58 protein-coding genes (1 of these 58 cut by a window edge) are annotated in these 54,715 nt (G+C 70.6%); 37 read left to right on the top strand and 21 right to left on the bottom strand.

The window, feature by feature from the left end; all coding sequences use genetic code 11:
- Both GWK16_RS10275 and trxC read right to left on the bottom strand, forming a co-directional pair.
- A protein-coding gene (locus tag GWK16_RS10275) for a xanthine dehydrogenase family protein molybdopterin-binding subunit (protein WP_170053886.1) crosses the window boundary here: on the bottom strand, positions 1-892 show its 5' end (the start). The gene continues 1,445 nt to the left of window position 1, outside the view; the window shows 892 of its 2,337 coding nt (coding positions 1-892); the start codon lies at positions 890-892; its stop codon lies off the left edge, out of view.
- Positions 893-966: 74 nt separating this feature from the next.
- The gene (trxC, locus tag GWK16_RS10270; RefSeq protein ID WP_170053885.1) at positions 967-1,404 is read right to left on the bottom strand and encodes a thioredoxin TrxC; all 438 of its coding nucleotides are present in this window, start codon (positions 1,402-1,404) and stop codon (positions 967-969) included.
- Positions 1,405-1,529: 125 nt separating this feature from the next.
- On the opposite strand from trxC, the gene GWK16_RS10265 reads away from it, so the two are divergent.
- Positions 1,530-2,420 carry a ribokinase gene (locus tag GWK16_RS10265; RefSeq protein WP_170053884.1) on the top strand — a complete coding sequence of 297 codons (891 nt, stop codon included), beginning with the start codon at positions 1,530-1,532 and terminating at the stop codon, positions 2,418-2,420.
- On the opposite strand, the gene GWK16_RS25000 is transcribed toward GWK16_RS10265, so the two are convergent.
- The 4 genes from GWK16_RS25000 to GWK16_RS10245 form a co-directional block, all read right to left on the bottom strand.
- A complete protein-coding gene (locus GWK16_RS25000) occupies positions 2,414-2,917 on the bottom strand; it encodes a YMGG-like glycine zipper-containing protein (RefSeq protein WP_211187313.1) in 504 nt (167 codons plus the stop codon). The genes GWK16_RS10265 and GWK16_RS25000 overlap by 7 nt on opposite strands.
- 72 nt (positions 2,918-2,989) lie before the next feature.
- Complete coding sequence (locus GWK16_RS10255) at positions 2,990-3,439, bottom strand: hypothetical protein (protein WP_170053883.1); 450 nt, start codon at positions 3,437-3,439, stop codon at positions 2,990-2,992.
- Between the two features lie 54 nt (positions 3,440-3,493).
- Positions 3,494-5,233 (bottom strand): thiamine pyrophosphate-binding protein, encoded by a 1,740-nt coding sequence (locus GWK16_RS10250; protein ID WP_338144455.1) that lies wholly within the window; start codon positions 5,231-5,233, stop codon positions 3,494-3,496.
- Complete coding sequence (locus tag GWK16_RS10245; RefSeq protein ID WP_170053882.1) at positions 5,230-6,051, bottom strand: hypothetical protein; 822 nt, start codon at positions 6,049-6,051, stop codon at positions 5,230-5,232. The genes GWK16_RS10250 and GWK16_RS10245 overlap by 4 nt, the downstream gene beginning before the upstream one ends.
- Positions 6,052-6,121: 70 nt before the next feature.
- Here GWK16_RS10245 and GWK16_RS10240 point away from each other — a divergent pair, with 70 nt between their 5' ends.
- The 4 genes from GWK16_RS10240 to GWK16_RS10225 all read left to right on the top strand — a co-directional run bounded on the left by GWK16_RS10240 (position 6,122) and on the right by GWK16_RS10225 (position 9,916).
- Positions 6,122-7,087 (top strand): thiamine pyrophosphate-dependent dehydrogenase E1 component subunit alpha, encoded by a 966-nt coding sequence (locus tag GWK16_RS10240; protein WP_170053881.1) that lies wholly within the window; start codon positions 6,122-6,124, stop codon positions 7,085-7,087.
- Positions 7,084-8,046: an alpha-ketoacid dehydrogenase subunit beta gene (locus GWK16_RS10235; protein WP_170053880.1), complete on the top strand. Its 963-nt coding sequence runs from the start codon at positions 7,084-7,086 to the stop codon at positions 8,044-8,046. The genes GWK16_RS10240 and GWK16_RS10235 overlap by 4 nt, the downstream gene beginning before the upstream one ends.
- A gap of 140 nt (positions 8,047-8,186) precedes the next feature.
- The gene (locus tag GWK16_RS10230) at positions 8,187-8,849 is read left to right on the top strand and encodes a peroxiredoxin (RefSeq protein WP_170053879.1); all 663 of its coding nucleotides are present in this window, start codon (positions 8,187-8,189) and stop codon (positions 8,847-8,849) included.
- Between the two features lie 86 nt (positions 8,850-8,935).
- A complete protein-coding gene (locus GWK16_RS10225; RefSeq protein ID WP_170053878.1) occupies positions 8,936-9,916 on the top strand; it encodes a tripartite tricarboxylate transporter substrate binding protein in 981 nt (326 codons plus the stop codon).
- On the opposite strand, the gene GWK16_RS10220 is transcribed toward GWK16_RS10225, so the two are convergent.
- Genes GWK16_RS10220 through GWK16_RS10210 form a run of 3 tightly spaced genes read right to left on the bottom strand, consistent with a single transcriptional unit; the run spans position 9,909 to position 12,763 of the window.
- Entirely contained in the window at positions 9,909-11,195 is a 1,287-nt protein-coding gene (locus GWK16_RS10220) for a TRAP transporter large permease subunit (protein WP_168038727.1), read from the bottom strand. The genes GWK16_RS10225 and GWK16_RS10220 overlap by 8 nt on opposite strands.
- Positions 11,196-11,199: 4 nt before the next feature.
- Entirely contained in the window at positions 11,200-11,709 is a 510-nt protein-coding gene (locus GWK16_RS10215; protein ID WP_338144454.1) for a TRAP transporter small permease, read from the bottom strand.
- 1 nt (position 11,710) lies between these two features.
- A complete protein-coding gene (locus GWK16_RS10210; RefSeq protein WP_248291306.1) occupies positions 11,711-12,763 on the bottom strand; it encodes a DctP family TRAP transporter solute-binding subunit in 1,053 nt (350 codons plus the stop codon).
- Positions 12,764-12,918: 155 nt separating this feature from the next.
- Between GWK16_RS10210 and GWK16_RS10205 the strand changes: the two genes are divergently transcribed.
- The gene (locus GWK16_RS10205) at positions 12,919-14,481 is read left to right on the top strand and encodes an acyl-CoA synthetase (RefSeq protein ID WP_170053877.1); all 1,563 of its coding nucleotides are present in this window, start codon (positions 12,919-12,921) and stop codon (positions 14,479-14,481) included.
- A 69-nt stretch (positions 14,482-14,550) separates the two neighbouring features.
- On the opposite strand, the gene GWK16_RS10200 is transcribed toward GWK16_RS10205, so the two are convergent.
- Positions 14,551-15,309, bottom strand: a complete 759-nt coding sequence (locus GWK16_RS10200) for an SDR family oxidoreductase (protein ID WP_170053876.1) — start codon at positions 15,307-15,309, stop codon at positions 14,551-14,553.
- Between the two features lie 125 nt (positions 15,310-15,434).
- Between GWK16_RS10200 and GWK16_RS10195 the strand changes: the two genes are divergently transcribed.
- Entirely contained in the window at positions 15,435-16,679 is a 1,245-nt protein-coding gene (locus tag GWK16_RS10195; RefSeq protein ID WP_170053875.1) for an alpha/beta fold hydrolase, read from the top strand.
- Here GWK16_RS10195 and GWK16_RS10190 read toward each other — a convergent pair.
- Positions 16,673-17,416 (bottom strand): SDR family NAD(P)-dependent oxidoreductase, encoded by a 744-nt coding sequence (locus GWK16_RS10190; protein WP_170053874.1) that lies wholly within the window; start codon positions 17,414-17,416, stop codon positions 16,673-16,675. The two genes, GWK16_RS10195 and GWK16_RS10190, sit on opposite strands and share 7 nt — an antisense overlap.
- 149 nt (positions 17,417-17,565) lie before the next feature.
- On the opposite strand from GWK16_RS10190, the gene GWK16_RS10185 reads away from it, so the two are divergent.
- The 15 genes from GWK16_RS10185 (at position 17,566) to GWK16_RS10115 (ending at position 35,279) form a co-directional block, all read left to right on the top strand.
- Positions 17,566-18,570 carry a TRAP transporter substrate-binding protein gene (locus tag GWK16_RS10185; RefSeq protein WP_170053873.1) on the top strand — a complete coding sequence of 335 codons (1,005 nt, stop codon included), beginning with the start codon at positions 17,566-17,568 and terminating at the stop codon, positions 18,568-18,570.
- A gap of 60 nt (positions 18,571-18,630) precedes the next feature.
- A complete protein-coding gene (locus GWK16_RS10180) occupies positions 18,631-19,140 on the top strand; it encodes a TRAP transporter small permease (RefSeq protein WP_170053872.1) in 510 nt (169 codons plus the stop codon).
- Positions 19,140-20,459, top strand: a complete 1,320-nt coding sequence (locus GWK16_RS10175; RefSeq protein ID WP_170053871.1) for a TRAP transporter large permease — start codon at positions 19,140-19,142, stop codon at positions 20,457-20,459. The genes GWK16_RS10180 and GWK16_RS10175 overlap by 1 nt, the downstream gene beginning before the upstream one ends.
- Before the next feature lie 159 nt (positions 20,460-20,618).
- Complete coding sequence (locus tag GWK16_RS10170; protein WP_170053870.1) at positions 20,619-21,965, top strand: glycosyltransferase family 4 protein; 1,347 nt, start codon at positions 20,619-20,621, stop codon at positions 21,963-21,965.
- 43 nt (positions 21,966-22,008) lie between these two features.
- Entirely contained in the window at positions 22,009-24,198 is a 2,190-nt protein-coding gene (locus tag GWK16_RS10165) for a glycosyltransferase family 4 protein (protein ID WP_170053869.1), read from the top strand.
- An 85-nt stretch (positions 24,199-24,283) separates the two neighbouring features.
- Positions 24,284-25,495, top strand: coding sequence for an ABC transporter substrate-binding protein (locus GWK16_RS10160; protein ID WP_170053868.1), 1,212 nt, complete (start codon positions 24,284-24,286; stop codon positions 25,493-25,495).
- A 3-nt stretch (positions 25,496-25,498) separates the two neighbouring features.
- Entirely contained in the window at positions 25,499-26,374 is an 876-nt protein-coding gene (locus GWK16_RS10155; protein WP_338144453.1) for a branched-chain amino acid ABC transporter permease, read from the top strand.
- Complete coding sequence (locus GWK16_RS10150; protein ID WP_170053867.1) at positions 26,371-27,312, top strand: branched-chain amino acid ABC transporter permease; 942 nt, start codon at positions 26,371-26,373, stop codon at positions 27,310-27,312. The genes GWK16_RS10155 and GWK16_RS10150 overlap by 4 nt, the downstream gene beginning before the upstream one ends.
- Entirely contained in the window at positions 27,309-28,076 is a 768-nt protein-coding gene (locus tag GWK16_RS10145) for an ABC transporter ATP-binding protein (RefSeq protein WP_170053866.1), read from the top strand. The genes GWK16_RS10150 and GWK16_RS10145 overlap by 4 nt, the downstream gene beginning before the upstream one ends.
- Positions 28,069-28,770 (top strand): ABC transporter ATP-binding protein, encoded by a 702-nt coding sequence (locus tag GWK16_RS10140; RefSeq protein ID WP_170053865.1) that lies wholly within the window; start codon positions 28,069-28,071, stop codon positions 28,768-28,770. The genes GWK16_RS10145 and GWK16_RS10140 overlap by 8 nt, the downstream gene beginning before the upstream one ends.
- Positions 28,771-28,772: 2 nt before the next feature.
- Positions 28,773-30,473, top strand: a complete 1,701-nt coding sequence (locus tag GWK16_RS10135; RefSeq protein ID WP_170053864.1) for a hydantoinase B/oxoprolinase family protein — start codon at positions 28,773-28,775, stop codon at positions 30,471-30,473.
- Positions 30,470-32,512, top strand: coding sequence for a hydantoinase/oxoprolinase family protein (locus GWK16_RS10130; protein ID WP_170053863.1), 2,043 nt, complete (start codon positions 30,470-30,472; stop codon positions 32,510-32,512). Before GWK16_RS10135 ends, GWK16_RS10130 begins: the two co-directional genes overlap by 4 nt.
- A gap of 2 nt (positions 32,513-32,514) precedes the next feature.
- A complete protein-coding gene (locus GWK16_RS10125; RefSeq protein WP_170053862.1) occupies positions 32,515-33,126 on the top strand; it encodes a cysteine hydrolase in 612 nt (203 codons plus the stop codon).
- Positions 33,127-33,186: 60 nt separating this feature from the next.
- Positions 33,187-33,894, top strand: a complete 708-nt coding sequence (locus GWK16_RS10120; protein WP_170053861.1) for an RraA family protein — start codon at positions 33,187-33,189, stop codon at positions 33,892-33,894.
- 77 nt (positions 33,895-33,971) lie between these two features.
- Complete coding sequence (locus GWK16_RS10115; protein ID WP_170053860.1) at positions 33,972-35,279, top strand: NtaA/DmoA family FMN-dependent monooxygenase; 1,308 nt, start codon at positions 33,972-33,974, stop codon at positions 35,277-35,279.
- Positions 35,280-35,383: 104 nt separating this feature from the next.
- On the opposite strand, the gene GWK16_RS10110 is transcribed toward GWK16_RS10115, so the two are convergent.
- Together GWK16_RS10110 and GWK16_RS10105 are read right to left on the bottom strand one after the other, a co-directional pair.
- A complete protein-coding gene (locus tag GWK16_RS10110) occupies positions 35,384-36,352 on the bottom strand; it encodes a tripartite tricarboxylate transporter substrate-binding protein (RefSeq protein WP_338144452.1) in 969 nt (322 codons plus the stop codon).
- A 93-nt stretch (positions 36,353-36,445) separates the two neighbouring features.
- On the bottom strand, positions 36,446-36,919 hold the full coding sequence (locus GWK16_RS10105) for an Lrp/AsnC family transcriptional regulator (protein ID WP_170053858.1): 474 nt from the start codon (positions 36,917-36,919) through the stop codon (positions 36,446-36,448).
- Between the two features lie 113 nt (positions 36,920-37,032).
- On the opposite strand from GWK16_RS10105, the gene hppD reads away from it, so the two are divergent.
- Positions 37,033-38,133, top strand: coding sequence for a 4-hydroxyphenylpyruvate dioxygenase (hppD, locus tag GWK16_RS10100; protein WP_211187312.1), 1,101 nt, complete (start codon positions 37,033-37,035; stop codon positions 38,131-38,133).
- Positions 38,134-38,139: 6 nt separating this feature from the next.
- Here hppD and GWK16_RS10095 read toward each other — a convergent pair whose 3' ends face one another.
- Positions 38,140-38,475, bottom strand: coding sequence for a hypothetical protein (locus tag GWK16_RS10095; protein WP_170053857.1), 336 nt, complete (start codon positions 38,473-38,475; stop codon positions 38,140-38,142).
- Between the two features lie 215 nt (positions 38,476-38,690).
- On the opposite strand from GWK16_RS10095, the gene GWK16_RS10090 reads away from it, so the two are divergent.
- The 6 genes from GWK16_RS10090 (at position 38,691) to GWK16_RS10065 (ending at position 44,954) form a co-directional block, all read left to right on the top strand.
- On the top strand, positions 38,691-39,674 hold the full coding sequence (locus tag GWK16_RS10090) for an oligopeptide/dipeptide ABC transporter ATP-binding protein (protein WP_170053856.1): 984 nt from the start codon (positions 38,691-38,693) through the stop codon (positions 39,672-39,674).
- Entirely contained in the window at positions 39,671-40,723 is a 1,053-nt protein-coding gene (locus tag GWK16_RS10085) for an ABC transporter ATP-binding protein (protein WP_170053855.1), read from the top strand. The genes GWK16_RS10090 and GWK16_RS10085 overlap by 4 nt, the downstream gene beginning before the upstream one ends.
- A complete protein-coding gene (locus GWK16_RS10080) occupies positions 40,720-42,243 on the top strand; it encodes an ABC transporter substrate-binding protein (protein ID WP_170053854.1) in 1,524 nt (507 codons plus the stop codon). The genes GWK16_RS10085 and GWK16_RS10080 overlap by 4 nt, the downstream gene beginning before the upstream one ends.
- Before the next feature lies 1 nt (position 42,244).
- Positions 42,245-43,192 carry an ABC transporter permease gene (locus GWK16_RS10075; protein WP_170053853.1) on the top strand — a complete coding sequence of 316 codons (948 nt, stop codon included), beginning with the start codon at positions 42,245-42,247 and terminating at the stop codon, positions 43,190-43,192.
- Between the two features lie 170 nt (positions 43,193-43,362).
- Entirely contained in the window at positions 43,363-44,244 is an 882-nt protein-coding gene (locus GWK16_RS10070; protein WP_168038349.1) for an ABC transporter permease, read from the top strand.
- Positions 44,241-44,954: a metallophosphoesterase gene (locus tag GWK16_RS10065; RefSeq protein WP_168038351.1), complete on the top strand. Its 714-nt coding sequence runs from the start codon at positions 44,241-44,243 to the stop codon at positions 44,952-44,954. Before GWK16_RS10070 ends, GWK16_RS10065 begins: the two co-directional genes overlap by 4 nt.
- On the opposite strand, the gene GWK16_RS10060 is transcribed toward GWK16_RS10065, so the two are convergent.
- Together GWK16_RS10060 and GWK16_RS10055 are read right to left on the bottom strand one after the other, a co-directional pair.
- Positions 44,955-45,767 (bottom strand): DUF3592 domain-containing protein, encoded by an 813-nt coding sequence (locus GWK16_RS10060; RefSeq protein WP_170053852.1) that lies wholly within the window; start codon positions 45,765-45,767, stop codon positions 44,955-44,957.
- Between the two features lie 64 nt (positions 45,768-45,831).
- Positions 45,832-46,761, bottom strand: a complete 930-nt coding sequence (locus tag GWK16_RS10055; RefSeq protein WP_170053851.1) for a 3-hydroxyacyl-CoA dehydrogenase — start codon at positions 46,759-46,761, stop codon at positions 45,832-45,834.
- A 64-nt stretch (positions 46,762-46,825) separates the two neighbouring features.
- On the opposite strand from GWK16_RS10055, the gene GWK16_RS10050 reads away from it, so the two are divergent.
- The 7 genes from GWK16_RS10050 (at position 46,826) to GWK16_RS10020 (ending at position 51,181) form a co-directional block, all read left to right on the top strand.
- A complete protein-coding gene (locus GWK16_RS10050; RefSeq protein WP_170053850.1) occupies positions 46,826-46,984 on the top strand; it encodes a hypothetical protein in 159 nt (52 codons plus the stop codon).
- The gene (locus GWK16_RS10045) at positions 46,981-47,697 is read left to right on the top strand and encodes a hypothetical protein (protein WP_170053849.1); all 717 of its coding nucleotides are present in this window, start codon (positions 46,981-46,983) and stop codon (positions 47,695-47,697) included. The genes GWK16_RS10050 and GWK16_RS10045 overlap by 4 nt, the downstream gene beginning before the upstream one ends.
- Before the next feature lie 92 nt (positions 47,698-47,789).
- Positions 47,790-48,320: a hypothetical protein gene (locus GWK16_RS10040; RefSeq protein WP_170053848.1), complete on the top strand. Its 531-nt coding sequence runs from the start codon at positions 47,790-47,792 to the stop codon at positions 48,318-48,320.
- Positions 48,321-48,354: 34 nt separating this feature from the next.
- Complete coding sequence (locus tag GWK16_RS10035; protein WP_170053847.1) at positions 48,355-48,912, top strand: hypothetical protein; 558 nt, start codon at positions 48,355-48,357, stop codon at positions 48,910-48,912.
- Between the two features lie 44 nt (positions 48,913-48,956).
- Positions 48,957-49,211, top strand: a complete 255-nt coding sequence (locus tag GWK16_RS10030) for a YMGG-like glycine zipper-containing protein (RefSeq protein WP_170053846.1) — start codon at positions 48,957-48,959, stop codon at positions 49,209-49,211.
- A gap of 25 nt (positions 49,212-49,236) precedes the next feature.
- Entirely contained in the window at positions 49,237-50,028 is a 792-nt protein-coding gene (locus tag GWK16_RS10025) for an alpha/beta fold hydrolase (protein ID WP_170053845.1), read from the top strand.
- An 82-nt stretch (positions 50,029-50,110) separates the two neighbouring features.
- The gene (locus GWK16_RS10020) at positions 50,111-51,181 is read left to right on the top strand and encodes an alcohol dehydrogenase (RefSeq protein WP_170053844.1); all 1,071 of its coding nucleotides are present in this window, start codon (positions 50,111-50,113) and stop codon (positions 51,179-51,181) included.
- 57 nt (positions 51,182-51,238) lie between these two features.
- Here the strand turns inward: GWK16_RS10020 and GWK16_RS10015 are convergent, their stop codons facing one another.
- Complete coding sequence (locus tag GWK16_RS10015; RefSeq protein ID WP_170053843.1) at positions 51,239-51,742, bottom strand: cupin domain-containing protein; 504 nt, start codon at positions 51,740-51,742, stop codon at positions 51,239-51,241.
- A 68-nt stretch (positions 51,743-51,810) separates the two neighbouring features.
- Between GWK16_RS10015 and GWK16_RS10010 the strand changes: the two genes are divergently transcribed.
- Entirely contained in the window at positions 51,811-52,401 is a 591-nt protein-coding gene (locus GWK16_RS10010; RefSeq protein ID WP_170053842.1) for a cysteine dioxygenase family protein, read from the top strand.
- 57 nt (positions 52,402-52,458) lie between these two features.
- Here the strand turns inward: GWK16_RS10010 and GWK16_RS25535 are convergent, their stop codons facing one another.
- The 4 genes from GWK16_RS25535 to GWK16_RS09990 form a co-directional block, all read right to left on the bottom strand.
- The gene (locus GWK16_RS25535; protein ID WP_338144451.1) at positions 52,459-53,028 is read right to left on the bottom strand and encodes a CHAP domain-containing protein; all 570 of its coding nucleotides are present in this window, start codon (positions 53,026-53,028) and stop codon (positions 52,459-52,461) included.
- 498 nt (positions 53,029-53,526) lie between these two features.
- The gene (locus GWK16_RS10000) at positions 53,527-53,877 is read right to left on the bottom strand and encodes a RidA family protein (RefSeq protein ID WP_170053840.1); all 351 of its coding nucleotides are present in this window, start codon (positions 53,875-53,877) and stop codon (positions 53,527-53,529) included.
- Positions 53,878-53,964: 87 nt separating this feature from the next.
- A complete protein-coding gene (locus GWK16_RS09995) occupies positions 53,965-54,180 on the bottom strand; it encodes a hypothetical protein (protein WP_170053839.1) in 216 nt (71 codons plus the stop codon).
- A gap of 44 nt (positions 54,181-54,224) precedes the next feature.
- The gene (locus tag GWK16_RS09990) at positions 54,225-54,446 is read right to left on the bottom strand and encodes a hypothetical protein (protein ID WP_170053838.1); all 222 of its coding nucleotides are present in this window, start codon (positions 54,444-54,446) and stop codon (positions 54,225-54,227) included.
- Between the last annotated feature and the right edge of the window lie 269 nt (positions 54,447-54,715).

Genomic DNA, 54,715 nt, shown 5'->3' with positions numbered 1-54,715 from the left:
AGGAGCCCGTGCGCTCATCCGTCCATTTCACCGGCCGGCCCAGCACCTTCGCCGCGTGCAGCACGCAGGTGTATTCGGGGTAGGCGCTGGCCTTCATGCCGAAGGACCCGCCGACATTGCCGGTGAGGATGCGGACCTTCTCGACCGGCACCTTCAGGATGTCGTTGGCCATCTGGTTGCGCAGGCCGAAGACGCCCTGGCTGCCGACGCGCAGGATGTAGCGGCCCTCGGCGGCATCCCATTCGCCGATCGCGCTGCGCGGTTCCATGGCGCAGACCACGATGCGGTTGTTGCGGATGTTCAGCGTCGTGACATGCGCGGCCTTGGCGAAGGCCTCGGCGACCTTGTCGGCATCGCCGTAGCGGAAGTCGAGCACGACGTTGCCGGGGATGTGGTCATACAGCTGCGGCGCGCCGGGCGCGGCGGCGGCCGCGGCATCGGTCACGGCCTCGACCGGATCGATGTCCATCTCGACCATCTCGGCCGCGTCCTTGGCCTGGGCCTTGGTCTCGGCGACGACGAAGGCGACGGGATCGCCGACCCAGCGCACCTTGTCGGCGGCGAGCGGCCCGCGGTCGATGTTGATGAGCGGGCTGCCATCCTTGTTCTTGAGCGGCAGGACGGAGCGCATCGGGCCGTACGCGGCCAGGTCGGCGGCGGTGAAGACGCCGAGCACACCGGGCATCGCCTTCGCCGCCTCGGTGCCGATGCGGTTGATGACGCCATGCGCATAGGGGCTGCGCACCATGACGCACCAAGCCTGGCCCTCGACCGAGATGTCGTCGGTGTAGCGGCCGCGGCCCTGCAGCAGGGTCGGGTCCTCCTGGCGCGGCACGGGCTGGCCGATCCCGAACTTCATCATGGTGGGATCAGCCAGGTTCGTATCGGGCATGGGGGCCTCAGGGCGACGTGTCAGGGATGCCCTAGAGGTTAGGCGCTGTTTGCTGCGGTGCAACCCACGCCCGGTCAGCCGGCGTGCTGGCGTGCCCAGGCGACGATCTGGCGCGCGGGTATCGCGCCGGCCTGGCGCGCGATCTCGCGCCCGTCACGGAAGAGGACGATCAGCGGAATGCCACGGATCTGCAGTTCCTGCGCAAGGGCAGGCGCGTCCTCGGTCGACACCTTGGCGAGGCGCATGGTCGGTTCCAGCATACCGGCCGCGGCTTCGAATTCCGGGGCCATGGTCCGGCACGGACCGCACCACGACGCCCAGAAATCAACGAGGATCGGCAGGGAGTCCGCACGCAGGTGCCGGCGGAAGCCAGCTTCGTCGAGGGTGATCGGCCGGCCCTCGAACAGCGGCTTCCGGCAGGCGCCGCAGACGGGGCGGTCGGTCAGCCGTGCCGCCGGCACGCGGTTCACGGCGCCACAATGGGAGCAGACGACTTGCAGGGGGTCGGCCAAGGTGAGTCCTTTCGTGATGCGTCGAATGCTCTCGCGGCGCCGCGCCCGGCGCCTTGCGCGGCCGCAAGGCTTGACCCTGCCGGCAGCCTCGCCGCAGCGTCGCGCAGCCTTGGGAAGGGGGAAGCATGGGCCGGGTCCTCGTCGTCGGATCCTACAACCAGGACACGGTGTTGCGGGTGCCGCGCTTCCCGAAGCCGGGCGAGACGCTGGCCGCGACGGCGCTCGAACATTTCCACGGCGGCAAGGGCAGCAACCAGGCGGTCGCGGCGGCGCGGTCCGGCGCGCAGGTCCGCATGGCCGCCTGCGTGGGCCGCGACGCCGCGGGCGAGGCGGCAATGGCGCTCTGGGCCGCGGAGCGCATCGACGCGACGGCCGTGCGGCGCGATGCCGAGGTGCCGACAGGGACCGCCGTGATCCTGCTCGACGTGGCGGGGGAGAACGAGATCGTGATCCTGGCCGGAGCCAACGCGCGCCTGGCCCCCGAGGATGCGCGCGCGGCGGCGACGGACGCCGCGCTCGTGGTGGCGCAGCTGGAAACACCGGTCGAGGCGACGATCGCGGCCTTCCTCGCGGCGCGCGAGGCCGGCGGGCGCACCCTGCTGAACGCGGCGCCGGCGGCCGATCTCCCCACGGCGTTGCTCGCGGCGACCGACATCCTCGTCGTCAACGAAACGGAGGCCGAGCGGTTGGTCGGCCGGGGCGGCACGCCGCCTGAACTGGCGGCCGCGCTGGCGCCGCGCTTCGCTTCTGGCGTCGTGCTGACCGCCGGGGCCGTGGGCGCCTTCTGGGGCGGGCGCGACGGCGCCGCCCTGCATCTGGCGGCCCCGCCAACCGAGGTGCTGGACAGCACCGGCGCCGGCGATGCCTTCGTCGGTGCCATGGCCGCAGCCCTGGCAGAGGGCTTGTCCATGCCGGGCGCGCTGCGCCGTGGCGTCGTTGCCGGGTCGTTGGCCTGCCGCAGGCTCGGCGCCGTGCCGTCCCTGCCGGGACGCGCCGAGATCCTGGCGGCTCAGTAGCGGTAGTAGGTCGGTTCCGGCGGCGCGTAATAGGCGCCGGCATAGGGCTGCGGCTGCCAATAGGACCCCGGCGGGGGCTGCCAGCCTGGCGGCGGCGGGGGCGGCTGCTGCTGGTAGCCGCCGCCATAGGGCGCCGAGACATACCCCCCGCCTGAGGGGGGCGGGTAATAGGGCTGACCGCCCCCCTGTGGCGGGTAATAGGTCGAAGCGCCTGGCTGCGGCGGCGGCGCGTAGGACGGTGCGCTGCCCCAGCCGCCCTGCTGCACCGGCGGCTGTGGGGTCGTCACCGCGCCGATGGCCGCACCGCCCAGGCCGCCGGCCAGGGCGCCAACCGCTGCGCCGCGCGGCCCGCTGGCCAGGCCGCCGATCGCCGCGCCGGTGCCGGCGCCGAGCAGGGCGCCGCCAGCGGCTCGCTGGGTCGGGTCATAGGGGTTGGTGCAGCCGGCAGCGAGCAGCACCGCCATGCCGGCCAATGCGAACCTGGTCCTGCGCGACATGCGTCGTTCCTTTGGGTCTCGAGTCGATGTCACAACCATCGCGTGCAAGCATGGCGAGGCTGTGGCGGCGGTCTAGTAACCCGGTGGCCGTCCGTAACGGAGGGTTTCCGGAGGCGCGCTGGGCGGCCGGCCGACGTAACGGCCCTGCGGCAGGGGGCGCTCGAAGCGGCTCGTATCCGGTGGCAGGTAGCGCGGCGGGTTCTCGATAGGCGGTCCGACGCGCCGTGGGGGCGGCCGCCAATGTCCCGGCGGGCCCGCCCAATAGGCCGGTGGCGGGAGGTAGGCCGGGCCGGATTCGTAGGTCACGCTGCCCTGCGGCGCCTGTTGCGGCATCGGTGGGGCGATGCGGGGTTCCTCGGGTGCTGCCGGGGGCGCCGAGGACGGGCCATAGAGCACCTGCGGCGGCGTTGCCCCGTAGATGACGCGCGGCAGAGCCGGTTCCGGCTCCGTCGTCTGCGCCCCTAACGGGCCGGCGGCGAGCAGCAGGGCCATGGCGGCCAGGATGGCGCGGCGTTGCCTCATCGCCCGGCATTCTAGCGCCGATCGCGGCGGCGATGTGGTCTTTCCGCGGCGGGTTCAGACCGGCCGGTCGCCCTTCTCGACCTTCAGCGTCCGGTTGTCGACGCCCGGCAGCATCCGGGCCGGATCGCGCGTGACGATGACGTCGAGGACGGTCGGGCTGTCGGTGTTGGCAAGGCCCTCCCGGATCGCCCCGGCGAGCGCATCGGGGCTTTCCACGCGGATGCCGTGGCAGCCGAAGGCGCGGGCGGCGGCGGCATAGTCGGTCTCGGCCAGTTCCGAGGACTGGTACTTGCCCGGCCCGTAGACCGCGTGCTGCAGCGCCTTCACATAGCCCGAGGCGCCGTTGTTGAAGACGCAGAGAACGTAGTTGGCGCCGGTGCGCCGCGCCGTCTCGATCTCGCCGATCGTCATGTTGAAGCCGCCATCGCCGGTCAGGCCGACGACGCGTCGCTTCTGGCCGGCGGCCATCTGCGCGCCCATCGCGCCCGGCGCGCCGTAGCCGATGGAGGCGAAGCCGCGGTCGGCGATGAAGTGGCGCCCGGCCTTCTTGGTGTCGAACAGCAGCCCGCCCCAATGGCCGGCGAAGCCGCCATCGGCGACGAGAATGTCGTCCTCGCCCATGGCGATGTTCAGCTCGTTGATGAGGCGGCCGACATTGATCGGCGTCTCGTTGGATTCCAGCCGGTCGGCGGCGCCGACCCGCCAAACGGCCATGCGCGGGGCGACGGCGGTGGCGAATTCCGCGCGGCCATCCGGCAGCGGGCCGGGGGGCAGGGCGGCGAGCAGGTCCTCGAGCGCCAGGCGTGCATCCGCGGCGAGCGCGACATCGGCGCGGGTCGTGCGGCCGATCTCCTCCGGCACGATCTCGATGTGCACCACCGGCACGCCGGCGGGCATGAGGGAGAAACGCTTCGTCGCGATCTCGCCGAGCTTGCAGCCGACCACGATCAGCAGGTCGGCCTCGGCGACGAAGTCGTTGGCGATGCGGGAATAGCGCCCGAAGACGCCGGCCGAGAGCGGATGCGTGCAGGCGATCGCGCCCTTGCCCGACATGGTGTGGGCGACAGGGATCTTCTGCGCTTCCGCGAGCGCGAGCAGCGCGTCATGTGCGCCGCTGACATGGATGCCGCCGCCGACCAGCAGCAGCGGGCGCTTCGCCTTGGCGAGAAGGGCCGCGGCGCGTTCCAGCTCGCGCCCGTCGGGACGCGTGCGCCGTGCCTGGGCCTGGAGCGTGCCGGGATCGGCCCAGATCTCGTCGGCGCCGAAGGTGTGTTCGCCGTGGCAGACATCCTCGGGCACGTCGAGTACCACCGGGCCGGGCCGGCCCGAAGTGGCGACGGCGAAGGCGCGGCGGACGAATTCGGGGATGCGCTTCGTGCTCTCGACGCGGATCAGTTCCTTGGCCGCGGGGCGGAGGATCTCCACCTGCCGCGCCTCCTGCGTCATGTTTTTCCAGGCGTGGTCGCGGTTGGCGTCGCCGACGATGGCGACCAGCGGGATTCCCGCGTTCAACGATTCCACGAGACCGGTGACGAGGTTCGTCGCCCCCGGCCCGAGCGTCGCATCCACCACGCCCGGGCGGTTGGTCACCCGCGCCCAGGCATCGGCGGCGAAGGTGCCGCAGCGCTCGTCGTTGATCAGGTAGTGCTTGAGGCTCAGCGCGCGGACCGCCTCGTAGAAGGGCAGCAGCTGGAAGCCGCCCATGCCGAACATCGGGCCCACCTTGTGGGCCTCGAGCATACGCGCGAGCGCTTCGCCGCCGGTGATGGTCAGGGTGGTGTTGGAAGCGGTCACGCGCGGTGGTCCTTCTCGATCGCTTCGGCCAGCAGGGTGATGGCGTCGCGCACCGTGCCGCCGGGCCTCAGGCCCAGCGCGGCGGCGCGGCGGTTCACGCAGGAGACGACGCCGGTCTCGACGGCGGAGCGCCCATCGCCGATCCGCGCCGTCCAGGCGGAATAGGTGGCGGCCGCGATGCCGCGCGCATCGAGCGCCGGCAGCCGCGTGAAGCCCGCGCCGTCGATGCCGCCATCGGCGTCGTTGTAGAGCGCGGCGAAGACGGCAGCGCGCGCGGCCGTCTCGGGCCTTCCACCGAGCAGACCGCCATGGCTGCCGGTGACGACGACCGTGCCGTCGTCGTCGGGCATCATCAGCGAGTTGGAGTCCATGGCCGAGGCCCGGGCGCGGCCCGGCACGGCGACCGGGAAGCGCGATTCCACGCTGTCGGGCGCGTCCACTGCCGGCACCGGCGCGGCGGCCAGGCGGCGCGCGGCCTCGCGGCACCACATGCCGGATTCCACGCCCAGCGCCGCTGCCGCGGCGTTCACATGGCTGACGATGCCGCGGCCGAGCAGGTCGAAGCCATCCCCGATGCGCGCGCTGCGGTGCGAGCAGCAGGCGGCCGGAATGCCGAGCGGCTGCAGGTAGTCGAGGCCCGCGATGCCAGCCCGATCGAGCCCGAGCCCGGCGTCGTTCAGCAGCACGCCGGCGACGCGGGCCTTGGCCGCCAGGTAGGCCGCATAGACCCCGCCATGGGAGCCGCCGACGATGACCCGCCCTTGCGCCTCCGGCCCCAGCCGGGTGACGCTGTCGACGACGATGAGCCGGTCCAGCATGGCCGCGTTTCCTCTCCCTGCTTCGGGAGTAGAGCGCGCCGGAAGGGCTGGCAACAGGGGAGGGGACGGGATGTCCAGCGCGTCCAACGAGACGGCGCGGCGGGTCGCGATGCTGCGCGACATGGCGCGCATCCGCGCCTTCGAGCGCGAGGCCGTTGCCGCCATGCGATCGGGGGAAGCGCCGGGCGTGGTGCATCCCTCGATCGGGCAGGAAGGTGTCGCGGTCGGCGTCTGCGCGAACCTGCGGCGCGCGGATCGCATCACCTCCACGCATCGCGGGCATGGGCACGCCATCGCCAAGGGCGCGGATGCGCGGGCGATGATGCTGGAACTGCACGGCCGCGCGGGCGGGTCCTGCGGCGGGAAGGGCGGGTCGATGCACATCGCGGATTTCGCGGTGGGGATGCTCGGCGCGAACGGCGTGGTGGGTGCGGGCATCCCGATCGCCTGCGGCGCGGCCCAGGCGATCCGGCTGACGAAGGAGGACGCGATCGTCGCCTGCTTCTTCGGGGACGGGGCGGTCAATCGCGGACCGTTCCTCGAGGGGATGAACTGGGCCGCGCTGTATCGCCTGCCGGTGCTGTTCGTCTGCGAGGACAACGGTTTCGCGGCCTTCACGCGCAACAGCGCGGTGACGGCGGGCGGTGGGCCGGCGGTGCGCGCCGAGGCCTGCGGCGTGCCGGCCGCGGCCGTGGACGGAGAGGACGTGCTGGCGGTCGACGCGGTGGCGGCGGAACTCGTCGCGCGCATCCGCGGCGGTGGTGGCCCGCAATTCCTGCACGCGAAATGCTATCGCTGGGAGGGCCACACGGGCACGGATGCGGCGGCGTACCGCCCGGCTGAGGAAGCGGCTGCGGCACGTGACCGCGACTGCATCCGCCGGCTGGCAGCGCTGCTCGATCCGGATGAAGTCGCCGCCATCGAGGCCGAGGCGGCCGCCGAGATGGCCGGGCACCGCGCCGCCGCCATGGCCGCGCCCTGGCCCGACGCCGGCGCCGCCTTCACCGATGTCCAGGATGCGGGGGCACCGGCATGACGCGCATGACCTTCGCCGAGGCGGCGCGCCGCGCGCTCGCCGAGGAGATGCGCCGCGACCCGCTGGTCTGGGCGCTGGGCGAGGACCTCGTCCAGGGCGGCATCTTCGGCCAGTACAAGGGCCTGTCCGAGGAGTTCGGCACCGACCGCATCGTCTCCACCCCGATCAGCGAGAGCACCATCATGGGTGCGGGGCTTGGCGCCGCGCTGTGCGGCACGCGACCGGTGGTCGAGATGCGCATCGCGGACTTCACGCTCTGCGCGATGGATGAGCTCGTCAGCCAGATCGCCAAGGTCCGCTACATGTTCGGCGGGCAGGGGCGTGCCGCGTTGGTGGTGCGGATGCCGCAGGGGATGTGGCGGAACTCGGCCGCGCAGCACAGCCAGTGCCTGGAAGCCTGGCTGACGCATATCCCGGGCCTGGTCGTCGCGGCACCCGGCACGCCGGCGGATGCGGCCGGGCTGCTGAAGGCGGCCGTGCGGTCGGACGATCCCGTCGTGCTGATGGAACCGAAGAACCTCTGGACCGCGGAGGGCGAGGTGCCGGCGGAGATCGCGCCGATCCCCTTCGGCGTCGCCCGCCAGGCCGCGCAGGGAGATGCGCTCACGGTGGTGACCTGGTCCGCCATGGTGCCGGTCGTCGAGCAGGCCGCGCGCGAAAGCGGCGTCGCCTGCGACGTCTTCGACCTGCGCAGCCTTTGGCCGTGGGACGAGGCCGCCGTGATCGCCTCCGCCCAGCGTACCGCGCGCCTGCTGGTGGTGCACGAGGCCGTGACCGTCTCCGGCTTCGGGGCCGAGGTGGTGGCCCGTGTCGTCGAAGCCTTGGGACCGGGTGGCCTGAAGGCGGTCGAGCGCCTGGGCGCGCCGCGCGCCCCGATCCCCTTCAGCCCGCCGCTGGAGGACTCCATCCGCCTGTCGCCCACCCGCGTCGCCGCGGCCATCCGACGCGTCGCCGGGTGAACCGACGCGATGTGTTGCGGCGGAATGGGAGAATGGCATGCTCCTCCGTGCCGGGCCGCTGAAAGGGGAACATTTCTCTTGAGCGATTTGCCGTTGCATGGTGCGGTCCGCCGCCGCACGCGACACAAAGGGAGTGCGCCATGACCATCGCCATCGGCCAGACGGCCCCGGATTTCGAAGCCGACACCACGCAGGGACGCATCCGCTTCCATGAGTGGATCGGCAACGGCTGGGCGATCCTGTTCAGCCATCCGAAGGACTTCACCCCGGTCTGCACGACCGAGCTCGGCACCATGGCCGGGCTGAAGCCGGAATTCGACAAGCGCAACTGCAAGATCATCGGCCTCAGCGTCGATCCCGTCGAAAGCCATCTCAAGTGGGAAGGGGACATCGCGGAGGTGACCGGCCATGCCGTGACCTATCCGATGATCGGCGATCCCTCGCTCGAGGTGTCGAAGCTCTACGGCATGCTGCCGGCGGATGCGGGCACGACCTCGGAGGGCCGCACGGCAGCGACCAACCAGACCGTGCGCGTCGTCGTCTTCATCGGGCCGGACAAGCAGGTGAAGGCCTACCTCGCCTATCCGATGACGGCCGGCCGCAACTTCGACGAGGTGCTGCGCCTGCTCGACAGCCTCCAGCTCACGGCGAAGCACAAGGTCGCGACGCCGGCGAACTGGAAGCATGGGCAGGACGTGATCATCGCGGGCTCGGTCAACAACGAGGATGCGAAGAAACTCTTCCCGGCCGGCTGGAAGGAGCCCAAGCCCTACCTTCGCATCGTGCCGCAGCCGCAGGGCTGACCCACCGAGGGCCGGGGATTTCCTTCCCCGGTCCGCACAGGGCGCGTGCTAGCGTTTCCGGACAAGAAGAGTTCCGGAGGAAGCGCATGCCCCAGGCGTCGATATCGCGCCGCCGTGCCATCCTGCTGGCCGGCGGCGCGTCGCTTTTGGCCCGCCCGTCCCTTGCGCAGCAGGGACGCTATCCCGACCGCCCCATCCGCATGCTGGTGCCCTGGACGCCCGGCGGTGCGACGGACATCCAGATGCGATCCGTCTGCGACCAGGCGTCCCGCCGGCTGGGGCAGACCGTGGTGGTCGAGAACCGGCCGGGGGCTTCCGGGACGCTCGGCGCCCTGTACATGGCGAAGGAGGCGCGGCCCGACGGCTACACGCTCGGCCAGATGCCGAACGGCGTCTTCCGCATGCCGGCAATGGTGGACCGGCCGCAGTGGGATCCGACGCGGGACTTTTCCTGGATCATCCGGCTGGTGGGGTACATGGGGGGCGTCGTGGTGCGGCCGGATGCGCCGTGGCACTCGATGCAGGACCTGGTGGCCTATGCGCGGGCCAATCCCGGCAAGCTGAGCTACGGCACGCCGGGCGCCAATACGACCGATGTCCAGATGACGCGCTTCGCGCGGCTGGCCGGGATCGAGTGGGTGGCGGTGCCCTTCCGTGGCGCCGCGCCGAACCTGCAGGCGCTGCTGTCGGGGGACATCCATTTCTCGGCCGAGACCAGCGCCTGGGCGGACATGGCCCTGGAAGGCCGCGTGCGGCCGCTCGGCGTGTGGATGAGCGAGCGCGCCGCGCGCTTCCCCAATGTCCCGACCTTTCGCGAGGCCGGCTTCGACGTGCTGGGGGAGAGCACCTACGGCATCGCTGGGCCGCGCAGCATGGATCCTGCCGTGGTGCGCGTGCTGCACGACGCGTTCAGGGAGGCGCTCTATGACCCCGCGCACCTCGCGACCATCGCGCGCTTCGACATGCCGGTGCGCTACCTCAACACCGAGGACTACGCGACCGCGGCGATGATGCAGAACGAGGAGGAGAAGCGGACCGTGCGCGAACTGGGGCTCCGCGCTAGCTGAGCCCCATCGCATGCGGCAGCCATAGTGCGATGCCGGGGAAGCCCACGACGAGGGCGAGGGCGACGAACATCGCGAGGATCATCCACACCACCCAGGGGATGGTGCTTTCCATCCCCACTCCAGCGATGCGGCAGGACACCATCAGGTTCACCGCCATGGGCGGGGTGAACTGCCCGATCGCGATCTTCATGGTGAGGATGACGCCGAACCAGGTCAGGTCCCAGTGGAAGCTGTTGGCGATCGGGATCAGCACCGGCAGCAGGATCAGGAAGGTCGAGACGCCGTCGAGGAACATCCCGATGACGATCAGCACCAGCATCAGCAGCGCGATGGTGCCGTACTCGCCCAGTCCGAGCCCGACGATCCAGGCAGCGATCGGCTGAACGATGCCGAGCGTGGCCGTCGACCAGGCGAAGACGCTCGCCAGCGAGACCACGATCAGGATGACGGCCGAGAGCTCCCCGGCCTCGACCAGCATCTCGTAGCAGTCGCGCAGCGTGAGGCTGCGGTAGATGACGAAGCCGACGAACAAGCCATAGGCCACGGCGAGGACGGCTGCCTCGGTCGGCGTCACGAAACCCGAGCGCATGGCGCCCAGGATCACGACCGGGGCCATCAGGCCCCAGATCGCCTCCTTGAAGGTCTGCCAGACGCGCAGACGTTCGTCGCTCCGCGCCTTGCCGCCGAAATCCTTCAGCATGGAGATGATGACGATCGGCACGATGATGGCGAAGCCGGCGAGGATGCCGGGGAACATGCCCGCCATGAAGATCGCCGGCACCGAGACGCCCGGCACCAGCACGGCATAGATGATGAAGGCGATGGAGGGCGGGATCAGGATGTCCGTCGCCGCCGCCGCGCCGACCGTCGCGGCGATGAAGGGGCGGGGATAGCCGTCCTTCACCATGGAGCGCGTCACCACCTGGCCGACCGCGGCCGAGGTGGCCGGCCCCGAGCCCGAGATGCCGCCGATCACCATCGCCACCAGCACGGCGACCGAGGCCAGCGCGCCGCGCCCGGCACCGACCAAGGCGGTCGCGAAGCGGACAAGTCGCAGCGCCACGCCGGTCCGGTCGAAGACGCTGCCGACGAGCACGAACATCGGGATCGCCATCAGCGGATACTTCGCGATGCCGGCGTAGACGTTGGTCGGCATGGCGAACATGGACTGGTCCGCCAGCGCGATCGCCGTCGCGCCGGCAAGTCCGAGGGCGACCGCGATCGGTACCCCGCCGAGGAGGAGGATGGTGAAGATCGCGAAGAGGACGACGCCGATCACGGTCTCAGCCCTCCTCGCCCTGCAGCAGGCGCATCAGCCGCCCCGCCGCACGGGCCATGACCACGACCGACAGCAGCGGCAGCCAGCCGGTGTAGAGCCAGTTCGGATGCCCGAGCCCGTTGGACAGCACCTCGAAGCGATACTCGTCGTAGGCGAGCAGCGTGCCGTACCAGGCCAGCAGCGCGAAGCAGATGATGGTGAGCACCATCGCGATCCCTTCCGCCACGCGGCGGACGCGCGGCGAGCGGCCGTCGACAAGGACCCCGATCCGGATGTGCCGCCCCGTCGCCGTGGCGATGGCGGTGCCGAGCAGCGCCACGACCACCATCAGCGCCACCGAATACTCCTCGGTGAAGGCGAGCGAGACGTTCGTCAGGTAGCGCGTCACCACATTGGCGGAGGTGATCAGCACCATCGCCCCCATCGCGGCGGCGACCAGCACTTCCTCGATGCGGAGCGGCACCCGCGTGCGCGGGTTGATCCGCTCCGCGGTCGGATCGGGCTCGGCGCTCACCTCAGGCCGACGCGGCGCGGATGGCGGCCTCGGCCTTGCGGACGAGGTCGGCGCCCACGGTCTGGGCCCACTTGTCGTAGACCGGACGCGTCGCCTGCGCGAAGGCGGCCTTCTCCTGGGCCGTCAGGGCCGTGACCTCGACGCCGCGGGTGCGGAGTTCGCGGATGGAGGCGTCATCCCCGCCATCGAGCCCGAGGCCACGGCGCGTCAGCGCGATCTGGTTGCGCCCGGCTTCCTCGGCGCATTCGCGGACCAGCTGCTTGTCGGCGTCGTTGAAGGAGTTCCAGACGGTGCGCGATAGGCAGAAGATCAGCGGGTCGTTGACGTAGTTCCACACCGTCAGGTGCTTCTGCGCCAGCGTGTCCATGCGGAAGGCGAGGAAGAGGTTGATCGGGTTCTCCTGCCCGTCGACCGCGCCGGTGGAAAGGGCCGGCTGCAGGTCGGCGAAGGACATCTGCACCGGGTTGGCGCCCAGCGCCTGGTAGATGTCGGTGAAGATGGCGCCGGCGGCGAAGCGGATCTTGAGGCCGCGCATGTCGGCCGGCGTGCGGATCGCGTGCTTGGAGTTGGAGATCTCGCGGAAGCCGTTCTCGCCCCAGGCGAGGGGGACGACCTCGCGCCGTTCCATCACGCCGAAGATGTCGCGGCCGACCTCGCCGCGGATCAGCGCGTCGAAGGCCTTGTGGTCGGGCATCAGGAAGGGGAGCTGGAACAGCCCGACCTCGCGCACCTGCGGAGCGATGTTGATGGTGCTGAAGACCGAGAAGTCGATCACGCCCTGGCGCATCGCGACGAGTTCGCGCGTCTGGTCGCCGCCGACCAGCTGGCTGCCCGGATAGACCTTCACGTTGATCCGGCCACCCGAACGCTGGGTCACGAGTTCCGCCCACTGGAAGGCGCCCTCGGCGAAGGGGATCGGGCGGTTGCCGACGACCGACAGCTTGTACTCGGGCCGGTACTGCTGCGCCCGTGCGGCGTAGGGCAGCGCCAGGCCCGCCCCGGCGGCGCCCAGCAGCAGCGAACGGCGCGAGGCGCCCATGCGTGACTCGGTCATCTGGCGTTATCTCCCTGACGGCCATGGCGTCGGCGCGCCGTTCCGGCGCTTCCGGTCAAGACTGGCCCGGCTCAGGGCTTGCGGGCAAGCCGTCTCCCGCGCTTGCCGGCCTGGGCGGGCCGGTGCAGATCGGGGGGATCAGGAAGGAACGCCGCATGATCCCGACCTCGAACCTGGCGAGCCTGCTGCTGCAGACGGCGCGGCGGCTGCCCGACCGACCGGGGCTGGTGTGGCGGGATGCCAGCTGGTCCTGGGCGCGGATCGCCGAGCGCGTGCAGGCCGCGGCCGGCGCGTTGCGGGCGCGCGGCATCGGCCAGGGCGATCGGGTCATGGTCCATGCCCGCAATGGCAACGCCATCTTCGAATCCTGCTGGGCCTGCTGGCTGATCGGCGCGGTCTGGGTGCCGACCAATTTCCGCCTGAGCCCGCCGGAGGCCGCCTTCCTCGCCGCCAATGCCGCCTGCCGGGCGCATATCGTCGACACCGGCTTTCCGGAGCACCGCTCCGCCGCGAAGGCTGAGAATGCGGCCTGCATCCTGGAGGTCGCCATCGGGGAGGGTGCCGGTCTGTCCTGGGACGACCTGGTCGAGGAAGGCCGCGCCGCACCCGTCACCGAGACCGCCAATGTCGACCGCGACCATCCGGCCTGGCTGTTCTACACCTCCGGCACGACCGGGCGGCCGAAGGGCGGGACGCTGACGCACGGGCAGCTCGCCTTCGTGGTGGTGAACCACATCGCGGACCTGATGCCGGGGCTGAGCCACCACGATGCCTCGCTGGTCGTGGCGCCGCTGTCGCACGGGGCGGGGATCCACGCGATGGCGCAGGTTGCGCGCGGGGCTGTGTCGGTGCTGATGCCGGGGGAGCGGCTGGACGTGCCCGAGGCCTGGCGGCTGGTGGAGAAGCACCGCGTCAGCAACATGTTCACGGTGCCGACGATCCTGAACGCGCTCTGCCGCGATGCGAGCGTGGATGCGCACGACCATTCCTCGCTGCGGCATGTCATCTATGCAGGCGCGCCGATGTACCGCGAGGACCAGAAGCACGCGCTGCGCAAGCTCGGGCCGTGCCTGGTGCAGTATTTCGGCCTCGGCGAGGTGACGGGGAACATCACCGTGCTGCCGCCGGAGTGGCACAGCATCGAGGATGATCCCGCCTTCCCGATCGGGTCCTGCGGGTATCCGCGCACGGGGATCGAGATCGCGATCCTCGATGGCGAGAACCGTCGCCTGCCGGCGAACGAGACCGGGGAGATCTGCATCCGCGGCCCCGCCGTCATGGCCGGCTACTTCCAGAACCCGGCGGCCAATGAGAAAGCCTTCGCCGGCGGATGGTTCCATACCGGCGACCTCGGGCATCTCGACGCGCGGGGCTTCCTGACGATCACCGGGCGGCAGTCGGACATGTACATTTCGGGCGGGTCGAACGTGTATCCGCGCGAGGTGGAGGAGGTGCTGCTGACCTTCCCCGGCGTCGCCGAGGCCTGCGTCGTCGGCGTGCCGCACGAAAAATGGGGCGAGACGGGCGTGGCGGTGCTGGTGCCCGCGGAAGGTGCCGCGATCGATCCCGCTGCCGTGATGGCGCATCTCGACGGGCGGCTGGGCCGCTACAAGTGGCCGTCGAAGGTAGTGCTGTGGGATGCCTTGCCGCGGTCGGGCTACGGCAAGGTGCCGAAGAACGAGGTGAAGCGCCTGCTGGCGGAGCGCGGAGAGGCCTAGCGACGCGCCCAGTATCCAAGGAAGGGAGGGGGATCGGGGGAGGTTCTCCTCCCCCGACCTTCTTCCGTGTCAGCCGCGCCCTTCGAACGGCATCTTCGTCGCCTTGATCGTCAGCGTGAAGATGTTCGATTCCAACGGCAGGTTCGCCATGTGCAGGATCGCCTGGCCGACATGGTTCACGTCCATGGTCGGTTCGACGGCGACGCTGCCGTCCGCCTGCTTCACGCCCTGCGACATGCGGCGCGTCATCGGCGTCGCGGCGTTGCCGATGTCGATCTGGCCCGCGCAGATGTCGTACTTGCGGCCGTCGAGCATCACCGATTTGGTCAGCCCCGTGATGGCGTGCTTCGTCGCGGTGTAGGGGGCGCTGTCGGGACGCGGCGTATGGGCGCTGATCGAGCCGTTGTTGATGATGCGCCCGCCCTGCGGCGTCTGGTCCTTCATGATGCGGAAGGCGGCCTGGGCGCAGAGGAAGGAGCCCGTCAGGTTCACCGCGACCACGCGGGACCAGTCGGCGTAGCTCAGGTCCTCGAAGGCCGTGCCGGGCACGTTCTGGCCGGCATTGTTGAACAGCAGGTCGAGCCGGCCGAACTTCTGCTTCACCGCGCCGAACAGCGCGTCGACGGCAGCCGGGTCGGCGACGTCCGCGGGGATCGCGACGGCGCGCGGGGCGGCGTCGCCGGCCATGGCGATGGTTTCCTCCAGCGCGTCCTTCCGGCGGCCAGTCAGCACCACGGTCCATCCGCCGCCGAGCAGGGCGAGGGCAGCCGCGCGGCCGACGCCGGTGCCAGCGCCGGTGACGACGGCGATCTTGGTGGGGGAACTCATCGGCGCTTCCTCATGCCTGTCGATGTCGCGCGCACTCTGCGCAAGGAGGGCGGGGCTGGCAACGCCGGTTGCCGGGCTTGGACCGCGCTGACATCCTCGGCCGAGGGAAACGCCAGGAGGATCGGATGGCAGGCTGGCCGCAGGGCAATGCGTGGGACGGCTTCCTGGCCCGCTGGCAGGCGGCCTGCGCGGATGACGCGGTCCTCGGCGAATGGCGCCAGGGGGCGGTGACGCGGTTCGCGATCGTCAGCGGCGACCAGCGCGCGGAATTCGGCTTCGGCGGCGCGGCAGGCCCCGCGACCTTCGCGCTCGAGGCGTCACCCGCGATCTGGGCGAAGCACCTCGAGCCCATCCCGCCGCGGCACCACCACGCGATCTTCGCGATGCGCCACCGCGTCCCCGGCTTCGCCATCACCGGGGAGGAGATGGACTTCCTGCGCCATTGCCACCTGGCGCGCCGGGTGCTCGAGATCGGGCGATGGCTGGTCCTCGGCGGCAACGGGCCGGTGCCGGCCTTCCCTCGGCCGGCCCTGCCGGCGCAGCCGGATCCTGACGTGACGGGGCGCTACCTGAACGTCGCTGCCGATGGTCGGACCTGGCGCATCTATGCCGAGCAGGCCGGGCAGGGCAGGGACCTGCTGGTGCTGCACACCGCCGGCGCCGACGGCCGGCAGGCGCACGGGCTGATGGCCGACGAGCGCATCGTGAAGGACTGGCGCATCACCTCCTTCGACATGCCCTGGCACGGCAAGAGCCCGCCGCCGGCCGAGGTGCCCGGCGCCTGGCGCCTGACGACCGACCGCTATGTCGAGATCATCATGGGCGTGGTGCAGGCGGCGGGGCTGAACAAGCCGGTGCTGCTCGGCGCATCGATGTCCGGCGAGATCTGCCTCGAGGTCGCGCTGCGCCATCCGGAGGCCTTCTCGGCCATCATCGCCTGCGAGGCCTGCGACCACGTCGCCGGCCGCCGCAGCCCCTGGGCGGACGACCCACGCATCAACCAGGCGATCTTCGTCCCCGAATGGATCCATGGGCTGATGGCGCCGCAGAGCCCGGCCGAGCCCGCCGCCGCAATCTGGTGGCACTATTCCCAAGGTGGCTACGCCACCTTCGACCGCGACATCGGCTTCTATTCGGGCGAATGGGATGCGCGCGACCGGGTGCACCGCATCGACACCACGCGCTGCCCGCTCTTCATGCTGACCGGTGAGTACGACTATTCCTGCTCGGCCGAGATGTCCGAGGCGACGGCGGCGAAGATCAAGGGCGCGCGCTTCACCCGGATGAACGGGATCGGCCACTTCCCCTTCACCGAGAACCCGCCGCTGTTCGCCGAATACCTCCTGCCGATCCTGCGGGAGGTTCAGTAGACCGCGCGACCGCCCGAGATGTCGAACACCGCGCCGGTCGAGAAGGAGCAATCCTCCGAGGCGAGCCAGCAGGCCAGCGCGGCGATCTCCTCGACCTTCACGAAGCGATCCATCGGGATCTTGGACCGCATCCAGGCGATCTGCTCTGGCGTCATCTGGTGGAAGATGTCGGTCTCGGCGGCGGCCGGCGTGATACAGTTGGCGAGCACGCCGGTCCTGGCGAGTTCCTTGCCGAGCGACTTGGTGAAGCCGATCAGCCCCGCCTTCGACGCGCTGTAGTGGGAGGCGTTCGGATTGCCCTCCTTGCCGGCGATCGAGGCGATGTTCACCACGCGCCCGTAGCCTGCATCGATCATCCGCGGCACGACGGCGCGGGTGACCATGAAGGGCGCGATGAGGTTCACCTCGACCACGCGCTTCCACTCCGCGGTCGGCAATTCCCAGGACGGCGCATTGCCGCCGGTGATGCCCGCGTTGTTCACCAGGATGTCGACGCGGCCATGGGCGGCGCAGGTGGCGGCAAGGGCGGCGCCGATCGCGGCCTCGTCCGTCAGGTCCAGCACATGGGCGGAGGCGCGTTCGAGTGTTGCCGCGGCGGCTTCCGCTGCCGTGCGGTCGATGTCCCAGATCGCCACGGCCGCCCCGGATCCCGCCGCGCGCCGCGCGATGGCGAGGCCGATGCCGCGGGCGCCGCCCGTCACGATGGCCACGCGGCCGGCCAGGTTCAATTGGTTCATGCCGAATCCTCCGACGAGGGCCGCAGTCTCCGCCAAGCCTGCTGCCTGGGAAAGAGGCGGTAACCGGGCAGTTCCCACCGCGATGTTTCCGCCCCTATAGTCATCGCAGAGCCGTCGCGAAGCCGGCCGCAAAAAGGGAGAGACTGTCCATGAATCGCAGGGCACTGCTTGGTGGCCTCGCCGCCGGGGCATCGCTGCTGTCGGGACCGCATGTCGCGCGGGCACAGCAGGCCATTACCTTGAATGGCGCATCCCAGTTCAACGACGACCACGTCTTCAACCGGACCATGACGCGGTTCGAGGAACTGGTGAAGCAGTACTACACCGCCCAGCCGGTGAACTTCATCATGCACAAGAACTCGAGCCTCGGACTCGAGAAGCAGTATTTCGAGTACATGTCGGCCGGCCGCGGCGCGGTGGACTACGCGATCGTCTCGCCCGCCCACATGTCGACCTTCAGCCGCGCGGCGCCGTTCGTCGACGCGCCGTTCCTGTTCCGCGACCTCGCGCACTGGAACCAGGTTCTGGACCAGGACCTGTTCGCGCCGGTGGCGCAGGAGATCGAACGCCGGGCCCGCGTCATCCTCGTCGGCTATGCCGGCGGCGGCGTGCGCAACATCTTCGCCAACAAGCGCGCGTCGAACATGGCCGAGATCCGCGGCCTCAAGATCCGCGTGCAGGGTGCGCCGATCTGGTCGCGCAGCTTCCAGGCGGCCGGCATGTCGCCCTCGGTCATCGCCTACAACGAGGTCTACAACGCCATCCAGAATAACGTCATCGAGGCCGGCGAGAACGAGGCCGCGGGCGTCGAGGCGATGCGCTTCTACGAAGTGGCGCCGAACCTGATCGCGACGCAGCACGCGATCACCATCCGCCCGCTCTGCTTCTCCGCCCAGTCGCTGTCGCGCCTGCCCGCCGGGCTGCAGGAGGCGATCCGCCGCGCGGGCCGCGAGGCCGGCACCTTCGGCCGCCAGGCCGAGAGCAGCGAGGACGGACAGAAGATCGCCGCTCTCGAGCAGGCGGGGCGGCTGCGCCGGATCCCCTTCACCGACGGCGCCGCGCTGAAGCGCGCCGTCGATCCGGTGATGGCCGCCTATGCGCGCGAAGTGGATGCGGAGACGATCTTCACCCGCATCAACGCGATCTCCTCGTGATCCCGGCGCGGCCGGTGGACCCCCGCCGGCCGCCGCTTCCCTTCCATTCCGGAGCCACCCATGCCTGAGCCCGGCCTGCGCGGCCTGGTGCGGCGGGCCGCCGACATCTATGGCCGGCTGCTCTCGGCACTGCTTGCGATTTCCGTCCTGATCCTGGTCCTGCCGGTGACGCTGCAGGTGGTCTCACGCCAGACCCACCTGCTGCCGCACTACATCTGGACCGAGGAGATGGCGCGCTTCCTCCTCGTCTACACCGTCATGATCGGCGCCATCGTCGGCCAGAAGGAAGGCATCCACTTCATCGTCGACCTGTGGCCGCGACTGACCGGTCGTGCGCGCGCCTTCATGGACATCGTCTCGGGGATCTTCGTGCTGATCTTCGGCGCGGTGTTCCTGTGGTTCGGCATCGAGTTCGTCGACTTCGCCTGGTTCCGCATCAGTGAGCTCGCGGAACTGCCCTTGTGGCTGATCCACCTGCCCTGGCCGATCCTGGGCTTTTCCTGGCTGCTCTTCGGCGGCGAGAAGTTCGTCGACGATGTGCGCGTGCTGATCCATGGGGAGAACGCCTGATGGGCGGCAATGTCCTGACCGCCGGCCAGGCCGCCTGGTTCCTGTTCGGGGGCTTCTTCACGCTGTTGGCGCTGCGCGTGCCGGTGGCGGTGTCCCTCGGCCTCGCCTGCCTGCCGGTGCTCATGCTCGAACCGCGCCTCGGGCCCATGGTGCTGATGCAGGAGACCTTCAACGCCTACAACTCCTTCATCCTGCTCGCCGTGCCCTTCTTCTTGCTGACGGCGAACCTGATGAATGTCGGCGGCATCACCGACCGCCTGATGCGGCTGTCGCGCGCTCTGGTCGGGCATTTCCCGGGCAGCCTCGCGCAGATCAACGTCGTGCTGTCGATCTTCTTCGCGGGCATCTCGGGCTCCTCGACCGCGGATGCGGCCTCCCAGTCCAAGATCTTCATCGATGCCCAGCGCAAGGAGGGCTACGACGACAGCTTCTCGGTCGCGATCACGGCCGTCTCCGCGGTGCTCGCGGTCATCATCCCGCCCTCCATCCTGATGATCGTCTGGGGCGGGGTGCTGACCGTCTCGATCGGCGCGCTGTTCCTGGCCGGCATCGTCCCGGGGCTGCTAATCGGCCTGGTGCAGATGGCGACGGTCCACATCTACGCGAAGATGCGGGGCTACCCGACCTATGAACGGGCGACCTTCCGGGAGGTCATCGGCGCGACGATCGTGTCCATCCCGGCGCTGATGACGCCGGCGATCATCATCGGCGGCAAGGTCTTCGGCTGGTTCACGGCGACGGAAAGCGCCTGCATCGCGGTGCTCTACGCCGGCGCCCTCTCGCTGCTCTACTACCGCGAGATGGGGCTGAAGCAGCTGTGGGAAGCGCTCGGCGAGACGGGGCGTCTCGCCGCCGTCGCGCTGTTCTGCGTCGGCACGGCGTCCTGCTTCGGCTGGCTGCTGGCCTACTACAACATCCCCGAGGCGATCCTGTCGGGCGTGTCCTCCTGGGGCATGGGGCGGGCGGCGACCGGCTTCTTCATCGCGGCGGTCTTCCTGGTGGTGGGCTGCTTCCTCGATGCGATCCCGGCCATCATCATCGTCGGATCGATCCTGCAGCCGCTGGCGGCCGGGGTGGGGATGGACCCGGTGCATTTCGCGATGATCGGCATCGTGAGCCTCGCCTTCGGTCTGGTCACGCCGCCCTACGGGCTTTGCCTGATGATCGCCTGCCATGTGGCGGGAATGCGCGTCGCCGACGCGCTGAAGGACACGATGATCATGCTGCTGCCGATGCTCGGCGTGCTGATGCTCGTCATCCTCTGGCCGGATGTTGTGCTGTTCCTGCCGAAGCTCGTCTCGCCCGAGTTCCTCGACTGAGCGGGCGCTCCGGGGTGCCGTGCGGGCCGGCACCCCGGGAAGGGATTTCTTGACGATCCTCGACCCTGCCTTCAGGGTCGGGTGACGCTTCATCAACCCTTGGTAGTGATACTGGGGCCCCGAGGTCAGGCCCGGCCTTCCAAAACGGACTCGTCGCGAATGCCCGCCAAGCGTGCCCCACGCATCTTCATCGATGGCTACAATCTTGCGCTCGAACAGGGCACCGGCGTCGCCACCTATGCCCGGAACCTCAGCTTCGCGCTGCGCGATCTCGGCGCCGAGGTGGGCGTGCTGTACGGCACCAAGGCGTCCACCATCAGCATGAACCCGCTGATCCGGGAGATCGCCTTCTTCGACCCGCGCGTCGGCCGCCCCTCCAAATGGGTGCAGGCGCTGCACACGACCCGCCGGCTGCTCAGCACCCCCTTCGGCGAGATCGCGACCCAGGTGCCCATCACCGGCCGCGTGGTGCGCGAGACCTACCGATCCCGCCTGCCGCATTTCGATCATCTCTGGAACGTGCAGAACCTGTTCGACGCGCAGCGCCTGCACTTCAACGTCTATCGCAACCGCATGAACGTGCATTTCCGCAGCCCGCCGGATGTCATGCACTGGACCTATCCGCTGGCCCTGAAGATCACCGGTGCGCGCAACGTCTACACCATGCACGACCTGGTGCCGCTGCGGCTGCCCTACACCACGCTCGACAACAAGCGCGGCTACTTCCGCCTGGTGCGGCAATTGTCCCGCCGCGCCGACCACATCTTCACGGTCAGCGAGGCGTCCAAGCGGGACATCGTGAACCTGCTCGGCATGCCCGAGGAGCGTGTCTCCAACACCTACCAGGCGGTCGAGATCCCGAAGAAATACGCCGAAAAGCCGATCGACGAGGTGCGCACGGAGATCGAGGGCACCTTCGGCCTCGAGCACAAGCGCTACTTCCTCTTCTTCGGCGCCATCGAGCCCAAGAAGAACGTGGGCCGGATGATCGAGGCCTACCTCGCCTCGGGGGTCGAGGACCCGCTGGTGATCGTCGGCAAGAAGGCGTGGAAGTCGCGGCAGGAGCTGCGACTGCTCTCGGACAACGAGCACATCCGCTACCTGCTGACGCGGAACGGCATCACCGAGACGCGGCATCGCGTCCGTCATATCGACTATGCGCCGTTCCCGCTGCTGGTCAGCCTGATCCGGGGTGCGAAGGCGGTGCTGTTCCCCTCGCTGTATGAGGGTTTCGGGCTGCCGGCGCTGGAGGCGATGCTGCTCGGCACGCCGGTGATGACCTCCAATACCTCCTCCATGCCCGAGGTCGTCGGTGACGCGGCGCTCCAGGTCGATCCCTATGACGTCCGGGGGATGGTCGACGCGATCCGGTCGCTGGACCGGGACCAGGACCTGCGGGGGCGCCTGTCCCAGGCCGGGCCGGGGCAGGCCTCGCTGTTCTCTGCGGAGCGCTACCAGACACGGCTGCGGGAGGCCTATACAAAGGTCGGCGTGAACTGGGGCTGAGGCGGGGGCCGGCAGCCCCGGCCGATCGGGGGACTGGACCGGCATGGATCGTGACGAGCAGGGGGCGATCGCAGGTGAGCGCCTGCAGCAGGCGGATCGCCTGCGCGACCTCAGGATGTGGGATGCGGCGATCCTGGCCTATCGCGCCCATCTCGCGGCCGACCCGTCCGATTGGCGGGCGCAGGTCCAGCTCGGCCACTGCCTGAAGGAATCGGGCGACCCGGCGGAAGCGCTGGTCGCCTACCGCGCCGCCGAGGCCATCGCGCCGGGCCATGCCGACATCCACCTCCAGATCGGCCATGCACTGAAGCTGACGGGCGATGCCGGCCAGGCCTGGCGCGCCTATGCCCGCGCGCTCGAGATCGATCCGACGCATGAGGAAGCGGCACGCGAGGCTTCGGCCCTGGCGCAGTTCGCGGCCCCCGTGACGCGGGGGCCGCGGGTGCCGGGCCAGACGCTGCAGGTGGTCTTCGACACCTCGGACCTCGTGGCTTACCTCGCCGACAACCGCACGCCGACCGGCATCCAGCGGGTGCAGCTGAACGTGACGGCGCGCGCGCTGCTCGATCAGATCGAGGGCGTGGCCACCGCCGCCGTCGCCTTCGATCCGGCGGGCGGGACCTGGCGCGAGATCGGGCGGGATCTGTTCCTCACGATCTGGCGCCTGTCGCGCAGCGGCGGCGACCCGCGCGCGGCCGACTGGCAGGAGGCGCTGGCCACCCTGCGCAAGGCGCTGGCCACCGGGCCCGACTTCGCCTTCGCTCCGGGCGCGCGGCTGGTGAACCTCGGCACCTCCTGGTGGATCAAGGACTACTTCCTGCATGTGCGGCACGTCGCGCGGCTCTATGGCGTGCGCTACGTGCCGATGATCCATGACTGTATCCCGCTGATGACGCCCGAGCACTGCGCGCCGGGCCTCGTCGAGGAATTCGCGCAGTGGTTCTCCGGCATGGTCGCGATGTCCGACCAGGCGATCGCCAATTCCGAATGGTCGGCCGGCGATGCGCGGCGCATCGCGGGTGCGGCGCTGCCCGGCCTGCCCTTCGATGTCGCCGTCGTGCGGCTGGATGCCGACCTGAAGCGGGACCTCGGCGCCTCGGCCGCGGACGCCTGGCCGGCGCGGCCCGACCTGCCGGAGCAGGGCGAGCCCTTCGTGCTGTGCGTCGGCACCATCGAAAGCCGCAAGAACCACCTGATGCTGTTCAACGCCTGGCTGGCGCTGATCCGCAAGCATGGCGCGGCGCGCGTGCCGCGCCTGGTCTGCATCGGCAAGGCCGGCTGGCTCGCCGATGCGGCGATGACGCTGTGGAAGAACTCGCCGGCGCTGCAGGACCGTGTGTCGATCGCGCATGGCATCCCGGACACCGTTCTGGCCACGCTCTATCGCCACGCCCTCTTCACCGTGACGAACAGTCATTACGAGGGCTGGGGCCTGCCGGTCACCGAAAGCCTGTCCTTCGGCAAGGTGCCGGTCGTCGCGCGCAACACCTCCCTGGTGGAGGCGGGCGGGGAGGCTGCGGTCTATTTCGAGCCGGGCAGCGAACCCGACCTCGTCGCGCGGCTCGAGCAGATGATCTTCGACACCGAGGAACGGGCGCGGCGCGAGACGGCGGTTGCCGCGACGACGCGGCTGCGCTCCTGGTCCGAGATCGCCGACCAGATGATGCGCGCTGCGGCGCAGGGCGGCGCGGGCGAGACCGCGCCGCGCCTGCCGCTCGAGGCCGGGACGACCTATGCCGTGCGGCTGCTCGGCGGCGGGCAGCCCTCCCGGGCCAAGGCCATGGCCGACATGGTGCGGGACGGGCTGAACTGGTTTCCACTGGAATCCTGGGGCACCTGGACCAGGCCCGGCGTGGCGAGGATGCGCCTGTCGTTGCCGCAGGGCGCGGCCGATGGGCCGCTGCGGCTCTACCTCGGCTGCGTCGCGCCGGGGCAGGAGGCGAGGATCGGTCTGCGCGCCTATGGCGCTGGGACCGCGCCGCCACCCTTCATCCGCGTCTCGGTCGAGCCCCAGACGCGCTTCACCTGCCTGACCGACGTGTCCTCTCCCGCCGCCGAGGTGATCGTCGAGATCGACGGCGGCGCCGGGTCGGGCATCGGCACGCGGCGCAAGCCCGATGCACGCAAGGTCGGGGTCGGCGTGACCTCCGTGATGGTCTGCCGTCCGAACGATCTCGTCGCGCGGCTCGACTTCCTGGAACGCCACGCCTTCCGGGTGCTGGGCGACGCCTGAGGGTGCCTTGCGCGAGCGCGGGACCGGGGCCAGTAATGAAAGGGGGTCCGCGGTTCCCGCCGACGGGCCGACAGGGAGCAGAATGATGGCGAAGTTCGAGGTGGCGCGCCGCAGCCTGGTGTTTGGCGTGGCTGGTGTCCTTGCAGCCCCGGCCTTGCCGCGCGCCCAGGCGCCGGCCGTGAAGCTCGGGATCCTGCAGCCCGTGACGGGCGCCTTGTCCCAGGACGGCGAACACGGCCGCCTCGGTGCGGAGCTCGCGATCAACGAGATCAATGCCGGCGGCGGCATCCGTGCCCTGGGCGGCGCCCGGATCGAGATGGTCTTCGGCGACGCCCGCTCGAACCCCGAGGGCGGCGTGTCCGAGGTCGAGAAGATGCAGGCCGAGGGCGTGGTCGCCATCGTCGGCGGCTTCGCCAGCCCGATCTGCCTCGCGGCGTCCCAGGCAGCGTCGCGCTACGACCTGCCCTATGTCGTCGATGTCGGCGTGTCGGACCAGATCGTCTCGCGCGGCCTCGCGAACACCTTCCGCTTCGGGCCGGGCTTCGGCGTTGTCACCAGCGCGGCGCTCGACAACCTGGTCGCGCTGAACGATGCGGCGGGCAAGCCGTCCCGCACCGTGGTGATCGTGCATGAGGACGGGCTGTTCGGCTCGGGCATGGCGCGGCTGCTGAACGCGGAACTGCCCAAGCGCGGCTTCGAGGTGCTGGAGACCATCGCCCACCCGACCCCGGCGCGCGACATGAACAATGTCGCGCTGCGCATCCGCTCGCTGCGGCCGGACCTGGTGATCCCGTCCTCCTACTACGCGGAGTTCGTGCTGCTCGCGCGCACCATGCAGCAGCAGCGCATCCGGCCGAAGGGTATCTACTGCGTGCTGAACGGCGCGGCGTCGAACTACCGCTTCGTGCGCGAATTCCCCGATGCGGCCAACCTGGTCATGGACTGCAACCACTGGCCCGACCCGCGCAAGCCGAAGACGGCCGAGCTGCGCCAGCAGGTGGAGGCGCAGAACCGGTTCTGGCTCTACAACACGCCGATGAACTACTCGGCGGTGATGCTGGTGGCCGATGCGCTGGAACGCGCCGGCCGGGCCGACCGCGCGGCGGTGATCCAGGCGCTGGCGGCGACGGACGGAGCCTTCACGAAGCACATCATGCCTTATGGCCCGACGCGCTTCGTCAACGGTCAGAACCAGGCCGGCGCGCCGGTGAACACCCAGGTGCAGAACAACGACATCAAGGTGATCTTCCCGCGCGACTTTGCCGACGCTCAGCCGGTCTATCCCGTGACCGGCTGATCCGTGGGCTTCCCGCCGGAGATCATCCTGGAGGCCGTGCTGAACGGTCTTCTGACCGGGGCCGTATATGGGCTGGTGGCGCTGGGCCTCACGCTCGTCTACGGCGTGCTGCACATCATCAACTTCGCCCATGGCGCGCTGCTGACCGCGGCGATGTACGGGGCCTATGTCGCGCGCACGGCCCTTGGCATCGATCCCTATGTCGCGGCGCTGCCGCTGGCCGCACTGTTCTTCCTGCTGGGCTATGCGGTGCAGCGCCTGGTGATCGGCCCGGCCAGCCGCGGCAAGGACGAGAACATCCTGCTGGTGACGCTCGGGCTGTCGATCGTCATCGAGAACCTGATGCTCGCCGTTTTCCGGTCGGACACGCGCAGCATCGATGCGCCCTATGCGATGGATGTCGTCGAGTTCGGGCCCGCGCTGCTGGGCTATCCGCGCGTCGTCGGCTTCGGGGCGACGATCCTGGTGGGCATTGCGCTGTATCTGCTGATGACGCGGACGGCGACGGGCAAGGCGATCCGGGCGGTCGCGAAGGAACGCACCGGCGCGGCGCTGGTCGGCATCGACGTCGCGCATATCTACGCCGTGACCTTCGGGATCGGGACGGCGTGCCTCGCCATCGCGGCGGCGCTGCTGCTGCCCTCCTTCTACGTCTCGCCACGCGTCGGGAATGCCTTCGTGCTGGTCGCCTTCACGATCGTGGTGCTGGGCGGCATGGGCAGCGTGGTCGGCGCGCTGCTGGGCGGCCTGATCATCGGCGTGGTGGAGAGCCTGTCGGGCCTCTATCTGGGCGAGAGCCTCGGCCAGATCGGCATCTTCCTGATCTTCATCCTGGTGCTGCTGGTGCGCCCGACCGGGCTGTTCGGGGCGCGGGCATGAAGGGGGCGCTGCCGATCCTCGCCTTCGCGGTGCTGATGGGGCTGGCGCCGCTTCTGGTCGCCAGCAACGTGGTGCTGAACTTCCTCGTCTTCACGCTGATCATCGCCCTGGCGGCGCAGGGGTGGAACCTGCTCGGCGGCTATGGTGGGCAGTATTCCTTCGGCCATGCGGCCTTCTTCGGGACCGGGGCCTATGTCACCGCGATCCTGCAGGTGCGCTATGGCATGAACGCCTATCCGGCCTTCACGGCGGGGATCGGCGTCGCGGCGCTTGTCGGCCTGGCGATCGGCTTCCTGGCGTTCCGCTCGGGATTGCGCGGATCCTATTTCGCGCTGGTGACGCTCGCCTTCGCCGAGGTCTTCCGCGTGCTGGCCAATGCCGCGGAGATGACCGGCGGCGCCGCCGGCATCCTCATCCGGCTGCAGGCGAACCCGGCGAATTTCCAGTTCGCGGAACGCGGCACCTTCCTCTGGGTCGCGCTGGCGCTGGTCACGCTCGCGCTGCTGGCGACGCTGGCGCTGGAACGCTCGCGCCTCGGCGCGCAGCTGGTGGCGGTGCGGGAGAACGAGGCCGCGGCCCAGGCGCTCGGCGTCGACGTGCTGGCGGTGAAGCTGCGGGCGATCACCCTCTCGGCGGCCATGACGGGGGCGGCGGGCGGGCTCTACGCGCAGTACTTCCTCTACCTCGACGCCAACATCGCTTATGGCACCTGGATCTCGGTCGAGGCGCTGCTGGCCCCCATAGTCGGCGGCGCGGGCACCGTCTTCGGGCCGGTGCTGGGCGCGGTCATCCTGCACGGGCTGGGAGAGGCGACGAAGTCCCTCGCAGGCAGCATCCCGGGGATCGATCTGGTGATCTTCGGCATCGTGCTGATCCTGGTGGTGCGCTTCCCGCCGCGGGATCTGCCGGGCCTGCTGCGCCGGCGGAGGCGCGCATGACCGGCACCGGCCCCGATCCGGCCTTCCTCGCCGTGCGTGGCGTGACCAAGCGCTTCGGCGGGCTGCTCGCGGTGAACGATGCGACCTTCGACGTGGGCGAAGGCACGATCACCGGCCTGATCGGGCCGAACGGGGCGGGAAAGACAACGCTCTTCGCCGTCGTCGCGGGCTTCGAGAAGCCGACCTCGGGCATGGTCATGCTGGAAGGCGAGGACATCACCGGCCGAAAGCCGCATGAGCTCGCGCGGATGGGCCTCGCCCGCACCTTCCAGATCGTGCAGCCCTTCGCCGGCTTGACGGTGCGGGAGAACATCGCCGTCGGGGCCTTCCTGCGGGAGGCAAAGCGCGGCGCGGCGCTGGAGGTAGCCGAGGAGGTCGCGACGCGGGTCGGCCTCGCCGACCAGCTGGACAAGCCGGCGGCCGCGCTGACTGTCGCCGGGCGCAAGCGGCTCGAAGTCGCGCGTGCCCTCGCCACGCGCCCGAAGCTCCTGTTGCTGGACGAGGTCCTGGCCGGTCTGAATCCGTCCGAGGTGCGCGACATCGTCCCGGTCGTGCAGGGCATCCGTGCCTCCGGCATCACCGTCCTGATGATCGAGCACGTGATGCAGGCGGTGATGAATCTCTGCAGTCAGGTGCATGTGTTGGCGCAGGGGCGGATCATCTGTTCCGGCACGCCGGCCGAGGTGGTCGCCGCGCCGCAGGTCGTCGAGGCCTATCTCGGCCACGGCGCGGCGAAGCGCCTGCAAGGCGCCGCCCATGCTTGAGATCCGCGGCCTCGAAGCGGGCTATGGGCCGGCCATCGTGCTGCGCGGCGTCGACCTCAGCGTGCCGGCGGGGCGGCTGGTGGCGGTGCTCGGTGCGAACGGGGCGGGGAAGACGACGCTCAACATGGCGATCAGCGGCCTGGTGAAGCCGCGCGCCGGCAGCATCACCTTCGATGGCCGCCGCATCGACGGCCTGGCCCCGCCCGCCATCGCCGAGGCTGGCCTCGTGCACGTGCCGGAGGGCCGCAAGATCTTCCCGAACCTGAGCGTGCGGGAGAATCTCGACCTCGGCGCCTATCGCCGCGCGCGTGGCAACAAGGCGCGGAACCTCGAGCGCGTCTTCGCGACCTTTCCCCGCCTGAAGGAACGTGTGCGACAGATGGCGGGCACGCTGTCGGGTGGGGAGCAGCAGATGCTCGCCATCGGCCGCGGCATGATGGCGGAACCGCGGCTGCTGATCCTCGACGAACCCTCGCTCGGCCTCTCCCCGCTGCTGGTGGAGGAGATGTTCGCGCTGATCCGCCGGCTCCATGCGGACGGACTCGCCATCATGCTGGTGGAGCAGAACGTGGCCCAGAGCCTCGAGGTCGCGGACGACGCCCATGTGCTCGAGAACGGCGCCTTCGCGCTGAGTGGCACGGCGGCGGACGTGCGCGCCGACCCGCATCTCCAGCGCGCCTATCTCGGATTGTAGGAATGCCGATCGACCCTGTGACCCTCGCCGTGCTGAAGGGCCGGCTCGAGCAGATCGCCGACGAGATGGACGCGACGCTCTATCGCAGCGCCTTCAACCCGATCATCGCCGAGGCGCGCGACGCCTGCCACGGCCTCTATCACGCCGAGACGGGCGACACGCTGGTGCAGGGCACCAAGGGGCTGCCGATCTTCGTCGGCGCCATGGCGTTCGCGGTGCGGGCGGTGATCGCGAAGGTGGCGGCGGATGGCGGGCTTGAGCCGGGCGATACCTTCCTGTTCAACGATCCCTATGACGGCGGGACGCATCTGAACGATTTCCGCCTGGTGCGGCCGATGTTTCGCGATGGGCGGCTGTTCTGCTGGCTGGCGAGCGTGGGGCATTGGCTCGACATCGGCGGCAACGTCCCTGGCAACTACAATCCGCGCGCGACGGAGAGCCATCAGGAAGGCGTGCGCTTCCCGCCTGTGAAGCTGATCCGCGCGGGGGTGATGCAGCAGGACATCCTCGACATCCTCGCCGCCAATTCGCGCGTGCCGCAGTCGAACTGGGGCGACCTGAACGGGCAGTTGAACGCGCTGGACCTTGGCGAGAAGCGGCTTGCCGAACTGCTGGCGGATTACGGCGATGCGGCGGTGGCCGAAGCCTTTGGCCTGCTGATGGACCGCGCCGAGGCGCTGATGGCCGCCGAGATCGAAGGCCTGCCCGACGGCACCTATGTCTTCGAGGATTTCCTCGACAATGACGGCGTGGTGGACGAACCGCTGCGCATCGCGCTCGACATGCGGGTCGCGGGCGGGCGGATGGTGCTGGATTTCTCGCGCTCCTCGCCGCCCTGCCTCGGGCCGATCAACATCTCCGTCGCGACCACGGTCGCGGCCTGTTACGTCGCGCTGAAGCATGCCTTCCCGGACGTGCCGGCGAATGCCGGCGTGCTGCGCCCGGTCGAGGTCATCGCGCCGGACAGCACGCTGCTCGGCGCCAAGGCGCCGCGGCCGGTCGCGGGCTATACCGAGACCATCTTGCGACTGATCGGCGTGATCTTCGGTGCACTCGGCCAGGCGCGGCCGGACCGGGCGACGGCGGCGCCTTTCGGGACGATCAATGCGCTGGCGTTATCCGGGCAGCGGGGGGATGGCACGCGCTGGGTCATGTTCTCCTTCTTCGGTGGCGGCCTCGGCGGCAACCCCGAAAGCGACGGGCTGCACCACGCCAACAACCCGATCTCGACCGCGACCATCCCGCCGGTGGAGATCCTGGAAGCCGCGAACCCGGTCATGTTCACCCAATGGGCGCTGCGGCCCGACAGCGGCGGGCCGGGGCTGCATCGTGGCGGCGTCGGCGCGGTCTACGAGATCGAGGCGCTTGCGCCCGGCACCACGGAGATCGCGCTGCTCGGCGAACGCGGGCGCTTCGCGCCCTTCGGCGTCGCGGGTGGTGCCGCCGGGTCAATGAACGCCTTCTGGTGGGAGACGCCGGAGGGGCGTGCGGCGCCGCCGATGGCGAGCAAGGTGGTGGGTGTCTCGATCCGCCAGGGCCAGCGGCTGCGCCTCGAAAGCCCGGGCGGCGGCGGCTGGGGCGATCCTGCGCAACGGCCAGTGGAGGCCATCGCGCGCGACATCCGCCTCGGCCATGTCAGCGCCGAGGCCGCGATCCGCGACTACGGCGTGCGTATCGCGGCGGATGGGAGCGTGTCCCGATGATCGTCGGCGTCGATGTCGGCGGCACCTTCACCGACCTGTTCCTTTTCGACGCCGCGACCGGCACCTTCCGCACCGCGAAGGTGCCGTCCAACCGCGGCGACGAGGCCTCCGGCTTCCTCAACGGCCTGCGCGCCCTGGGCGGCGCGGCCAGCATGGATGCGGTGGTCCACGGCACGACCGTGGGCACGAACGCGCTGCTGGAACGCAAGGGTTCGCGTCTCGGCGTCATCACCACGGCGGGCTTCCGCGACGTGCTGGAGATGCGACGGCGTGACCGCCGCCACACCTGGGGCCTGTGGGGCGATTTCACCCCGGTGGCGGATCGCGACCTGCGGCTGGAGGTGCCGGAACGTACGCTGGCCGATGGCACGATCCGCACGCCGGTCGACATCTCCGCGGTGCAGGCGGCGGCCCGCGCGCTGCTCGCCGCCGGGGCCGAGGCCTGCGCCATCGTCTTCATCAACGCCTACGCCAACCCGGCGAACGAGCACGCCGCGGCCGAGGCGGTCCGCGCGATCTGGCCGAACCCGCATGTCTCGGTCAGCAGCGAGATCCTGCCGGAGATCCGCGAGTTCGAGCGCGCATCGACAACGGCGCTGAACGCCTATCTCCAGCCCGTCGTGGCGGGCTATCTCGAGCGTCTCGAAGGCGCCTTGGCGGAGGAGCGCTTCACCGGCCGCTTCCACATCGTCCAGTCCAATGGCGGCATCATGTCGACCGCCACCGCGCGTCGGATGCCGGTGCGCACGGCGCTGTCCGGCCCGGCGGCGGGCGTCATCGCGGCCGCGGCCATCGCGACCGCGGCGGGGTTCGAGAACGCGATCACCTGCGACCTCGGCGGGACCTCCTTCGACGTGTCGCTGGTCGCTGGCGGGCGGATGGAACTCGCCGCCCAGGCGACGATCGACTTCGGCGTGGTGATCCGCTCCCCGATGATCGAGATCACGACCATCGGCGCCGGTGGCGGGTCCATCGCGCATGTCGACCGGGGTGGGTTGTTGCAGGTCGGCCCGGAATCCGCCGGCAGCCGACCCGGCCCGGTCTGCTACGGGCAGGGCAATGCCCGCCCGACGCTGACCGACGCGAATGTCGTGCTCGGGCGGATCAACGCGGAACGGCCGATTGGTGGGGCGCTGGCGCGGCTCGACGTCGATGCGGCGCGGGAGGCGATACGGCGGCATGTGGGGGACCCGCTCGGGCTCGATCCCATGGCCGCGGCGGAAGCGATCCTGCGCGTGGCGAATGCGAAGATGGCCGGCGCCATCCGCCTCGTCTCCATCGAGCGCGGCCATGATCCCGGCCGCTTCGTCGCGCTGCCCTTCGGCGGCGGCGGCGCGCTGCATGTCGGGGCGCTGATCCGCGAGGTCGGGCTGAAGGCCGCGCTAGTGCCTCGCTATCCGGGCGTGACCTCGGCGCTCGGTTGCATCATCGCCGATGTGCGGCACGACCAGGTGCGCACGCTGAACCTGGCGCTGGACGGGCTCGATGCCGCCGCGCTGGACGCGCGCATGGTCGCGGAGGCCGAAGCCGCGCGCGCCGTCGTCGCGGAGGCTGGGCTGCCGGTCGATGGCATCGAGACGGTCTTCGAACTCGACATGCATTATGCCGGGCAGACGCACACGGTTGCCGTCCCGCTGCCGGTGACGCTGAGCGAGGGCACCACCGGCATCACCGCCGCTGCCGTGCGCGCGGCCTTCGAGGCCGCCTACAGCCGCGCCTTCACCCGCCTGCTGCCGGGTATCCCGGTCCGCATCGTCACGCTGCGTACCGCCGCCATCGGGCGCCGGCCGGCCTTCGACCTCGCCATGCTGGCGCCGGGGGAGGGTGCCTCGATGGATGCCGCCGCGCACGGATCGCGGCCTGTCTGGTTCGACGGCGCCTGGACCGACGCGCGGGTCTTCGCGCGGCTCGACCTGCCGGTCGGGTCCGTCGTTCCCGGACCGGCGATCCTCGAGCAGCCGGATGCGACCATCGTCGTCGATCCGGGCCTCGCGGCGCGCACCGACCGCTTCGGCAACCTGATCATCGAGAGGGCATGACCATGGCCCACGCCCCGGTTCCCGTCGCCGAGACCGCGCTGCTGCTCTGCGACCTACAGAACGACTTCATCCACCCGCAGGGTGCCTATGGCCGCGCCGGACAGTCGGCGCCGGCCATCGCGGCGCTGCCCGCGCGACTGAAGCCGCTGGTCGCGGCGGTGCGCGCCAAGGGCGGCTGGATCGCCTCCACCCACTTCACCCTGGTGCCAGGGAAGGGCGGGGAACCCTTCATCTCGGAGCACCTGCGCGAGCTTCGTCCCTTCCTCGGCAAGGGCGATTTCGCGCCGGGCTCCTGGGGCCATGCGCTGGTCGACGAACTCGCGCCATCGGACCTCGCGGTGGAGAAGCTCGGCTACGACGCCTTCTGGAACTCGCGGCTGGAATGGGTGCTGCGCAAGGCCGGGGTGCGGAAGCTGCTGGTGGCGGGCATCGTCACCAATGGCGGCGTCGCTTCGACCGTGCGCGGCGCGCATGTGCGGGAATTCGAGGTGACGCTGCTCGAGGACGGCTGCGCCGCCTTCTCCGAGCAGGTGCATCGCGCGGCTGTAGAGGGCCTCCGCCCCGTCGCCACCGTGACCACCGTCGCGCAGGCATTGGCCGACCTCAGTACCTGACCTGGCGGTTTGACCGATCCGCCCTGCCAGTCGATGCTGGCCGGACGGAGGAACCGCATCATGGCCACTTATCCCTTCACCGCCGCCGATCTCGAGGCGCTTCGCCAGTGGGACACGCCCACCATCTGCAATGCGCTCGAGCTCGTCGCGCCGCATCGCCGTGGCCATGGCTTCACGGTGCGCCCCATGGTCGCCGTCGACCCGAAGCTGCCGCCGATCTGCGGCCTGGCGCGCACCGGCACGCAGCGCGCGGCCTTCCCCTCCGGCCGCAGCAAGGAAGCGGACCGTGCGATGCGGATCGCCTGGTATGAATACGTCGCCGATGCGGCGCTGCCGACCGTGGTCTGCCTGCAGGATCTCGATGACACGCCTGGCGTCGGCGCCTTCTGGGGCGAGGTGAACAGCGCCGTGCACAAGGGCCTCGGCGCCCAGGGCGTGGTGACGAACGGCTCGGTCCGCGACCTCGACATGTTCGCGCCGGGCTTCCAGGGCATCGCCGGCGTGGTGAACCCGTCGCACGCCTATGTGCACATCGTCGCACTCAACCTCGACGTCACGATCCATGGCATGCAGGTGAAGAACGACGACGTGGTCCATGCCGACCGGCACGGGGCGGTCGTCGTCCCGCATGACGTGGTGACCAAGATCCCTGCCGCGATCGAGCTGCTGACCCGCAAGGAGAAGGTGATCCTCGACATGGCGCGTTCGCACGGCTTCAACATCGCGAAGCTGAAGGAAGCGCTGGCGAAGTCCGACGAGATCCACTGACGCCGCGGCGCGCGCCCCGCTTGCGCATTGCCCCGCCCCGCGCGACGCTGCGGCGCGGCAATCGCAGCGGGGCGGGCATGGCGCGCAAATTCCATCTCGGCTGGTTCCTCCAGGGCTCGTCGGTCCAATCTTGGGGGGAGCCCTGGACGGGCAACATCGGCACCGAATGGATGGTGCCGGAGTTCTTCATCGAGATGACGCGCAACCTCGAGCGCGCCTGCTTCGACTACGTGCTGCTCGAGGACTCGTCCTACATCGGCGAATCCTACGGCGGATCGCGGGAGATCTACCTGCATCACGGCCTGTCCGTGCCGCGGCAGGACCCGTCCATCGTCGCCGCGCTGCTGGCGCGGGAGACGAAGCGCATCGGCATCGTCACCACGCTCGGCACCTTCGCCTATCCGCCCTATCTGCTCGCGCGGCAGATCGCGAGCCTCGACCAGGTGTCCTCGGGACGCATCGGCTGGAACGCGGTGACGGGGTCGTCGGATTTCGCCGCGCGGAACTTCGGCCTGGAGGGCATGCCGCCGCACGACACGCGCTACGACATCGCGGACGAGTACATGGAGGTGGTGCGCGCTCTGTGGGGCTCCTGGGAGCCCGGCGCCATCCTCGCGGACCGCGAGAGCGGCGTGCTGGTCGACCATACGAAGGTCCACGCGATCAACCACGAGGGCACCTACTTCAAGGTGCGTGGTCCGCTGAATTCCGGCCCCTGCGTCCAGGGGCAGCCGGTCATCGCCCAGGCGGGCGGATCACCGCGCGGGCGGCAGTTCGCCGCGAAGCACGCCGACACCATCGTCGCGATGGTGAAGGGCACGGAGGGGATGAAGGCCTATCGCGACGACGTCCGTGCGCGGATGGCCGCGCAGGGGCGCAACCCGGACGACTGCAAGGTGCTGTTCCTCGTCTCGCCCGTCCTCGGCGACACGGAGGAGGAGGCCCGCGCACGCCACAGGCGGAAGCTCGCGACCTCGGAGGAGCAGATCGCCAAGCGCCTCGCGCACCTGTCCAAGATCACCAACCTCGATTTCGGCGCGCTGCCGCTCGACCAGCCGCTCGGATCGCTGACCACCAACGGGCACCAGCAGTCACTCGGCGAGTTCCTCAAGAAGGCGGGAAACAAGACGCTGCGGGAGGCGGCCGAGATCTACTCGGATGCCGGTTCGATCCCGCTGATCGGCACGCCCGCCCAGGTCGCGGAGCGGATGGGGGCGGCCATGGAGGAGATCGGAGGCGACGGCTTCCTGGTCTCGATGGCGGACACCACGCGGCGCAGCATCGCCGAGATCTGCGACGGCCTGGTACCCGAGCTGCAGCGCCGCGGACTGGCGCGGAAGGCCTACGACCACGCGATGTTCCGCGACAACCTGCGCGCTTTCTGAGCGCCCTCGGGCACACCGGCGACCGGTCCTCGTTCCCAAAGGCCTCTCGGCCTTTGGCGGGGAGAGTCCGGGAGGGGCGGCGCCCCTCTCGGTCCCGCCTTCGATCAATCCGCGTAGGACCCCGCCGCCTGGATGATCGGCCGCCAGCGCGCGATCTCCTCCGCGTGGTAGCGTCGATGGAAGGCGAGGCTCGCGCGCTCCGGCGTCGCCGGGTCGGTCACCAGTTCGGCGAAGCGCGTACGCAGGCGTTCGTCCCGCATCGCCAGGAGCAGGGCGGCGTTGATGCGCTGCTGCACCTCCTCCGGCGTCCCGGCGGGCGCGTAGAGCCCGTGCCAGGTGCTCATCGCGATGGCCGGTGCGCCGGCCTCGGCCGTGGTCGGGATGTCGGGCAGCCCGGGCAGGCGCGCCGGGCTCGTCACGCCATAGGCGCGCACCCGGTTCTCGCGGATGAAGGGCACGGTATTGGTCGCCTGGTCGCAGAGCAGGTCGAGCCGCCCGGCCATGAGTTCCGTGATCGCCGGCGCCGTGCCGCGGAAGCCGACGATCGTCACGCGGTTGCCCGCGGCCTGCTGCAGCAGCAGCCCGCAGAGGTTGGCCGCCGAGCCCAGCCCCGCGGTGCCGAGGTTCAGCGCGTCGCCGCGCTGGCGCACCTGCTCGACGAGGCCGGCGAGGTTCTCGGCCGGGAAGTCGGGCCTGGCGATGATCGTCATCGCCGCGTCGGACACCAGCCCGAGCGGCGCAAAGCCGTTCAGCGTGTCGAAGGACAGGCGGCGGAACAGCGTCGCGCCTGCCGCCATGCCGACATTCGTCATCAGCAGCGTGTAGCCGTCCGGCCGGGACTGGGCGACGCGCTGGGCGCCGACATGGGCGGGGCCGATATTCTCGACCACCACGGGCTGCGGCAGGTGCTTCGCCATCGCCTCGGCGACCAGGCGCGTGATGACGTCGGTCGGGCCGCCGGCGGCAGCACCCGCGACGATGGTGATGGTGCGGGATGGGAAGTCCTGCGCCCGGGCGGGCAGGGCGCTCGCGAGGCCTAGCGCGGCCGCGGCGAGCAGGGTCCGGCGGATCATCATTCTTGTTTCCTCCTGCGCGGCCATCTTGGCGGGCCGCGTCCGTTTCACGCGGGCATCCTTGCCGGGATCGAGGCCGGCGTCACGCCTCGGTCAGACGGGCAGGCCGGCGGGGGGCTTCACGGTGCGGAGCACGAAGGCGCTTTTCGTGTCCTTCACGCCGGGCAGGCGCAGCAGGCGGCGGGTGGCGAATTCGCCATAGGCCTCGAGGTCGGTCGCGACGACCTGCAGCAGGTAGTCGGTCTCTCCGCTCATGGCCCAGGCGGCGAGGACTTCCGGCATGCGGCCGATGGCGGCGTGGAAGGCCTCGACCGTCTCCTCCGATCGCGAGGCCAGGCTCACCTGAACGAAGGCGGTCAGGCCAAGGCCGAGCCGCGGGGCGTCGAGCACGGCAGCATAGCCGGCGATGACGCCGTCCTCCTCCATCCGCTTGAGGCGGCGCTGGCAGGGGGTGGGGGAGAGGCCGATGCGTTCGGCCAATGCGACGATGCTGGCGCGGCCGTCGCGCTGAACCTCGCGCAGCAGCCTTCGGTCGGTGGCGTCCAGTGTGGTGGTGGTATCCGCCATGATGGGCTCCGATTGTAGTGAATTCGGCTCATCATGCCCTGAATTCGGTCGAACTTCGCCGGAAACGCTCTGTCCGGCGAAGCGATCCTGTCGTGGAACAGGAGGCACGATCCATGGATATCCCGCCCGACCGCACCGCGATCGCCGGCACGATCTCGGACGCCAACCCGATGGGTACGGATGGCTTCGAGTTCGTCGAGTTCACCGGCCCCGATATCGCACATCTGGAAGGCGTCTTCACCGCGATGGGCTTCGCCCCGGTCGCGCGGCACCGCTCGAAGCAGGTGACGCTGTGGCGGCAGGGAGAGGTGAACTTCGTCCTGAACGCCGAGCCGACCTCCTTCGCGCAGGGCTTCGCGCGCGTGCACGGCGCGTCCTGCTGCGCCATCGCCTTCCGCGTCGCTGACGCCGCCGCGGCCTTCCAGCGGGCCGTGAACCTCGGCGCGCGGCCCTTCCATGGCCGCGTCGGGCCGATGGAACTGAACATCCCGGCCATCGAAGGCATCGGCGGCAGCCTGATCTACTTCGTCGACCGCTACGGCCCGAGCGGCTCGATCTGGGATGTCGATTTCCGCCCGATCCCGGGCGCGGATCCGAACCCGAAGGGCGCGGGCCTGACCGTGATCGACCACCTGACGCACAACGTCCATCGCGGCCGCATGGATGCCTGGGCGGGCTTCTACGAACGGCTCTTCAATTTCCGCGAGATCCGCTACTTCGACATCGAGGGCAAGCTGACCGGCCTCAAGTCCAAGGCCATGACCAGCCCCTGCGGCCAGATCCGCATCCCGATCAACGAGAGCAGCGACGACCGGTCGCAGATCGAGGAGTACCTGCGCGCCTACAATGGCGAAGGCATCCAGCACATCGCCATGGGCACCGGCGACATCCACGCCTCGGTCGAGGCGCTGCGCGACAAGGGCGTGCGCTTCCTCGACACGCCCGACACCTATTACGAGCTGCTGCCGCAGCGCCTGCCGGACACCGGGGAGGACATGGCGCGGCTCGCGGCCAACCGCATCCTGATGGACGGCTCGCCCTCGGGCGGGCGGCTGCTGCAGATCTTCACCGGCACGGTGATCGGGCCGATCTTCTTCGAACTCATCCAGCGCAAGGGCGACCAGGGCTTCGGTGAGGGCAACTTCCGCGCGCTCTTCGAATCCATCGAGCTCGACCAGGTCCGCCGCGGCGTGCTGAAGCCAGCGGCGGAATAAACGACCTCAGCGCGACGTGGCCGGGTTCTGCCCGGTCAGGTCGCGGTAGAGCCGATTCTCGGTCCGCGCATCCTGCGCCGGGGTGCTGGCCGGCGGCGGCGGAGCGGCCGAGGCCGGCGCGTTCGGGTTCTGCCCCGTCAGGTCGCGGAACACCTGGTTCAGCGTCTGGTCGTCCTGGCGCTGCTGCGCCTGGCCGGGCGCGATGCCGAGGGCGTGCTCGCGCTGCTGCACCGCAGCAGGGTTCGGCTCGCGCTCGCTGCGCGGGGTCGGCAGTGTCTGCGCCATGGCCGGCGCGATGCCGCAGGCGGCGGCAAGCAGCAGGGCAGCCAGGGTGTGTCGCATGGGGACCTCCGTCGTGGTCCCAGCCTAACGCGTCAGGCCCTCGGGCGGAAACCGGATGCCGCGGTGCACGATCCGCGGGCAGGGGTGGAGGCGGGTTGTGCAGTGCACGCCCGCCGCGGGCCGGAAGCCGCCCTCCGGGGTCTTGCGCCGCCGGGGCGAACGGGGCTTCTTCTGCCCATGAGGTCGTCCATGCCAGCCGCCGCCGGAGGCGCCCGGTGACCACGGTGCTCGAGGTCTCCGGCCTGACGCTCGACTTCCGCCAGGATGGGCGGAACCTGCGCGTGCTCGACGGCGTGTCCTTCCGCGTCGAGGCCGGCCGGACGCTCGCCATCGTCGGGGAATCCGGCTGCGGCAAGTCGGTCACCTCGCTCGCCGTGATGGGTCTGCTGCCCGGCACGGCGCGGGTCGGGGGTGCCATCCGGCTCGGCGGACGGGAACTCACCGCGCTGTCGGCCGAGGAGCGCCGGATGCTCCGCGGCGGCGAGATGGCGATGATCTTCCAGGAGCCGATGACCAGCCTGAACCCCGCCTTCACCGCGGGCGAGCAGGTGGCCGAGGCGCTGCGCCTGCACCAGGGCCTCGACCAGGGGGCAGCCTTCGCGGAGGCGGTGCGGATGCTCGATCGCGTCCGCATTCCCGACGCGGCGCGCCGCGCGCGGCAGTATCCGCACCAGCTCTCGGGGGGGATGCGCCAGCGCGTGATGATCGCGATGGCGCTCGCCTGCCGCCCGCGCCTGCTCATCGCGGACGAGCCCACAACCGCGCTCGACGTCACCGTGCAGGCGCAGATCCTCTCGCTGCTCGATGAGATGAAGCGCGAGACGGGCACGGCGGTGATCCTGGTGACGCATGACCTCGGCGTCGTCGCGGACCACGCGGACGAGGTCGCGGTCATGTATGCCGGCCGCATCGCGGAGCAGGCCGCGGCCGCGACGCTCTTCGCCTCGCCTGAGCATCCCTACACCGCCGGCCTGCTCGGCGCCGCGCCGGGGGAGGGGGCGCGCGGCGAGCGCCTCGCCAGCATCGAGGGCACCGTGCCCGACCTGCGCAACCCGCCGCCCGGCTGCCGCTTCGCCCCGCGCTGCCCCTTCGCGGTCGTGCGTTGCCACAACGAGGCACCGCCGCTCGCCGAGGTCGCGCCCGGCCACGTCTCGGCCTGCTGGCGCGCGCCGCTCGACGGCGTTCTGGCAGCGGCATGAGCGCGCTCCTCGAAGCCGAAGGCCTGGTCAAGCGCTTCCCGGTGCGCGACGCGCTCGGGCGCCGTGCCGGGGCCGTTCATGCGGTCGATGGCGTCTCGCTGGGCGTCGCGCAGGGCGAGGTCCTCGGCATCGTCGGCGAGTCCGGTTGCGGCAAGTCGACGCTCGGGCGCCTGCTGTTGAACCTGATCACGCCCGATGCCGGGACCGTGCGCTTCGGCGGCGACGACCTCACGCGGCTCTCGGCCTCCGCGCTGCGCGCCCGACGGCGCGACATGCAGCTGATCTTCCAGGATCCCTTCGCGAGCCTCGATCCGCGCATGACGGTGGAACAGGCGGTGGCCGAGCCGCTGCGCCTGCACCGCATCGTGCCGCGGGCGCAGGAACGCGACCGCGTGGCGGAACTGCTGTCCCGCGTCGGGCTGCGGCCGGAACTCGCGCGGCGCTGGCCGCACGAATTCTCCGGCGGGCAGCGGCAGCGCATCGCCATCGCCCGCGCGCTCGCCTCCCAGCCGAAGCTGATCATCGGCGACGAACCGGTCAGCGCGCTTGACGTCAGCGTGCAGGCGCAGGTGGTGAACCTGCTGTCGGACCTGATCCGCGACCTGAGCCTGACCTTCGTGCTGATCAGCCACGACCTCGGCGTGGTGCGCCACGTCGCGGACCGGGTGGCGGTGATGTATCTAGGCCGCATCGTGGAACAGGGGCCGGCGGAAGACGTCCTCTCGGCGCCGAAGCATCCCTATACCCGCGCGCTGCTCGCTGCCGTGCCCGGCCACGGCGCCAAGGCGCCGCCGATCGAGGGCGACGTGCCGTCCCCCATCGCGCCGCCGCCCGGCTGCCGCTTCCACACACGCTGCCCCTTCGCGGTCGAGCGCTGCCGGACCGACCAGCCGACGCTGGGCGACGGCCTGCACCGCGTCGCCTGCCACCTCGCGGACAGCCTGCCGCCGCCGACGCCGCGCCCTGACCGGCTGGCCGGCGGCGACCGGCTGCGCCGCCTGCAATCCTTCTTCCGGGCCCCAGGCCCGCTTCCGGGAGCGCAACCATGAAGACGACGATCAAGGCCATCCTGGCCGCGGCCGCGGCGGTCATCCCCGTGCTCGCCACCGTCGCGCCCGCCGGCGCGCAGAACCTGCGCATCGGCCTGCGCGAGGACCCCGACATCCTCGACCCGACCCTGTCGCGCACCTATGTCGGGCGCATCGTCTACATGGCGCTGTGCGACAAGCTGTTCGACATCAACGAACGGCTCGAGGTCGTGCCCCAGCTCGCCACCGGCTATCGCTGGGAGAACCCGACGAACCTCATCATCACGCTGCGGGACGGCGTGCGCTTCCACGATGGCGAGGCGATGGACGCCGAGGCGGTGCGCTATTCCCTCGACCGCCACCTGACGATGCAGGGATCCTTCCGGCGCTCCGAGATCTCCGAGGTCGAGCGCGTCGAGGTGGTCGATCCGCGCACCGTGCGCATCGTGCTGAAGTCGCCCTCGGCCTCCTTCCTCTCGGCGCTGACCGACCGCGCCGGCATGATCGTGAGCCCCAAGGCGGCCGAGGCGCTGGGGCGCAACTTCGGCACGCGGCCCGTCTGCGCCGGCCCCTTCCGCTTCGTCGAGCGCGTCGCGCAGGAACGCATCGTCGTCGAGCGCTTCCGCGAATACTGGGATGCGGCGAACATCCACTTCGACCGCGTCACTTATCTGCCCATCCCGGACAACACCGTGCGCCTCGCCAACCTCCAGTCCGGCGCGGTCGAGTTCGTCGAGCGCATGGAGCCCGACGACATGAAGACCATCCAGCGCGCGCGCAACCTGCGCGCCGTCGCGGTGGACGAGCTCGGCTACCAGGGCATCACCATCAACATCGGCAACGGGGAACGCGCGAACACCCCGCTCGGCCGCGACGCGCGGGTGCGCCAGGCCTTCGAGCTGTCGATCGACCGCGCCGCCATCAACCAGGTCGTCTATGAGGGGATGTACACGCCGACGCGGCAGCCTTTCCCGCCGGCCAACCCCTTCCATGTGCGCGACTTCCCGCCGACCCAGCGCGACGTCGCCCGCGCCCGCGCCCTGCTGCGCGAGGCCGGCGTCACCACGCCCCTCGCGGTCGAGATGACCGTCCCGAACAACCCCGACCTGCGCCAGGTCGGCGAGGTCATCCAGTCCATGGCCGCCGAGGCTGGCTTCGCCGTCACGCTGCGCGCGATGGAATTCGCGTCCTCCCTGCAGGCGGCGACGCGCGGGGAGTTCCAGACCTACCTGGTCGGCTGGTCGGGGCGCGTCGATCCGGACGGCAACATCACCACCTTCAGCCGCACCGGCGGCGGCCAGAACGACGGTCGCTACTCGAACCCCGAGGTCGACCGCCTGCTCGACGCCGCGCGGGTTGAACTGGACGTCGCGAAGCGCCGCGACCTCTATGCCCAGGCGGTGCGCATCGCCTTCGGGCAGGATGTCGGGCGCATCTACCTCTGGCACCGCAAGAACATCATGGCGCACAGCGCGCGGCTGACGGGCTACCGGCCGATCGCCGACGGCATGATCCGCCTGCAGGGCATGCGGCTGCAGTAGGATGGGCATCTGGCTGCTGCGCCGGGTGGGGCAGGTGATCCCCACCCTCCTGATCCTGTCGATCCTGATCTTCGGGCTGCAGCAGCTCATGCCCGGCGACCCGGCCGTGATCCTGGCCGGGGAGGAACGCGGCGACCCCGCCGTGCTCGCGCAGATCCGCGCCGAGCTCGGCCTCGACCGGCCGATCTGGCAGCAATACCTGCTGTGGATGGGCAAGGTGCTGACCGGGGATTTCGGCTTCTCCTGGCGCATCCGCGTGCCGGTGTCCGAACTCATCCTCACCAAGCTGCCGGTGACCTTCCAGCTGGCGTCGATGGCCTTCATCATCGCTATCCTGATCGGCGTGCCGCTCGGCATCCTCTCGGCGGTGCGCAAGGACACGCCGGCGGACTGGGCCGCCAACGGCGCGGCGCTGTTCGGCATCTCCACGCCGAACTTCTGGCTCGGGATCATGATGATCCTGCTGTTCAGCGTGGAGCTCGGCTGGCTGCCGCCCTCGGGCTATGTGCCGCTGTTCGAGGACCCGGTGCAGTCGCTCTCGACCACCATCATGCCGGCCTTCGTGCTCGGCACGGGCGTCGCCTCGGTTCTGATGCGCCACACCCGCGCGGCGATGCTGACGGCGCTGTCGCAGGACTATGTCCGCACCGCGCGTGCGAAGGGGCTGAAGGAGCGTGTCGTGATCTGGAAGCACGCGCTGCGCAACGCGCTGATCCCGGTCGTTACCCTCGGCGCCATCGAGTTCGGTCGCCTTCTGGCCGGCGCCGTGCTGACCGAGCAGATCTTCACCATCCCCGGCTTCGGCAAGCTGATCGTCGATGCGGTCTTCAACCGCGACTATCCGGTGGTGCAGGGGGTGGTGATGGCGACGGCGCTGATCTTCGTGACGCTCTCGCTGCTGACGGACCTGCTCTACATGGCCATCAATCCGCGGCTGAGGAACGCCTGAATGGCGATGGTTTCGTTTGGCCTCAGGCGCCGGCGCCGCCATCCGGCGGCTTGGCTGGCGCGCCATGGACTGGCACGCCGGCGAACGCGGGCGGTCTGGGCGCGGTCGCGCCTTGCGCTCCCGGCCCGATGCGGGGCATCGGGCCGCCAGGATGTGTTGGGGAGGGCCGGATGAGCGCTTCGACCGCGCCCACGGCGCTGCCGGCCGCCGAAAGCCCGACGCGGCGCGCCATCAAGCGCTTCCTGCGCCATCGCCTGGCGGTCTTCGGCCTGGTCGTGGTGGTGCTGTTCGTGGCGGTGGCGATCCTCGCGCCGCTGATCGCGCCCTACGATCCGCTGCAGACCTCCTGGTCGCGCATCCGCAAGCCGCCCTCCTTCGACCATTGGATGGGCACGGACGAGAACGGGCGCGACGTGCTCTCCCGCGTCATCTGGGGCGCACGCGCCTCGATGATGGCGGGCGTCATCTCGGTGCTCGGCGCGCTCGCCATCGGCGTGCCGCTCGGGTTGCTCGCTGGGCTCGCCGGGGGCTGGGTGGATGCGGTGATCTCCCGCGTCGCGGATGCGATGCTGTCCGTGCCCTTCCTCATCCTCGCCATCGCGCTCGCCGCCTTCCTCGGCCCGGCGCTCGAGAATGCGATGATCGCCATCGCCGTCACCGCATCCCCGGTCTTCGTGCGCCTGTCGCGCGGCATGGCGCTGGATGCCAAGGCGACCGACTGGATCGAGGCCGCGCGCGCCCTCGGCAACCCGCCCTGGCGCACCGCCTTCGTCCATGTCCTGCCCAACATCGTCCCGCCGCTGCTGGTCCAGGCGTCGCTCGCCATCGCCGAGGCGATCATCGCGGAAGCCGCGCTGTCCTTCCTCGGCCTCGGCATGCAGCCGCCGAACCCGTCCTGGGGGTCGATGCTGAATTCCTCGCAGCGCTTCCTGACCCAGGCGCCCTGGCTCTCGATCTTTCCCGGCGTCACCATCATGATCGTCGTTCTGGCCTTCAACCTGATGGGGGATGGGCTGCGGGACGCGCTGGACCCCCGCGCCGACAAGACATGATCGAACTCCGCGAGGCGCCCGGCTCCCTGCCGCGCGGGCGCCGAATCTACGCCATCGGCGACATCCACGGCACGGCGGCGCGCTTGCGCGACCTGCATGCGCGGATCGCCGAGGATCTCCGCGCGCGCCCGGTCGCCTCGGCGCTGCTGCTCCACCTTGGCGACTATGTCGACAAGGGCACCCATAGCCGCGACGTGGTCGACTACCTGATCGAGGAAGACCCGGTTCCCGGCCTCGACATGCTGAACCTCACCGGCAACCACGAGGAGACGATGCTCGCCGCCCTCGAAGGTGACGGCGCGGCGGCCGCCGACTGGCTGTGGGGCGGGGGGCGGGCGACGCTCGAATCCTGGGGCATCGACCCCGAGGCCCCGCGCGACGCCTGGGGGCAACACTTCACCGCGCCGCAGATGCGCTTCCTGCGCCGGCTGCACCTGCACCATCAGGAAGGCGGCTACCTGTTCGTCCATGCCGGCATCCGGCCCGGCATCCCGCTCGAGGACCAGTCGCGCGAGGACCTGCTGCGCATCCGCCACGACTTCCTGGGCTCGGAGCGCGACCACGGCGTGGTCGTCGTCCATGGCCATACGGCGGGCTTCAACCCGGTGGTGCGGGACAACCGCATCTGCCTCGACACCGCCGCCTGGTCGGGCGGGCCGCTGACCTGCGGCGTCTTCGAAGGCGACCGGGTCGGCTTCCTGCAGGCCTGATCAGCCGCGGCGCACGGGCCCGACCGCGATGGTCGCATCGGGATCGTCGCCAGGCGCCTGCAGGAAGGACAGGTCCATCGCGTAAGGCGAGTTGGGGTCACCAGGGTCGAACTGGATGTTCACCGCCGTCATCTGGCGCATCTGCGGCACCGGGTCGAAGGGCAAGGGCGGGCTTTCGAACAGGCGCGGCACGCCGCTGCGCGGGTCCTGCCAGCGCGCCTGGAGGATCCATTGCGTGGCGTGCCCCGCGCCCTCGCGCCGCAGCCCGACCAGCGGCACGGCGAAGGTCATCATGTTGCCCCCGACCGCCGGCGCCGTGCCCGGCAGCGCCACCGCGCCCGCCTTGCCCGAGATCCGCAGCGCCACGCCCGCGATCAGGGTGAAGACCAGCCCCATGCCACCGAGCAGCGTCGCGACGAACCAGCTCTCCATGAAGCCGGTCATCTGCGCGTGGTCCGGGCGCGCCGGGTCGTAGCGCACGCGCACCACGTCGCCCACGCGGCAGCAGGGCGGGTTGGAGGAGACGCCGCCCTCGACGCGGATCTCCTTGCCCTCGGGCAGGCGGAAGACGAAGACCGGCTTGTAGGTGACCGAACTGCGGCCATCCCGGTCGCGGCTGCTGCTGCGGAGCATGTCCACCACGCGCCCGTCGGTCTCCACCGCGATGCGGCGGAACTTCACCTCGGACCAGATCGCGAAGCCTGATCCAAGGAGCAGCCCGATCCCGACCAGTAGCAGCAGGCTGCCGATGATCCTGGGCGCCCTGCTGCCGGGCCGCAGCGTGCGCGTCGTCGTGGTGGTCGTGATCTGCATCGGCGCGTCCCTTCCGCCCCGGCGGTTACTCTGGCGGCAAGCGCCGGGGAAGGCGAGGGGACCGTCAGCCGGGCTGTGACGCCTTGTGCGCCGCCAGCGCCATCAGCCGCCGGTCGCGCCAGGCCGACCGATCGCCGATCCCCTCCTTCGCCAGCATGCCGCGCCGCGCCGCGGCCACCTTCGCGACCGTGTCGGCGTCGTAGAGGAAGGGCGTCTGTTCCTCGGTGATGCCGCCCATCAGCGGGCCGAAGCGCGCGGCGTAGTCCGCGACGCCCCCCGGCGCGTTGAGGTCGATGGTCTCGAAGGGCCCCATGAAGGACCAGCGCAGGCCGAGACCCTCCTTCACGCAGGCATCGACGTCCTCGACGCTCATCACCCCGTCGCGGACCATGCGGAAGGCCTCGGCGACGAGCGCGGCCTGGAGCCGGTTCAGTACGAAGCCCCGGGTTTCCTTCATCGCGGTGACCGGCACCTGGCCGACGCGTTCCATCAGCGCGCGGGTCCGCGACACCACCGCCGGATCGGTCCAGGGCGCGCCGACCAGTTCGACCAACGGCACCAGGTAGGGCGGGTTCACCGGATGGGCGACGAGGCAGCGGGCACGCCCGGCCAGCCCCTCGGTGAAGGCGCTCGCGGGAATGCCCGAGGTCGAGGAGGCGAGCACCACCTCCGGCCCCGCCAGCGCGTCGAGCTTCGCGAAGGTCTCCCGCTTCACCTCGACGCGTTCGGGCCCGTTCTCCTGCACATGCGCCGCGCCGGCGAGGCACTCCTCCAGCGTCGCCGCCACCCCGACGCGCGCGGCGATGACGTCGGGTGCCTCCTTCACCAGCCCGGCCGCGAACAGGTCGGCGAGCCGCGCCCGGATCACGCCCATCGCGGCCTCCGAGGCCCCTGGCGCGGGGTCCCAGATGCGCACCTGATGCCCCGCCCGGGCGAAGACCATCGACCAGGCGCTGCCGATCAGCCCCGCGCCCACCACCGCGATCCGTTCCATCCGTCCTGGTCCTTTCCTCGTGCCCGGCTTGATCGGCCGGCCGTCGCGGGCGATCTAAGTCCTCGTGAGCGATCCGAGCAACGCACCCGTCCCAGTCGCGCCGCCGACCGCCCCGCCGCCGGTGGGCACGCGGATCGTCGGCTTCTTCCTCCTGGCCGGCACCATGTGGATCGCGGGGCTTCTCGCCCTGTTCCGCGCAGTGATGGCGGTGGTGCCGACATGATCTCAGCCTTCTGGCGGCGCTGGCTGCTGCCCTTCAGCGCCCTTCCGCTGCTGCCGGCGACATTGTTCAACCTGTTCGCGGGGCGGGAGGTGGCGCTGCTGGGCTGCCTGCTCGGCATCTTCCTGCCGCTGCTCGCGACCTGGCTGATGCGGCGCGGCCGGAAGGGCGACGCGGCCCGGGCCGCGGTTGCGATGGGTGCCGCGGCGGCGATCGTCGCGGCGCTGGGGGCGGGCGCGGGCCCGATCGCGGCGGTCCTGCTCGGCCTCGGGGCCTGGGGCGGCACCAGCCTGCTCTATCATGAGATCCGGGAAGCACCGGCCCCGGCCGAGCCTCCGCCGCCACCCGGCCCGCGGCCGCTCGACGACGCCCGGGCGCGGCTGGCGCGCATCGGCGATGTCGCCGCGGATTTCCCGCGCCTGCGGCTGCTGCCGGTCGCCGCGGCCATTGCCGCGGTGCTGGATGAGTTCGAGCGTCGCCCCGAACGGCTCGCAGAGGCCAAGCGCTTCCTCGCCGTGAACCTCGACGGGCTCGAGCGGATCGCGGCGCGCCTGGCCGCCGGCGCCGAGCCGCCGCCCGGCCTGCCGGCGCTGCTGGCCGAGATGGAGGATGCCGCCACCGGCCTGCGGACACGCCTGCGGGAGGAGGAGAGTGCCGCCCTGGCCGTGCAGGTGAAGGTTCTCGGGGACCGTCTGCGCGGCGAGGGCTACGGGTGACGGTCCGCTGTTCGATTGACGCTGATCAAGTCGCGGGCGTATCGGGGAGGGTAAGGAATCGTCACGCATCGCCGATGCGCTGGGAGGCTGCCATGCTCCGCCGTTCCGTCCTTCTCGCCGTGCTTGCCGCCGCGGCCTGTGGCCCGGCCACCCCGCCACCGACGCTGCCGGCCGGCCCGAGCGGGACGGTGACCACCGACCCGATCACGGTCGCCCGCCAGAACGCCGCGGGCTTCTTCATGTCGCCGCAGGCCGGCAAGCCGGCCGAGGCCGCGCGCGCCATCGCGGACATCGAATTCCTGGCCGGCGCCGTACCGTCCGACCCGCGCTGGCAGACCGCAAGCGCCAACGCCTTGACCCAGCTCGCCCAGGCCCGCACCGAAGCGCGCCGGGCGCTCGGGATCGCGCCGCGCGCGGATGCGCAGGCGGTGATCGACGGGTTGATGTCCGCCGCCACCGCGATCGACGCGAATGACCGGGCAGGGGTGGCGCGTGCCCTGCCGCGCGCCGTCTTCACGGCCGGGCCGGAACAGACCGTTCGCCGTCTTGCGGCGCCGCCCCGGATCCCGAGCGCAAGCGCCGGACTCGCGGCTCTCGCGGCGGGCCCCCAGGGCGGGCGCTGACCGTCGTGGCGGCGCGTTCAGAGGACCTAAGGTCTTGACCCGCCGCCTCTTGCCGGCCGGGCTGATCGCCGTTCTGGCGGTGGCGGCCTGCGGTCCCGTGGAACCGCCGGCGACACTGCCCCAGGGCCTCAGCCTGCAATCCGGCCTCGTCACGCGGGATCCCGTGATCGTGATCGGGCAGGATGTGGGCGAGTTCTTCCGCGCGCCGCAGCCTGGCCAGCCCGCCGCGGCGGCGCGCGCGATCGCCGAGCTGGAATGGCTCGCGGCAACGATCCCCACCAATCCGCGCTGGCAGACCGCCAATGCCACCGCGCTCACCGCGCTGGCCCAGGCGCGCTTCGAGGCACGCCGGGCGCTCGGCATTCCGCAGAGCGCGCCGGCGCAGCCGGTGATCAACGGCCTCGCCGGCGCAGCCTTCGCCATCGCCGACAACGATCGGGCGGAACTGACGCGCGCCTTGCCACGGGCGCTGTTCACGCTCGGGCCCGAGGGCACGGTGGCCGCGCTCGCCGCACCGCCCGCGGTGCCGAGTGCGATGCTCGCCATGGCCGGGCTCGCCCCTGGTCCGCAGCCGCGCCCGCCGCGCCGCTGAGAGGCGGACACGATCCGGCCCGAATGGCGCAGCATCATCGCGCCATGACGCCGATCCGTGTCCTGGCCCTGCTGCTGCCCCTGGGCGGCTGCGTCGTGGTGCAGCCCGTACCCGTCCCGATCCCGCCCGCGCAGGTCTGCGAGGATCCGGCGATGGGCGCTGCCTATGGCGCGGCGCTCGGCGCCGGCATCGGTGCGATCGCCGGGTCGACCCAGGCCGATGCCGGACGCGGCGCGCTGGTGGGGGCGGGGATCGGCGCCATGGCCGGCGCGGCGCTGGGGGCACAACCCTGCGAGTGAGGCCGCCCGGGGAGCGATGCGGCGCGTGCTGACCTGGCTCGGCGTCGTCGCCGCCATCCCGGTGCTGCTGGTCGGCGCGCTGTGGCTCGGACAGGAGCGCATGATCTTCCTGCCGGACGGCCGCGTCATCGCCGCGGCACCGGGCTGGACGCGGGAGACGCTGCGCACCCCGGACGGCACCGAACTCGCCTTCCTTCTCGCGGAAGGATCGCCGGCCCGCCCCGTGATCCTGCATTTCCACGGCAATGGCGGGAATGCGGAGGACCGCACCGGCCTTGGCGATGTGCTGCGCAACCTCGGCTTCGGCGTCGCCCTCGCGGAGTACCGGGGCTACGGGGGCAATGCGGGCCGGCCGGGCGAAGCCGCCATCGCCGCGGATGCGGCCGCCTACCTCGCCTGGGTCCGGGGGCGCTTTGCGGGACGACCGCTCGTCCTCTGGGGCGAGAGCCTGGGGACCGCGGTGGTCACGCGGTTGGCCGAAGGGCGCAGCGACATCGCGGCCGTGGTGCTCGAAAGCCCGTTCACCTCTGTCGCGGACCTTGCGCGCAGCATCTATCCCCTGGTGCCGACCGATCATCTGCTGCGCCACCGCTTCGAAAGCCTGCCGCGCCTGAGCGGGCTGCGCGCGCCGCTGTTCGTCGTCGCCAGCGAGGATGACCGCATCACGCCCGTCGCCCATGCGCGCCTGATGGCCGAGGCCGGGCGCGGCCGGCTGCTGCTGCTGCCCGGCAGCGCGCACCCCGCCGTGCTGAACGATGCGAGCGGGCAGGGACTCCGCGCCGTGCTCGACTTCCTCGCATCGGTCGGGCGCAACTGAGTCCACCCGCGCGCGCACCTTGACCCGCCCGCCGCCGCGCAGTCCGATGGCACCCTCTGCCAGACCAAACGGAGGAAGTGCCATGCGTGCCTGGGCCGTCGTCGAAACCGGAAAGCCGCTCAAGGAAATCGAACTGCCGACGCCCGAGCCGACCGGCAAGCAGGTGCTGCTCGAGATCACCCACGCCGGCGTCTGCCATTCCGACCTGCATATCTGGGAAGGCGAATACGACCTCGGGTCGCGCGGCAAGATGCGCCTGACGGATCGCGGCGTGGTGCTGCCGCTCGCCATGGGCCACGAGATCGTGGGCAAGGTGCTGAAGTGGGGCCCCGAGGCGAACAATGCCGGCCTCAAGGTCGGCGACCACATGATCGTCTTCCCCTGGGTCGGCTGCGGCAAATGCGCCGAATGCCTCGCGGACGAGGACAACATGTGCCGGGTCAAGCCGGCCTCGCTCGGCGTGTACCAGAATGGCGGCTACGCGACGCATGTGGTCGCGCCCGAGCCGCGCCACCTGGTGCCGCTGGGCAACCTCGACCCGTCGCTCGCGGCGACCTATGCGTGCTCCGGCATCACGGTGTTCAGCGCCATCAACAAGGTGATGCCGATGCCGCCCGATGACCCGATCGTGCTGGTCGGTGCCGGCGGGCTCGGGCTGAACGCCATCGCGGTGCTGAAGGCGAAGGGGCATCGCCGCATCGTCGTGGTCGACGTCGCGCAGTCGAAGCTCGACGCCGCGAAGAAGGAAGGGGCCACCGACACCGTGCTCGCCGACGGCCCCGACACGGCGAAGAAGATCGTCGAGGCGGCGGGCGGCCAGGTTGGTGCCATCGTCGATCTGGTGAACGGCACCGACACCTCGCGCTTCGCCTTCGACGCGCTGCGCAAGGGCGGCAAGTTGGTGCAGGTCGGCCTGTTCGGCGGCGAGATGAACATCCCGCTGCCGCTGATGCCGATCCGCGCCCTGACGATCCAGGGCTCCTATGTCGGGAACGTGAAGGAGCTGCGCGAGCTGGTGGGAATCGCGCAATCGGGCAAGCTGCCGGCGATCCCGATCACCAACATGCCGCTCAACCAGGCCGACGCTGCGCTGAACCGGCTGAAGGAAGGCAAGGTGGTCGGGCGCATCGTGCTGACGGCCTCGGCGGCCTGACGCCGGCGGCGCCTGCGCGACGAGTCTGGCGGGGGGCTTCGGCCCCCCGTTGTCGTTTCAGCGCGACGGATAGGCCGCGCCGGTGACGGGATCGCGTGCGGGGTCCGGCGTCGCGGCGATGCTGCGTTCCGCGCGCAGGCGTTCGTCCGGCGCGCCGTGCAGCTGGTCGGGCGGCGCGGCGCCCTCCGGATAGGCACCGACGACGAGGAGATCCTCGCTCGCGCCGAGGTTCCGATGTCCGGTCCCGGCCGGCAGCACCGCCACGTCGCCGGCCACGAGGTCGAGCACTACGCCGCCGTCGCCGCCGAGCATCACCCGGACCTCGCCGGCCACGATCGCAAGCGCCTCATGCGCATTCGAATGGTAGTGGTGCCACGTGTAGATGCCGTTGCGCCACGCCGGACGCCAGCCATGGCCGCGCAACAGCGCCTCGGCGGCCTCAGGTGCCCCCGGCGGCACGGCGCCGCGATGCAGCAGCACCGGCAGGCGTGGATTGTTCGGGATGTCCGCGCCCGCAGGGAGGAAAAGCAACTCCGCGCCGTCCTTCCGGTGCTCGTGCATCCTGTCCCTTCCTTGCCGCGTGGAATGTCCTTCCCCATGATGCGCGCCTTCAGGGGAGAACTGCCAGCATGACCGACATCGCGCCGCTGCGCGACTTCATCCGCGACATGACGCAATTGGCCGAGCAGGACGCGAGCGAGGCCCGCTGGCTGACCGAAGGTGCCGCGCTGCTGCGCCGCCTGATCGCGACCGACACCTGGCTGCCGGAGGACTGCGCCGTCGCCGGGCCGCGCTACCGCCAGTACCTGCTGCATTGCGACCCGCTGGAACGCTTCTGCGTCGTCTCCTTCGTTTGGGGGCCAGGCCAGAAGACTCCGGTGCACAACCACACCGTCTGGGGCCTCGTTGGGATGCTGCGTGGCGCAGAGATCTCGACGGAGATGCGCCCTGGCGCACCGATGACGCCGGGCCAGGTGGATCACCTGAAGGAAGGGGAGGTCGTCGCCGTCTCGGCCGACACCTACGACATCCACGTGGTCGAGAATGCGCTGGCCGACCGCGCGAGCATCTCGATCCACGTCTATGGCGGGAACATCGGCGCGATCGCGCGCGCGGTCTTCGACCCGGCGACGGGGGCCACGAAGCGCTTCATCTCCGGCTATGACAACGTGGCGGTGCCGAACCTGTGGGACCGCAGCAAGGAGATGGCGGCAGCCTGAAACGCAAAGGGCCGCCCCGTCGCCGGGGCGGCCCTTGCTGCGCGAGGGGATGCGCGATCAGCGGCGGGTGCTGCGCCCGCGGGTCGCCGGCGCCTCGGCCACTTCCTCGAGCCCGTAGCGCGAGCTGGACGCGTAGACCGCGCCGCCGGCATCCGGCCGATTGTGGATGAAGCCCTGCACGGCATAGATCCGGCCGTAGTTCTCGGCGCTGTGGCCGACCTGCACGCGGACCTGCGTCCAATCGTTGTTGGGCGACGCGTCGATGACCGAAACGCCGCTCATGATCGACCCGCGGCGGATGCCGGGCCCGCCCCAGTTGGCGTGATGGATCAGGATCTCGCGCGGGGAGACGATCCGCTCGACCACCGCGACGTGGCCGGCACGCATGCCGCCGGAACCCGGGAAAGCGAGGATGGAGCCGACCTCGGGGCGATGGCCGCGGGCATAGAGCCCGGCGGCATTGTACCACCACTGGCCGCCATTGCCGCTGATCGTCATGCCGGTGACCTGGCGGGCGTAAGGCACGCAGGAGACGCCACCGCCACCGTAGGAACCGGCATAGGCGGCGCGGCCGCCACCGCGGCGCGCCCCAGCGGCGCGGGTGTTGCCGCGGCTCGTGGCGGCCACCTGGCTCCGCTGGCCGCCCGTGCGGGCCGTCGCATTTGCTGCAGGTCGCGGCGTGCTGGTCACCGAGGCGGTGCGCGCCGATGGCTTGCCTTGTCGGGAGTCCGTCGTCCGGGCCGTGGCGTCCTGCGCCATCATGCCGAAGCCGCCGAACAGAATCGCCAAGGCGATTGCCGCGCGCTTTGCCTTCATGTGCCCCCTGTGCCCCTCAAGTCCGGTCGCATCGGGCCGCTCCCCGCCCGTGCTGTGATTCCGGTAACAACCGGTTCCGGGGTGTGACAACCCGAAGCTCTGTTACAGGGTGAAATCCGGAGTGATTTGCCGACGGAGGCGTAGTCCGGAGGGCGGTATCAGGCTTGTTTTCCTTTAAATCGGGCGAAAATAAGGCACAACCACAGTGTGGTGACCCGAAAACAACAACGCCCGGGGCAGGTGCCCCGGGCGTCAACGCCTGAGTCGAGGAATGGTTTCCGCCCCGGCATGCGCCGGGACCGTGCCGCGTCAGCGGCAGGCGGTGACCATGATCTCCACGAGGTGGCGCGGGTCGGCCATGTTCGCCTCGACGCAGGCGCGCGCCGGGGCGCCGCCGGCCGGCAGCCAGGCCGTCCAGAGCTCGTTCATCGCGCCGCGGTCGCGGATGTCCTTCAGCCAGATCTGCGCCGAGAGAAGGCGCGTCTTGTCCGTGCCGTTCGCCTCCAGCGCCGCGTCGATCTTCGCGAGCACCTCGGCGGTCTGGCCCTTCACGTCCTTGGAGAGGTCGTCGGCGGTCATGCCCGCGAGGTAGACGAAGTTGTGGTACTCGACAGAGGACGAAAGGATCTGGTTCGTGCCCTGGCGGGTGATCTTGCTCATACCGGCCGCTCCTTCGCGAATGATGCGCCCTTGGCGCGCGGCGGTTCTAGAACAGGAACGCCGGGGCGGGAATGACCCGGGACGCGGCTATTTCTTGCCCGCGGCCCCGAACTCCGCGCAGAACGGGCAGGGCGTGCCGGCCGCATCGTCGGCGACGAAGCCGGATGTGCCGGTGCGGCAGGGGGTTCCGCCGGTGCAGGCGGCGGCCGATCCAGGACCCATCGACTTCGCGGGGGCCGCGCGAGCGGCGACGAGGGCGGCCAGCACGGGCAGGGCGGAGACGGCGAGGCGGCGCGGGAGCATGGCGCCATGCTCGCCGTCGTCCACCGCGCTGGGAAGGAAATGGTTCAGGGCAGGGACGGCCCGGCGGCATGCCGTCCACCGCAAAGAGGACAGCGGGTCCAGGGCGGCGGCGGCAGCACTTCCTGCAGCGCCTGGCAGGTGATCAGACGACCGCCCGGATCGCCGCAGTTCCGGCCGGGCGGCGGTGGCCCGGCCACCTTCGCGGCACTGGCCGGCACGGTGGCCAACGACAGCAGCGCGATCGGCAGGAAGCGGCGTGGCGTCATGGCGCACCTTGATCCGGTTGGAGGACCCTATCCTGAAGCGCGCAATGGTTGAAACGCCGTTCACCGGCGCCGTCACAGATCCCGATCAGGTGGAGTCACCCGATCGGATGAAGATGCTCGCGAAAACAAGAACCTGGAGCCGTTGCCGTAGGCCATTGCGGACGGAAACCGCTCTAGCTGTCGCTGCCAAGGAGGTTGTCCCTGACTAATCGGCTGACGGGCGGCCTTCCGCCGAGGGCAGAGTGGGGCCTGAGGCTGTTGTAGTGGCA

This window comes from Neoroseomonas marina (assembly GCF_012927745.1).
In the GTDB taxonomy this organism is placed as follows: domain Bacteria; phylum Pseudomonadota; class Alphaproteobacteria; order Acetobacterales; family Acetobacteraceae; genus Neoroseomonas; species Neoroseomonas marina.
Note: the sequence above shows the minus strand (reverse complement) of the source record. Positions and strands in the feature narration are given on the sequence as shown.

What these genes read in the sequence shown, in the direction of transcription:
- GWK16_RS10230 (WP_170053879.1), top strand. Translation starts at nt 8,187, where the DNA reads ATGACCATCGCCATCGGCCAGACGGCCCCGGATTTCGAAGCCGACACC.
- GWK16_RS10045 (WP_170053849.1), top strand. Translation starts at nt 46,981, where the DNA reads ATGATCTCAGCCTTCTGGCGGCGCTGGCTGCTGCCCTTCAGCGCCCTT.
- GWK16_RS10235 (WP_170053880.1), top strand. Translation starts at nt 7,084, where the DNA reads ATGACGCGCATGACCTTCGCCGAGGCGGCGCGCCGCGCGCTCGCCGAG.
- GWK16_RS10060 (WP_170053852.1), bottom strand. Translation starts at nt 45,767, where the DNA reads ATGCAGATCACGACCACCACGACGACGCGCACGCTGCGGCCCGGCAGC.
- GWK16_RS10135 (WP_170053864.1), top strand. Translation starts at nt 28,773, where the DNA reads ATGCCGATCGACCCTGTGACCCTCGCCGTGCTGAAGGGCCGGCTCGAG.
- GWK16_RS10040 (WP_170053848.1), top strand. Translation starts at nt 47,790, where the DNA reads ATGCTCCGCCGTTCCGTCCTTCTCGCCGTGCTTGCCGCCGCGGCCTGT.
- hppD (WP_211187312.1), top strand. Translation starts at nt 37,033, where the DNA reads ATGGATATCCCGCCCGACCGCACCGCGATCGCCGGCACGATCTCGGAC.
- GWK16_RS25000 (WP_211187313.1), bottom strand. Translation starts at nt 2,917, where the DNA reads ATGTCGCGCAGGACCAGGTTCGCATTGGCCGGCATGGCGGTGCTGCTC.
- GWK16_RS10170 (WP_170053870.1), top strand. Translation starts at nt 20,619, where the DNA reads ATGCCCGCCAAGCGTGCCCCACGCATCTTCATCGATGGCTACAATCTT.
- GWK16_RS10125 (WP_170053862.1), top strand. Translation starts at nt 32,515, where the DNA reads ATGGCCCACGCCCCGGTTCCCGTCGCCGAGACCGCGCTGCTGCTCTGC.
- GWK16_RS10000 (WP_170053840.1), bottom strand. Translation starts at nt 53,877, where the DNA reads ATGAGCAAGATCACCCGCCAGGGCACGAACCAGATCCTTTCGTCCTCT.
- GWK16_RS10020 (WP_170053844.1), top strand. Translation starts at nt 50,111, where the DNA reads ATGCGTGCCTGGGCCGTCGTCGAAACCGGAAAGCCGCTCAAGGAAATC.
- GWK16_RS10205 (WP_170053877.1), top strand. Translation starts at nt 12,919, where the DNA reads ATGATCCCGACCTCGAACCTGGCGAGCCTGCTGCTGCAGACGGCGCGG.
- GWK16_RS10085 (WP_170053855.1), top strand. Translation starts at nt 39,671, where the DNA reads ATGAGCGCGCTCCTCGAAGCCGAAGGCCTGGTCAAGCGCTTCCCGGTG.
- GWK16_RS10160 (WP_170053868.1), top strand. Translation starts at nt 24,284, where the DNA reads ATGGCGAAGTTCGAGGTGGCGCGCCGCAGCCTGGTGTTTGGCGTGGCT.
- GWK16_RS10115 (WP_170053860.1), top strand. Translation starts at nt 33,972, where the DNA reads ATGGCGCGCAAATTCCATCTCGGCTGGTTCCTCCAGGGCTCGTCGGTC.
- GWK16_RS10145 (WP_170053866.1), top strand. Translation starts at nt 27,309, where the DNA reads ATGACCGGCACCGGCCCCGATCCGGCCTTCCTCGCCGTGCGTGGCGTG.
- GWK16_RS10110 (WP_338144452.1), bottom strand. Translation starts at nt 36,352, where the DNA reads ATGATCCGCCGGACCCTGCTCGCCGCGGCCGCGCTAGGCCTCGCGAGC.
- GWK16_RS10065 (WP_168038351.1), top strand. Translation starts at nt 44,241, where the DNA reads ATGATCGAACTCCGCGAGGCGCCCGGCTCCCTGCCGCGCGGGCGCCGA.
- GWK16_RS10010 (WP_170053842.1), top strand. Translation starts at nt 51,811, where the DNA reads ATGACCGACATCGCGCCGCTGCGCGACTTCATCCGCGACATGACGCAA.
- GWK16_RS10265 (WP_170053884.1), top strand. Translation starts at nt 1,530, where the DNA reads ATGGGCCGGGTCCTCGTCGTCGGATCCTACAACCAGGACACGGTGTTG.
- GWK16_RS10165 (WP_170053869.1), top strand. Translation starts at nt 22,009, where the DNA reads ATGGATCGTGACGAGCAGGGGGCGATCGCAGGTGAGCGCCTGCAGCAG.
- GWK16_RS10130 (WP_170053863.1), top strand. Translation starts at nt 30,470, where the DNA reads ATGATCGTCGGCGTCGATGTCGGCGGCACCTTCACCGACCTGTTCCTT.
- GWK16_RS10185 (WP_170053873.1), top strand. Translation starts at nt 17,566, where the DNA reads ATGAATCGCAGGGCACTGCTTGGTGGCCTCGCCGCCGGGGCATCGCTG.
- GWK16_RS10080 (WP_170053854.1), top strand. Translation starts at nt 40,720, where the DNA reads ATGAAGACGACGATCAAGGCCATCCTGGCCGCGGCCGCGGCGGTCATC.
- GWK16_RS10140 (WP_170053865.1), top strand. Translation starts at nt 28,069, where the DNA reads ATGCTTGAGATCCGCGGCCTCGAAGCGGGCTATGGGCCGGCCATCGTG.
- GWK16_RS10195 (WP_170053875.1), top strand. Translation starts at nt 15,435, where the DNA reads ATGGCAGGCTGGCCGCAGGGCAATGCGTGGGACGGCTTCCTGGCCCGC.
- GWK16_RS10190 (WP_170053874.1), bottom strand. Translation starts at nt 17,416, where the DNA reads ATGAACCAATTGAACCTGGCCGGCCGCGTGGCCATCGTGACGGGCGGC.
- GWK16_RS10150 (WP_170053867.1), top strand. Translation starts at nt 26,371, where the DNA reads ATGAAGGGGGCGCTGCCGATCCTCGCCTTCGCGGTGCTGATGGGGCTG.
- GWK16_RS10210 (WP_248291306.1), bottom strand. Translation starts at nt 12,763, where the DNA reads ATGACCGAGTCACGCATGGGCGCCTCGCGCCGTTCGCTGCTGCTGGGC.
- GWK16_RS09995 (WP_170053839.1), bottom strand. Translation starts at nt 54,180, where the DNA reads ATGCTCCCGCGCCGCCTCGCCGTCTCCGCCCTGCCCGTGCTGGCCGCC.
- GWK16_RS10030 (WP_170053846.1), top strand. Translation starts at nt 48,957, where the DNA reads ATGACGCCGATCCGTGTCCTGGCCCTGCTGCTGCCCCTGGGCGGCTGC.
- GWK16_RS10105 (WP_170053858.1), bottom strand. Translation starts at nt 36,919, where the DNA reads ATGGCGGATACCACCACCACACTGGACGCCACCGACCGAAGGCTGCTG.
- GWK16_RS10240 (WP_170053881.1), top strand. Translation starts at nt 6,122, where the DNA reads ATGTCCAGCGCGTCCAACGAGACGGCGCGGCGGGTCGCGATGCTGCGC.
- GWK16_RS10180 (WP_170053872.1), top strand. Translation starts at nt 18,631, where the DNA reads ATGCCTGAGCCCGGCCTGCGCGGCCTGGTGCGGCGGGCCGCCGACATC.
- GWK16_RS10225 (WP_170053878.1), top strand. Translation starts at nt 8,936, where the DNA reads ATGCCCCAGGCGTCGATATCGCGCCGCCGTGCCATCCTGCTGGCCGGC.
- GWK16_RS10055 (WP_170053851.1), bottom strand. Translation starts at nt 46,761, where the DNA reads ATGGAACGGATCGCGGTGGTGGGCGCGGGGCTGATCGGCAGCGCCTGG.
- GWK16_RS10255 (WP_170053883.1), bottom strand. Translation starts at nt 3,439, where the DNA reads ATGAGGCAACGCCGCGCCATCCTGGCCGCCATGGCCCTGCTGCTCGCC.
- GWK16_RS10070 (WP_168038349.1), top strand. Translation starts at nt 43,363, where the DNA reads ATGAGCGCTTCGACCGCGCCCACGGCGCTGCCGGCCGCCGAAAGCCCG.
- GWK16_RS10245 (WP_170053882.1), bottom strand. Translation starts at nt 6,051, where the DNA reads ATGCTGGACCGGCTCATCGTCGTCGACAGCGTCACCCGGCTGGGGCCG.
- GWK16_RS10015 (WP_170053843.1), bottom strand. Translation starts at nt 51,742, where the DNA reads ATGCACGAGCACCGGAAGGACGGCGCGGAGTTGCTTTTCCTCCCTGCG.
- GWK16_RS10120 (WP_170053861.1), top strand. Translation starts at nt 33,187, where the DNA reads ATGGCCACTTATCCCTTCACCGCCGCCGATCTCGAGGCGCTTCGCCAG.
- GWK16_RS10095 (WP_170053857.1), bottom strand. Translation starts at nt 38,475, where the DNA reads ATGCGACACACCCTGGCTGCCCTGCTGCTTGCCGCCGCCTGCGGCATC.
- GWK16_RS09990 (WP_170053838.1), bottom strand. Translation starts at nt 54,446, where the DNA reads ATGACGCCACGCCGCTTCCTGCCGATCGCGCTGCTGTCGTTGGCCACC.
- GWK16_RS10200 (WP_170053876.1), bottom strand. Translation starts at nt 15,309, where the DNA reads ATGAGTTCCCCCACCAAGATCGCCGTCGTCACCGGCGCTGGCACCGGC.
- GWK16_RS10075 (WP_170053853.1), top strand. Translation starts at nt 42,245, where the DNA reads ATGGGCATCTGGCTGCTGCGCCGGGTGGGGCAGGTGATCCCCACCCTC.
- GWK16_RS10175 (WP_170053871.1), top strand. Translation starts at nt 19,140, where the DNA reads ATGGGCGGCAATGTCCTGACCGCCGGCCAGGCCGCCTGGTTCCTGTTC.